Origin of the sequence: Plebeiibacterium marinum (assembly GCF_026013615.1) — a bacterium.
GTDB classification, from domain to species: domain Bacteria; phylum Bacteroidota; class Bacteroidia; order Bacteroidales; family Marinilabiliaceae; genus Saccharicrinis; species Saccharicrinis marinus_A.
This window is the reverse complement of sequence record NZ_JAPDPI010000048.1, coordinates 1-42,016: the sequence shown is the minus strand read 5'-3', so window position 1 is coordinate 42,016 and position 42,016 is coordinate 1. Positions and strand designations below refer to the sequence as shown.

General features: G+C 36.5%; 31 protein-coding genes and 3 tRNA genes. 16 read left to right on the top strand and 18 right to left on the bottom strand.

Going from position 1 to position 42,016, the window contains the following annotated elements; genetic code table 11:
* Positions 1-158: 158 nt before the first annotated feature.
* The 3 genes from OM074_RS17915 to OM074_RS17905 form a co-directional block, all read right to left on the bottom strand.
* Positions 159-788, bottom strand: coding sequence for a hypothetical protein (locus OM074_RS17915; RefSeq protein ID WP_301201929.1), 630 nt, complete (start codon positions 786-788; stop codon positions 159-161).
* Between the two features lie 100 nt (positions 789-888).
* On the bottom strand, positions 889-1,965 hold the full coding sequence (locus tag OM074_RS17910; RefSeq protein ID WP_301201928.1) for a methyl-accepting chemotaxis protein: 1,077 nt from the start codon (positions 1,963-1,965) through the stop codon (positions 889-891).
* A 436-nt stretch (positions 1,966-2,401) separates the two neighbouring features.
* On the bottom strand, positions 2,402-3,097 hold the full coding sequence (locus OM074_RS17905) for a pseudouridine synthase (protein ID WP_301201927.1): 696 nt from the start codon (positions 3,095-3,097) through the stop codon (positions 2,402-2,404).
* 259 nt (positions 3,098-3,356) lie between these two features.
* Here OM074_RS17905 and OM074_RS17900 point away from each other — a divergent pair, with 259 nt between their 5' ends.
* The 9 genes from OM074_RS17900 to OM074_RS17860 all read left to right on the top strand — a co-directional run bounded on the left by OM074_RS17900 (position 3,357) and on the right by OM074_RS17860 (position 20,677).
* Positions 3,357-4,853 carry an IMP dehydrogenase gene (locus OM074_RS17900; RefSeq protein WP_301201925.1) on the top strand — a complete coding sequence of 499 codons (1,497 nt, stop codon included), beginning with the start codon at positions 3,357-3,359 and terminating at the stop codon, positions 4,851-4,853.
* Between the two features lie 108 nt (positions 4,854-4,961).
* Positions 4,962-5,525, top strand: coding sequence for an RNA polymerase sigma-70 factor (locus OM074_RS17895; RefSeq protein WP_301201923.1), 564 nt, complete (start codon positions 4,962-4,964; stop codon positions 5,523-5,525).
* A gap of 77 nt (positions 5,526-5,602) precedes the next feature.
* A complete protein-coding gene (locus OM074_RS17890; protein WP_301201922.1) occupies positions 5,603-6,616 on the top strand; it encodes a FecR family protein in 1,014 nt (337 codons plus the stop codon).
* A gap of 140 nt (positions 6,617-6,756) precedes the next feature.
* On the top strand, positions 6,757-10,104 hold the full coding sequence (locus OM074_RS17885) for a TonB-dependent receptor (protein ID WP_301201921.1): 3,348 nt from the start codon (positions 6,757-6,759) through the stop codon (positions 10,102-10,104).
* An 18-nt stretch (positions 10,105-10,122) separates the two neighbouring features.
* On the top strand, positions 10,123-11,598 hold the full coding sequence (locus tag OM074_RS17880) for a RagB/SusD family nutrient uptake outer membrane protein (protein ID WP_301201920.1): 1,476 nt from the start codon (positions 10,123-10,125) through the stop codon (positions 11,596-11,598).
* Positions 11,599-11,649: 51 nt separating this feature from the next.
* Positions 11,650-13,149 carry a SusE domain-containing protein gene (locus OM074_RS17875; protein WP_301201919.1) on the top strand — a complete coding sequence of 500 codons (1,500 nt, stop codon included), beginning with the start codon at positions 11,650-11,652 and terminating at the stop codon, positions 13,147-13,149.
* 299 nt (positions 13,150-13,448) lie between these two features.
* Positions 13,449-15,230, top strand: a complete 1,782-nt coding sequence (locus tag OM074_RS17870) for an endo-dextranase (protein WP_301201918.1) — start codon at positions 13,449-13,451, stop codon at positions 15,228-15,230.
* 291 nt (positions 15,231-15,521) lie between these two features.
* Entirely contained in the window at positions 15,522-18,008 is a 2,487-nt protein-coding gene (locus OM074_RS17865; protein WP_301201917.1) for a glycoside hydrolase family 31 protein, read from the top strand.
* A gap of 11 nt (positions 18,009-18,019) precedes the next feature.
* Positions 18,020-20,677: an alpha-L-rhamnosidase-related protein gene (locus OM074_RS17860; protein WP_301201916.1), complete on the top strand. Its 2,658-nt coding sequence runs from the start codon at positions 18,020-18,022 to the stop codon at positions 20,675-20,677.
* A 51-nt stretch (positions 20,678-20,728) separates the two neighbouring features.
* Here OM074_RS17860 and OM074_RS17855 read toward each other — a convergent pair.
* From OM074_RS17855 to OM074_RS17845, 3 genes are all read right to left on the bottom strand, one after another.
* Positions 20,729-20,801: transfer RNA gene (locus OM074_RS17855), tRNA-Lys, on the bottom strand.
* Positions 20,802-20,848: 47 nt separating this feature from the next.
* Positions 20,849-20,921 (bottom strand) — tRNA-Lys (locus tag OM074_RS17850).
* Positions 20,922-20,967: 46 nt separating this feature from the next.
* Positions 20,968-21,040: transfer RNA gene (locus OM074_RS17845), tRNA-Lys, on the bottom strand.
* A 262-nt stretch (positions 21,041-21,302) separates the two neighbouring features.
* Between OM074_RS17845 and amrB the strand changes: the two genes are divergently transcribed.
* From amrB to OM074_RS17820, 5 genes are all read left to right on the top strand, one after another.
* Complete coding sequence (amrB, locus tag OM074_RS17840; RefSeq protein ID WP_301201915.1) at positions 21,303-22,706, top strand: AmmeMemoRadiSam system protein B; 1,404 nt, start codon at positions 21,303-21,305, stop codon at positions 22,704-22,706.
* A gap of 4 nt (positions 22,707-22,710) precedes the next feature.
* The gene (locus OM074_RS17835) at positions 22,711-23,625 is read left to right on the top strand and encodes a metallophosphoesterase (protein WP_301201913.1); all 915 of its coding nucleotides are present in this window, start codon (positions 22,711-22,713) and stop codon (positions 23,623-23,625) included.
* On the top strand, positions 23,597-24,616 hold the full coding sequence (gene amrS, locus OM074_RS17830; protein ID WP_301201911.1) for an AmmeMemoRadiSam system radical SAM enzyme: 1,020 nt from the start codon (positions 23,597-23,599) through the stop codon (positions 24,614-24,616). Before OM074_RS17835 ends, amrS begins: the two co-directional genes overlap by 29 nt.
* A gap of 33 nt (positions 24,617-24,649) precedes the next feature.
* A complete protein-coding gene (locus OM074_RS17825) occupies positions 24,650-25,822 on the top strand; it encodes an NAD(P)/FAD-dependent oxidoreductase (RefSeq protein WP_301201910.1) in 1,173 nt (390 codons plus the stop codon).
* Positions 25,823-25,926: 104 nt separating this feature from the next.
* Positions 25,927-27,189: an arginine deiminase gene (locus OM074_RS17820; RefSeq protein WP_301201909.1), complete on the top strand. Its 1,263-nt coding sequence runs from the start codon at positions 25,927-25,929 to the stop codon at positions 27,187-27,189.
* A 36-nt stretch (positions 27,190-27,225) separates the two neighbouring features.
* Here the strand turns inward: OM074_RS17820 and OM074_RS17815 are convergent, their stop codons facing one another.
* The 12 genes from OM074_RS17815 to OM074_RS17760 all read right to left on the bottom strand — a co-directional run bounded on the left by OM074_RS17815 (position 27,226) and on the right by OM074_RS17760 (position 39,040).
* Positions 27,226-28,185 (bottom strand): calcium/sodium antiporter, encoded by a 960-nt coding sequence (locus OM074_RS17815; protein WP_301201908.1) that lies wholly within the window; start codon positions 28,183-28,185, stop codon positions 27,226-27,228.
* A 186-nt stretch (positions 28,186-28,371) separates the two neighbouring features.
* Positions 28,372-29,412, bottom strand: coding sequence for a succinylglutamate desuccinylase/aspartoacylase family protein (locus OM074_RS17810; RefSeq protein ID WP_301201907.1), 1,041 nt, complete (start codon positions 29,410-29,412; stop codon positions 28,372-28,374).
* A 47-nt stretch (positions 29,413-29,459) separates the two neighbouring features.
* Complete coding sequence (ppk2, locus tag OM074_RS17805; protein WP_301201906.1) at positions 29,460-30,200, bottom strand: polyphosphate kinase 2; 741 nt, start codon at positions 30,198-30,200, stop codon at positions 29,460-29,462.
* 73 nt (positions 30,201-30,273) lie between these two features.
* Positions 30,274-30,864 carry a DUF502 domain-containing protein gene (locus OM074_RS17800; protein ID WP_301201905.1) on the bottom strand — a complete coding sequence of 197 codons (591 nt, stop codon included), beginning with the start codon at positions 30,862-30,864 and terminating at the stop codon, positions 30,274-30,276.
* 30 nt (positions 30,865-30,894) lie between these two features.
* Entirely contained in the window at positions 30,895-31,917 is a 1,023-nt protein-coding gene (locus tag OM074_RS17795) for a DUF21 domain-containing protein (protein ID WP_301201904.1), read from the bottom strand.
* 2 nt (positions 31,918-31,919) lie between these two features.
* Positions 31,920-32,981 carry a magnesium/cobalt transporter CorA gene (corA, locus tag OM074_RS17790; protein WP_301201903.1) on the bottom strand — a complete coding sequence of 354 codons (1,062 nt, stop codon included), beginning with the start codon at positions 32,979-32,981 and terminating at the stop codon, positions 31,920-31,922.
* A gap of 10 nt (positions 32,982-32,991) precedes the next feature.
* The gene (locus tag OM074_RS17785) at positions 32,992-33,924 is read right to left on the bottom strand and encodes a mechanosensitive ion channel family protein (protein WP_301201902.1); all 933 of its coding nucleotides are present in this window, start codon (positions 33,922-33,924) and stop codon (positions 32,992-32,994) included.
* A gap of 5 nt (positions 33,925-33,929) precedes the next feature.
* A complete protein-coding gene (locus tag OM074_RS17780) occupies positions 33,930-34,787 on the bottom strand; it encodes a mechanosensitive ion channel family protein (RefSeq protein WP_301201901.1) in 858 nt (285 codons plus the stop codon).
* Positions 34,784-36,349, bottom strand: coding sequence for a glycerol-3-phosphate dehydrogenase/oxidase (locus OM074_RS17775; protein WP_301201900.1), 1,566 nt, complete (start codon positions 36,347-36,349; stop codon positions 34,784-34,786). Before OM074_RS17775 ends, OM074_RS17780 begins: the two co-directional genes overlap by 4 nt.
* The gene (locus OM074_RS17770) at positions 36,350-37,363 is read right to left on the bottom strand and encodes a PGAP1-like alpha/beta domain-containing protein (RefSeq protein WP_301201899.1); all 1,014 of its coding nucleotides are present in this window, start codon (positions 37,361-37,363) and stop codon (positions 36,350-36,352) included.
* Positions 37,360-38,127 carry a glycerophosphodiester phosphodiesterase family protein gene (locus OM074_RS17765; RefSeq protein WP_301201898.1) on the bottom strand — a complete coding sequence of 256 codons (768 nt, stop codon included), beginning with the start codon at positions 38,125-38,127 and terminating at the stop codon, positions 37,360-37,362. The genes OM074_RS17770 and OM074_RS17765 overlap by 4 nt, the downstream gene beginning before the upstream one ends.
* A 313-nt stretch (positions 38,128-38,440) precedes the next feature.
* Complete coding sequence (locus OM074_RS17760) at positions 38,441-39,040, bottom strand: superoxide dismutase (protein WP_301201897.1); 600 nt, start codon at positions 39,038-39,040, stop codon at positions 38,441-38,443.
* A gap of 182 nt (positions 39,041-39,222) precedes the next feature.
* Here OM074_RS17760 and OM074_RS17755 point away from each other — a divergent pair, with 182 nt between their 5' ends.
* Together OM074_RS17755 and OM074_RS17750 are read left to right on the top strand one after the other, a co-directional pair.
* Complete coding sequence (locus tag OM074_RS17755) at positions 39,223-40,524, top strand: MATE family efflux transporter (protein ID WP_301201896.1); 1,302 nt, start codon at positions 39,223-39,225, stop codon at positions 40,522-40,524.
* Positions 40,525-40,942: 418 nt separating this feature from the next.
* On the top strand, positions 40,943-41,728 hold the full coding sequence (locus OM074_RS17750) for a hypothetical protein (protein ID WP_301201895.1): 786 nt from the start codon (positions 40,943-40,945) through the stop codon (positions 41,726-41,728).
* The last annotated feature ends 288 nt before the right edge of the window (positions 41,729-42,016 follow it).

Below are 42,016 nucleotides of genomic sequence, written 5' to 3'. Positions count from 1 at the left end.
CTTCCCCTTTAGAGCCTGTCCCGAACTTGTATTCGGGAGGACTGAGGGGTGTGGGTGGGCTAACAAAAATTTCAGCAGTTTTCTTGCCAACACTAGATAATAATTTACAGTGTTCAGCCTGCAGTAGGAAATGTTTTTCTGCTGCAGGCCGGGGCTGACTACTGATTTTTTAAGAGTTCAGTGAAATTTGTTCTGAAAAAGCCCTGATCCTCAATTTTGTATTCTTCAGAATTTTTCTTCCAGTCAACAATTACTGACTCGGCAGGAAGTTTTAATAAAGAGCTTAATTGGTCCTCATTAATTAATGCCGTGCCAGAAAATATGGTAACATTATATTTATCCCTGATATCTGTAGTTACATTTTCGGTAAGCGTTAGCGGAATTTCTTTACCGCCCCTAAGTGTGATTTTTAAAGTTTTTCCTTCTTTTAAATAGCCAAAATACCTGTTTCCATCGCCTAAATAGGTTTCCCATTGAAAAGTGATTTTTGCTTGTCCGTTCACAATTTGGCATTGCGATTTTCCCCTTATTTTATTTTTGGGACTGCCGAAAAAACGTTCCAGCCGTTTGCTGACGGCAAAATATATTTCCTGCATTTCCCCCCGGGCACTCAGGTCGGAGCTGGTAATTGTTTCAATTTCGGTAGTCGTTACTGCTTCTGTTACATACTCCCATGTCCCGTTTTCGTACAAAACTACTTTTTTGCCTTCGGATGTTGTTGCTTCAATCTGGGCAAATATAGAAGAGGATATGAAAGTCATGAAAAAGAGTAAGATAATTCTATTCATTTTATTAGAGATTAAACTGTTATTTGTTTTTTGAGTGGGGCGATTTGTTCTTTGTTGAGGTGAATATAGTAAGATTTTGTAATAATACTGTTAGTATAGGTTAATTGGTTTTAAAGTTTTTAGCCGACAGGTCTAGTTTTGAAATAGAGATATAAAAGGAGTCGAAAGAATCATTCATGTTAAGCACAATGTCTTTTAAGTTGTCTATTGATCCCAATAAATTTGAGTTTTCAGTAATGCTGGAATCAGAGAAGTTATCAACCTGTTTTACAATTTCGGTAAAACGGATATTATCTTCAATATTGTTTTTAAACTGTTCCATTAAGTCTTTGTTGATCAGGTTTGCCTGGTTAATATTTTCGTTAAGGGCATAAATGATTTTGGCTATCCGGATAGCTGATTGGCTAATGTTTGAGGATAGTTTTCGAACTTCACCGGCAACAACGGTAAAGCTTTTGCCAAATTCGCCGGCTTTGGAGGCTTCAATAGAGGCATTTAAGGCTAAAATATTTGTTTGTTCAGCAACATTACTAATGGTTTGGATAATGTTGTCAATCTCTTGCGTTCTTCCTACCAAAGAATTCATTTCGTTTGAAAACCGGTCTACGTTTTTATCGATAAGCTGTAAGTTTTTGCCTGATTTAAAAACGGCTGACTGTATATGGTTTATGTTGTTTTTAATGGCATTGGATAATGCGGAGATTTTGTCGGAGTTTGAATGGATTTGGGAAATAGAATGGGTAAGGGAGTGTAATTTGCTAGAGTTGTTTATCTCCTTATCTCCACCTATTTTATTGGCCTCGCTAACAATTTTTTTAATTTCAAAAACAAAAGAGTTCAAACATTTAATAATTTCATTAAATCCACTGGCAATTTCTCCAACTGCATCTTTGCTTTCTATTTCAAGCTGTACTGCAATGTTTTTGTTGGCCACCTCTTGTGCTACGGAAGATACTTTAAGAAGCTCCTTAATCAATATTTTTTTGACAAATAAAAAAGACACGATACCTACTGTAATGCCTGCCATGATGCAGCCAATCAAAAAGTATACAAAATGTCCTTCTTTCCATTCAACAAAGAAGTTTGCGTATACCGGAAATATGAAGCCCATGGTGATTCCAAACAGCATCATATAATTAAATAATCTTTTTAAAATGCTCTTTTTTCTTGTAGCCATAGTTCTTATGTGTGATTTTGGTTTATTTATATTTACTTAATTAAGTAGCGTAATGCACAAATATAGGATAAATACGATAAATTTGTACTTTTGTTATGTATAACAATGAATTATCAAATGAGTTTAAAATCAATTGAATGTCCCCGTTGTAAAAAGCAATATTCGAAAGAGGATTTAAAAAGAAACTGCAGTAATTGTTTTGCATGTACAGGTTGTGAAGTGTACATATGTAATTGTGGGGAAAGGATTGTTGTAAAGCCTCCAAGGGAGTATAGCCGTCAGGCTAAGAACGTATAATGCATATTGTAGAGACATAAGCTCAATACATGTTGCACCAAAGCGATATGAGAACTATCATCATCTTAGTGTGAAATCCTCAAGTGTTCAAAAAGAAATTTATCAGTTTTTACACAGTCTGTAAGGGGGGTAAATAGTATTATAATGTATTATGGCTGTTAAGGTTTAATGTGTTTTGCATCCTTTTAAATTCATCAAACAGGCCTGCTTTTAATAACATTGGGGTTTCTGTAACAGGATGGTTTAATTCCAGTTTGCTGGCATGTAACATCATGGTCATCATATTCCATTTTTCTTTAAATAGCTTGTTTTGCTTGTTGCATCCATGTGGCCTGTCTCCAATAATGGGGTGTCTAAGGTGGTTTAAGTGCTTTCTGATTTGGTGCATTCTTCCGGTTTTGGGGTAAGCTTCAATTAATGAATATCTTGAAGTGGGGAATTTTCCGAAAGGGATTTCCAGTTCGCATCTTTTGATGGTTTTAAATATGGTAAATGCATCCTGGGTTTTTCCTTTATCGTTGGTCAGGGGATGGTTAACTTCTATATTGTCAGGGAAGTGCCCCCGTACAATGGCCAGGTACGTTTTTTGTGTTTTAGGATTTTCAAGGATGGTTTGTAGCTTTGCTGCCATGCTGCTGCTTAATGCAAATACGAGTATGCCTGAGGTTTTTCTGTCGATACGGTGTATGGGATAAACACTTTGTTGTATCTGGTCGCGAAGCATTTGTAAGGCAAATTCCCGGGCATCTGAAGCAATAGGGCTGCGGTGTACTAATAATCCGTGAGGTTTATTAATAACAACCATGTGTTCGTCCTGATATATTATTTCCAGCATTCTTGTGTTTGTTTGTAAAAAAAAAAAGCCGGGCAAAGTTAATAAATTTAATCGCTGCACAGGTTAAAGTGTAGAACCCTTGTGGTGTTGACATCCTTATTCAAACGAATTAACTTGAATGTAAAATTGAATTCATAAAAAATGTGTAAGTTGTTTGCTAATATTATACTGTCAAAAATCATAAAATATTTAGTTTTTTATTTGTGATTTATCGTAGATATTTTTTGTACATTTGCGCAATTTTTTAAATAAAAGAATCATGGCGAAGATAATAAACGAAGTATCAAGGACTTTCAATGAATACCTTATTATTCCGGGGTTAACTACCAAAGAGCATACCCCTGACAAAGTTGATTTAAAAACACCGTTGGTTAGATATAAAAAGGGGGAAGAACCAAAGATTTCTTTGAATACACCTTTTGTTTCAGCGATTATGCAATCGGTATCTGATAGTGGTTTGGCAATAGCTTTGGCAAAAGAAGGTGGACTGTCGTTTATTTTTGGTTCTCAGTCTATTGAGGATCAAGCCAAAATGGTTCAGGCAGTAAAAAGGCACAAAGCAGGTTTTGTTGAGAGTAGGGCCAATATTACCCCTGAGCATACCCTGGCCGATGTTTTGGCATTAAAAGCTACAACTGGTTTTTCAACAGTGGGTGTAACTCATGATGGTACTGCATCGGGCAAGTTGTTGGGAATTGTAACAAGTCGTGATTACAGGCCAAGCAGGGATAGCCATGATAAAAAAGTGAAAGATTTTATGACCCCTGCAGAAAAGGTAATTACTGCAAAGGATGGTACTACATTAGGTGAGGCAAATGATATTATTTGGGAGCACAAATTAAATACATTGCCCATTGTGGATGAAAACCAGAACTTGAAATATTTTGTGTTCCGCAAGGATTATGATAGCCACAAAAAGAATCCTAATGAACTGTTGGATGACAAAAAGAGCCTTGTGGTAGGTGCCGGAATCAACACCCGTGATTATGAAGAAAGGGTGCCTGCTTTAGTTGAAGCTGGCGTAGATGCCTTGTGTATCGACTCATCAGATGGTTTTTCGGAATGGCAAATGGAAACGATTCGTTATGTAAGGGAAAAATATGGAAACGAAGTGTTGGTAGGAGCCGGAAATGTTGTGGACAAAGAAGGTTTCAGGTATTTGGCTGATGCGGGAGCTGATTTTATTAAAGTTGGAGTTGGTGGAGGATCCATATGTATTACCAGGGAACAGAAGGGTATTGGTAGAGGTCAGGCAACTGCTTTAATTGATGTGGCAGAGGCCAGAGATGAGTATTTTGAGGAAACAGGTATTTATGTGCCTATCTGTTCTGACGGGGGTATTGTACAGGATTACCATATGACGCTTGCACTTGCTATGGGGGCTGACTTTTTAATGATGGGTAGGTATTTTGCCCGATTTGATGAAAGTCCGACACGTAAGCTTATTGTAAACGGAAATTACGTAAAAGAATATTGGGGTGAAGGGTCCAATAGGGCAAGAAACTGGCAGCGTTATGATATGGGAGGTAACAGCAACCTTAAGTTTGAAGAAGGAGTGGATAGCTATGTGCCTTATGCCGGAAAATTAAAAGATAACTTAGATCAAACTATAGGTAAGATTAAAGCTACCATGTGTAGTTGTGGTGTTGCCTCGTTGGATGAGCTGCAAACAGAGGCTAAAATTACTTTAGTGTCTTCAACAAGTATTATTGAGGGCGGTGCCCATGATGTAATAGTGAAGGATACCAGTAATTAATACAGGGATATATTAAATTTTATATAAAGAGGGAATCCAAAAACGGATTCCCTCTTTTTTGTTAAATTTTACTATTTTCGATTTTAGTTTTGTTAACAAAAAATCTAAATGACAGAAAAAAATCTCGTATTAAGACTAAAAGAAGGAGATGAACAGGCCTTTGAGTTGCTTTATCGTAAGTATTTTAGGCGTTTGTGTGCTTTTGCAAACAAGTATTTGCACGACTATGAAGTCACGCAAGAAGTTGTTCAGGATGTTTTTTACACAATATGGGAAAAAAGGGAGCATTTGGATGCAGACAAGTCGATACTTTCTTTTTTATTTCAATCTGCTAAAAACAAAAGCATTCATATTCTTGAGCATTCCAAGGTAAAAAATAAATATAAGGAGGTGTTGAAGTATGCCTATTCACAAGGCGATTATTTTGATGTTCAGGATTCGATGCTGGCTAAAGAGCTTGAGGCTAAATTGGGTGAAATTATTGAATCCCTTCCGGAGAAATGCCGGAAAATATTTTTATTAAGCAGGCAAGAAGGAAAAAAATACAAAGAAATTGCCGAAGAACTGGATATCTCCGTTAAAACTGTTGAAACCCAGATGAGCAGGGCGTTAAAGGTGTTTCGAACAGAGCTGAAAGACTACCTTTCTGTGGTGTTGTTTGCCATTATTTAAAAAATATTTACATTTTTTTTGATTTCTTGTAGGGGTAAAAGTTTCTCATCCGGTATAACCTGACAGAAGGTATTATTATGGAAAGAGAAAAAAAATTTGAAGCCCTGCTGGTTCGTTACTTTGAAAAGGATGCAAGTGAGGAAGATTTGCTGCAATTGAAAGCGTATCTAAATGAATCAAAGGAAAATTGTAAGAGGTTTGACGAGCTTAATGAAATATACCAATTAACTGATATTACTGCAAAAGGTTGGTTGTATGATATTGATTCAAACTGGAACCAACTGAAAGCCCGTATTCAATCCAATAGTATAGCTCCTGTAGTAAAAATGGTTTCCAACAAAATTCATATGTTATGGAAAACTGCTGCAGTGATTGCTTTGTTATTGGCAACCACTTTTATGGGATTGTTTATCTCTGACAGATTAGCAGTTGATTCACGCATGGTGAAGTTTGTGGCTCCTAAAGGAGAAAAAAGCAAAGTGATTCTCGATGATGGAACACTGGTTTGGTTAAACTCCGGGAGTGAACTAAGTTATCATCTGGATAAAAGAAGCAAGACAAGAAAGGTTGATTTAACAGGAGAGGGTTATTTTGAAGTTTCTAAAAACAAGGAACTCCCATTTGTGGTTCATACCAAACGATTTGATATTAAAGTATTGGGTACGCAATTTAATGTCTCGGCTTATGATAGCGACATTGTAAACGAAGCCACTTTAAAAGAAGGGAGTATATCTGTGTTAAATAACCGTACAGGAAAATACTTAGATATTGAACCCGGTGAGCAGGTAAAAGTTAATCTGAAAACCAATAAAATGACAGTTGAAAATGTTAGGGTTGATGATTATATGGCGTGGATTGAAAATAAACTCAGGTTCGATAATAGCTCCTTTTTAGAAGTGGTTAAAAAACTGGAAAGATGGTACGATGTGAATATTATCCTGGACGATGAACTATTATATAAAGAGCGTTATACCATGACTGTAAAAACAGAAAGTCTCCGCGAGGTGTTGGAGTTGATACAAATAACCACTCCGATTCACTATAAAATTGAGGAGGAAAAAGTTTTTATTACATATGGTAATCTGGATTAAATAACCATTTTAAAGGCAAACGTATCTCAGAAAATGGAGTTTGTTTGCAGAGAATAAAAAAAGGAAAGTGCTGGAACACTTTCCTTACTTAATAACTCGTGCTGGAACACGAATCATACTAATTTAAGATGTACAAATTTATGAAAAAAAAGTTGATGTTTAACATCAATCAGGCCCGGGGTGCCTGGTTAAGATGCTGGAGAATTATGAAACTATCTACGTTTTTGTTACTGTTTACGTTTTTACAGGTATCTGCAACTGTTTATTCTCAGGATACAGTGTTGACGCTGAAGTTGAGCAATACAACACTTAAAGATGTGCTTTATGAGATTGAACAGCGGACAGAATACACGTTTATGTACAACGATACTAAAATTGATGTAAGTCAATATGTGAGTGTGGATTTTGAGGAAAAAAAAGTCAGTGAAATTCTTGATATACTTTTGGATGAAGAAAAAATTGAGTATAAAATGATTAAGAACCAAATTATACTTACTTCATTAGTTGATCAAGAGGTTGGTTCGTTGCAAATTGAAAGGGATATTTCGGGAACAGTGGTTGATCCGTCGGGAGTTCCAATGCCCGGGGTTTCTGTATTAATAAAAGGAACAAGCACAGGAACAATCACTAATATGGACGGAAAATTCTATTTGGCCGGAGTGGTTGCGCAGGATATATTGGTGTTTTCTTTTATAGGTATGACCAATAAGGAGATTGTTGTTGGAGAAAATAATGTATTAAATATAACCCTGACTGAAGATGTGATTGGCCTGGAGGAAGTGGTTGCTGTTGGTTATGGTATGTTAAGGAAAAGTGACTTGACGGGTGCTGTGGCAACTATTGAAACCGATGAATTAAACTCCCTTCCAGTTCCAAGTGTTGGAAATGCACTACAAGGAAAAGCAACAGGTGTTCAGGTTATCGATAATGGTACGCCAGGTAGTGATCCTACTTTTCGCATTCGTGGGTTAGGTACCATTAACAATAATAATCCTTTATTGGTTATTGATGGAATTCCAACAAATGACGGATTAAATCAGTTAAATGCAAATGATATTGAGTCTATTCAGATTTTAAAAGATGCTTCATCTACCGCTATTTATGGCTCGCGAGGAGCTAATGGCGTTGTAATTATTACAACCAAAAAAGGGAAAGGAGGAAAGGGTAGGGTTGAATTCAATGCATATTATGGAATTCAGCAGGCAACTAACCTGGTGGATGTACTAAATGCAACGCAGTTTGCAGCCTTGCATAACGAAATGATGGCTAATGCTGGAAGAACACAGAATCCTGCTTTTGCTGACCCTGCTTCTTTAGGTAAAGGAACTGATTGGGTAGATGAGTTATTTGAAACAGCTCCTATGCAAAATTATTCAATGTCGTATTCTGGAGGAAACGAAAAGACTACTTATTATGTTTCCGGAAATATTTTTAAGCAGGAAGGTATTATCTCCAATACGGGATTTGATAAGTACACGATGAAATTTAATGTGGAATCGCAGGTACTTAAAAATCTTAAGTTTGGTAATAACATTACAATGAATCATGATAAGAAATATAGCGGTGATTATAGTGTAAGAAATACTTTGCTGGCCTTACCAACTTTGCCTGTTTATAACAGTGATGGCTCTTATGCTGGTCCTCAGGAGCGACCGGAGTGGGATGGAGATATAATTAATCCTGTTGGAAAAAGCGAGTTGGTTGATAATACAACAAAGGGATATAATTTGTTGGGTTCTGTATATGCTGAGCTTGAAATTGTAAAAGGTTTAAAGTTGAAGTCTCTGGCAGGTTTAAAAGCTAATTTCTGGTTCAGCAGAACATGGTCTCCAAAATATGACTGGGATCCGACACCCCAGGAATTGTCATATCTTTCAGAAAGTTCTAATAGAAACATTAATTGGAACTGGGATAATACCTTGACTTATACCAAATCTTTTGACCAGCATGATTTAACGGTGATGGTGGGTACAAGTGCTCAGGAAAGCGAATGGCAAGGTATGAACGGGTCTATCCAGGAATTTGCCAGTGATTTAACACAGCAGCTCGACAATGGCACAAAACAAGCGGATATAGGTGGAAACTCGAATGGTTGGTCTATGATGTCGTATATGGGTCGTATCAATTATACGTTCAATGATAAGTATCTGGTCACAGCAACAGTTCGTCGGGATGGTTCTTCTCGTTTTGGTGAGGATTCGCGTTGGGGAACATTCCCTTCTGCTTCATTGGCATGGAGAGTTTCAGAAGAAGGGTTCTTTGAGAATGTGGACTTCGTAGATAACTTAAAACTTCGTGCGGGTTATGGTGCTACAGGGAATCAGGAAATCGGCTTGTATGAGTATGCTTCTGTTCTTAATACAAATGTTTATGTGTTTAATGATGCATTGGTAAGTACTGTAGTACCTCATAAAATGCCCAATCCTAATCTTCATTGGGAGTCGCAGAATATGGCCAATGTTGGTATAGATGCCACTTTGTTTAACCAACGCTTTGATGTAACCATTGATGGATATTATAAAGTTACCGAAGATATGTTAGTCCCTATGTCTGTACCTATTTCAACAGGTTATTCGGATATTGACGTACCTAGGGTTAATGCAGGAGAGATCATTAATAAGGGATTTGAGATCTCAGTAACTTCTCATAATACAACAGGTGAATTTAAATGGGATACGGATGTGAATTTCTCACTAAACAGAAATGAAGTGAAAGAGCTTAATGATTCCATTCCTATGACAGTGGGATCTATCGGTTTAAATCAAAATCTGGCTCGTCTGGCAACAGGTCATTCCATGAATGTATTTTATGGTTATGTAACTGATGGTATATTCCAAAATCAGGCAGAGGTTGACAATCATGCGGTTCAGGTACCAGGTAATGATCCATATAACCGTACTTCAGCAGGAGATATCCGTTTTAAGGATTTAAACAGCGACGGTATTATTAATGCAGACGACCGTACTTATATTGGTAACCCTAATCCTGATTTTATTTTCTCTATGAATAATCGTTTTGAGTATAAAGGTTTTGATTTGAATATCTTTTTACAAGGTGTATATGGCAACGATATTTACAATGCAAATCGAATCTATAACGAAGGAATGGCGGTGGCCTATAACCAGTCTTCAGAAACCTTAAAAAGGTGGACAGGAGAAGGAACCAGCAATACTATGCCAAGGGCCGTATTTAACGACCCTAACCAAAACTCACGACCTTCGGACAGGTATATTGAAGATGGTTCTTACCTAAGAATTAAGAATGTAACATTGGGGTATAATTTACCTAAACGTTGGTTCGAAAGATACCATATCAGTTCAGCAAGATTATATGTTTCGGGTACCAACCTGTACACTTTTAGCAATTACAAAGGATTTGATCCTGAGGTGAGTGTAAGTGAATATAATGGTTATCAATCGCAAGGTATCGATAATAGTGTGTATCCGGTAACCAGAACAATCAGTGTTGGAGCAAATATTACTTTCTAATTTGAAAATCAAGAAAAAATGAAGAATCTAAAATATATATCACTATTTATTATAGGACTTTTGATGGTTTCTTGCGGGGATGAATTTCTTGAAAAATCACCGGAGGATTCAATCAATACTGCTAACTATTGGCAAACAAAAGAAGATGCAATTAATGCAGTGAATGGGGCATATCAACCATTGCAATGGCCTAAACTGTATAATATGCGAATGTGGACTTCTGATATTATGGCTGGTAATAGTATTGTTGGTGCCGGCGGTGGTGATGATGGTCGTGAAACACAGGATATGTCCAATTTTGTTACTGCTACTGATAATCCCGGCGTATTGGATTTATGGAGAGGTCCGGCACCTGGTATTTTAAGAGCCAATTTGGTTTTACAGAATGTTCCGGGAATGTCAATAGATGAAGATTTAAAGGACAGGGTTTTGGGTGAAGCTCACTTTTTAAGAGGGTTGTATTATTTTATCCTGGTTAGATACTTTGGAGATGTGCCTTTAATTCTTGAACCCCAAGAGCCTGGTGATGATTTGCGACCTAAAAGGACTGATAAATCAATTGTATATGAACAGATTATATCAGATTTGGAAGATGCTAAAGACTTGTTGCCCAAGAAAAGTACATATGCATCAAATGATTTAGGAAGAGCAACAACAGGGGCAGCAACAGGTTTGTTGGCAAAAGTATATTTAACCTTGGGTAATTGGGATAAAGTAGTTGAGCTAACAGAAGAAGTTGAATCGTTAGGATATGGCTTAAACCCTCAATATAGTCAGAATTTTGATGTAAATAATAAGAATTCGATAGAGTCACTTTTTGAAGTGCAATATGCAAGCAATTCAGGAGAAGATTTCTGGTCCAATGAAAATCAAGCTTCCTGGTTAAGTACATTTACAGGTCCCCGAGGATCAGATATGGTAGCCGGTGGTTGGGGCTGGAATCAGCCAACTGCTGAATTTATGAGTTCATATGAAGATGGTGATGAGCGAAAAGCTGTTACTGTACTGTACGATGGCTGTCCTCAATTTGATGGAATGGATTATGATACCGGGTACTCTACTACAGGCTTTAACTTGCGTAAGTTTTTAGTAACCAAGGCTGTTGCTGAAACTTACGATAACAGTCCGATGAACTTCCCTGTGTTGCGATTTGCAGATGTTTTGTTAATGAAAGCTGAAGCATTAAACAACCTGAATAGGACCTCAGAAGCTTATGTACCTATTAACCGGGTTAGGAATAGGGCTGGTCTGGATGATGTTTCAGGATTAAGTAAAGAAGAGTTTAAAGAAGCGGTGCTTCAGGAAAGAAGGGTGGAATTGGCTTTTGAAGGGCAAAGATGGTTTGATTTGATTCGTGTAGATGGTGGCCAGTGGGGATTAGACTTTCTTCACTCAATCGGGAAAACAAATGCAACAGCAAAGCATTTATTATTCCCCATTCCTCAAAAAGAGATAGATAATAATCCAAATTTGAGTCAAAATACAGGTTATTAACAAATATGATGGAGATTCTTGTCTAATTATAAGAACTTAAAACATATAAAAATGACAACAATAATATATAGAATAAAAAGTATAGGTTTTATAAAGGGGCTCCCTTTAATGGCATTGATATGTATTCTTTCATTGTCAGGTTGCCAGGAAGATTATGAAGCAGAGGTAAGTACAGGGAAAATAATCGAATTATCTGCATCTGCAAGTGATATGGTATTAACACAGGCAGAATCTTTTAATACTGCCATTACATTTAACTGGACAACAGGAAGCAACCAAGGAACCGGAGCTTCTATCTCATATGTGTTAGAGATGGATAAAGCCGGAAATAACTTTGCTTCGGCAAAGGTTTATGATTTTGGCAAACAGGTTTATGAAAAAAGTATTTCGGTGGAAGATCTGAATGAGATGGCAAATGATTTATGGAGTGTTCAGTACGGGCAATCTATTGATCTGGAAGCCAGGGTAACAGCTAAAATTGCGGATGAGGCTGTTATGGATGATGTATCTTCTGTGGTACCTTTTACGGTTCAAACATTTCAACCGGTTACCGAAACACTTTACATTGTTGGTAGTGCAACTCCGGTAGGGTGGAATATAAGTGAAGCTATTGCTTTAGTTCCTGATAATGATGAGCCCTGGGTGTTTGTTTACGAAGGACAATTAACTCCAGGTAATTTTAAGTTTCCTGTTAACAGGGATGAAAGCTGGAGTCAGGATTTTTATACACAAGATCCAGCAGATGCAGAACTGATGGTTTTTAATGAAGGTGGAAGCGGTGATGATGTTCAATGGGAAATCATTGAAGGTTCTCCATATTTAGTTACTGTTGATTTACTTGAACTAACAATTAGCGTTGAAAAACAAATAGGGCCTCCATATACCAATATATTTATTATAGGTGATGCATCACCAAATGGATGGAACATAGGTTCTCCAATGGGCTTTACTCAGAATGCAGAAGACCCGTTTGTGTTTACTTATGAGGCTCAGCTGAATCCTGGAGAACTGAAATTCTCAACATATAAGGGAGACTGGTGCGATGGAGATTGGTTAAATGCAACTCAGGCAGATCAAGCCCTGGATGCAACTGACTATGTGGTTCGTCATGGTTGTGACGGGGATGATTTTAAATGGAGAGTTACTGATGAAACAGCAGGAAGATATTTAATTACCATAAACCTGTTTGATAAAACAGTGAAGTTTGAAAAAGTAATGCTGTATATAGTTGGGGATGGTGGACCTAATGGATGGAATATAGGAACGCCTGAGCCTATGATTTATGTTGAGGGTAAATATGTATTTAGCGGTGAATTAGGTGCAGACAATGCTGAAGGTGAATTCAAAATTTCTAAATTTAAAGGGGATTGGTGTAATGGAGACTGGATTAATGCAGCAACAGAAAACCAGTCGATATCCAATACAGATTATATTATTACGCATGGTTGCGATGGTCCGGATAATAAATGGAAATTAACTTCGGGTGATGCAGGAACCTATAATATTACTGTTGACCTGGATAATGATATAATGACTATCACAAAGCAGTAAAATGCAGAAGGTATAGTTGCAATAAAGATATAGTGAACACTAAGAATCACTAAGCTATAATGATATAATTGTGATTCTTAGTGTATTTATTACTAAAAAGAGTCTATTCATAAAGTCGGGTGTTTGAGATGTAAAGTCCAAATGCAAGGCTTGCGAGTCAATTAATTACAGGAGGCCGTAATTGTTTATGTAAGGTTTCTAAGAAAGAAACCAACAAAAAAGATTAACAGCATGACCTATTTATTGGTGAGTATAATGCAGTAGTTGACTTTATGGACAAACGCTAAATAAGAATAAAAATGAAGTTTCTAAACAAAGTGCTAATTATAACAATCTTTTGTGGGATACTAATGGCTTGTAACGATTCTAATAACGTGCCTGAACCGGATGAAATACCTGAAGTTCCTGCAAATATAGAAACTCCTGATTTTCAGAATGTGTATATATCCAGTGATAAAGCTTGTTATGCTCCGGGAGAACAAGTTTCTTTTTCACTTTCGGCAGGAACAATGCCCTCATCACTAAAGGTTAGATACAAATATCTGAATGAAGTTGTATCGGAGATGAATATCAATTCCAATTCATGGACATGGAATACACCTTCTGAAGATTTCAAAGGATATATGGCAGAGGTGTATATGGAGGAAAATGGGACGGAAACAATTTATGCTACTATAGGTATCGATGTTTCTTCTGAGTGGACAAAATTTCCGAGATACGGTTTTTTGTCAGATTATTCCCAATTGGAAGAGGGTGATATCGAAGAGGTTATGGAGGGTTTAAATCGTCATCATATCAATGGTATTCAGTTTTACGACTGGCACAATAAACATCATAAGCCTTTGCCTTTTAATGATGGTAATCCTGCGTCTTCATGGAAAGATATTATCAATAAAGAAGTGTATCTAAGTACTGTTAAAAGTTATATCAGTACAGCACATCGTTATAATATGAAAACCATGTATTACAATTTGATATATGGAGCCTGGGGTGATGCACAGGAAGATGGTGTGGATAAGCAATGGTATGTATACAAAGATAACACTCATAGCAACAAAGATTTCCATCCACTGAGTAGTCCTTTCTTGAGTAATCTGTATGTTTTGGATCCTTCAAATACTTTATGGCAAGATTATTACAGCCTGGAAAATAATCTTGTTTACCAGCATCTTGATTTTGATGGTTTTCATATGGATCAGTTGGGAGATAGAGGTATTGTGTATGATTATGATGGTATCCAACTAAATTTATCTCAATCCTTTGAACCATTTATTAATGCCATGAAATCAGGGGCACAGGAAAAATATAATGTGATGAATGCTGTGAATCAATATGGTCAGCAAGGAATAGCTAGTGCTGCAACCGACTTTTTATATACTGAGGTATGGAGTCCTAACGACAGTTATAACGATCTGTCAGGTATCATCAGGCAGAATGATGTTTATACCGGAGGAGAAAAGAATACAGTGCTTGCCGCTTATGTAAATTATGATTTAGCCAGTCAACAAGGATATTTTAACACGCCGTCAGTATTGATGACAGATGCAGTTATCTTTGCCTTTGGAGGCGCTCACCTTGAGTTGGGAGAACATATGTTGGGAAAAGAGTACTTTCCTAATAACAATCTATCCATGAAAGAGGATCTTAAGACGTCGTTAATTGCTTATTATGATTTTCAGGTGGCATATCAGAACCTTCTTAGGGATGGAGGAACATTTAATGCAGTGTCACTTCAATCCCTTGATGGGAAACTGATTTTTAGTAACTGGCCTGCTGATATTGGTGAAGTTGGTGTGATTGCAAAGCGATTAGAAAACAGGCAAATCATCTCGCTCATCAATTTTTTAGATGCTACTACTACCAACTGGAGGGATAATTCAGGAATACAAGCTTCGCCTGGCCAAATAGAAAATGCTCACATTGTACTAAAAAGCTCAGATCAGGTGAAAAACATCTGGATTGCATCTCCCGATATAGCCGGAGGGGCTTCTCGTATCATCAACTTTGCACAAGAAGGCGAAAATGTAAGTTTTTCGTTACCTGAGCTAAAGTACTGGACTATGATTGTAGTAGAGTATTAATCTTTATAATAGGCTGTCTTTAAAATATCTGATTTAACATTTAAACTTTCAATTTGAAAGCGTTGGCATTCTCCATGGCTAGAGTTCTTTGCTTCCTTTTGGGGGCAATGCCTATAAGGGAGAAGGGTTTGGTACAACGTTCCAGAATGAAGCAATTTACAAAGTGAATTGCTTAAGTTAAAGACATTAAAAGGAGTTTAATGGGGCAGGCGGAATTAAAAGGTGATCCGGGCTGAAGAATCCTCACGGTCTGGCGAAAACTAAATATGTTGTATTTATTCGATTAAAATTATGCACAATTATAAAATATTAAATGCAGTATTCATTTTCCTTTTCTGTGTTTTGGGACAATTGAAGACTCAGAATTTAACTCCAGGGAGATGTAACAAATATGAGATTAAGGGAAACAAGGTATTGTTTCTATGTGAAAATGGAATAGATGTTCAATTGGAACAGATTAGTAGCGACATTTTTAAAATAAGATATATTACTGATTCTATTAATATGTATCATTCGTTTGCTGTAATCGATCAATCCCAAAATACAAACGCCATTAATATTTCAGAGCAACCTAATAGCTATGAGATATATACTGGTTCTTTAATTATGCGAATTCAAAAAGATCCATTTAGTATTGTGATATTCGACAAATGGCAAAAGCTATTAATGTCAGATTATCAAACCAGAGGTTTTGTAAAGGATTCTATGAGGATATCATCGAGTAAGGTATTGAAGCTCAATGAAAGGGTATATGGTTTAGGAGAAAAGAATGGAGGCATAAACAGGAGGGGACAATCTTTTAAGATGTGGAATAGTGACAAACCATGTTATCAGGCAGATGAAGATCCTCTGTATAAAAGTATCCCATTTTTTATGAGTAGTGAAGGATATGGAATTTTCTTTGATAATACTTTTAAAACGAACTTTGATTTCGGTTCTAACAATCAGGATTATTATTCTTTTGATGCTCCGGGAGGTGAAATGGTTTACTATTTTATTTACGGACCAACTTTAAAGCAGATACTTACAAACTACACTTCGCTAACTGGTAAAGCTATAATGCCACCATCATGGGCATTAGGTTTTGCACAATGCAGGGGTTTGTTAACCAGCGAAAACCTAACACGTGAAATTGCAGAGGGTTTTCGAAGCAGGGATATTCCTTGCGATATTATTTATCAGGATATTGGCTGGACTCAGCATTTACAAGATTTTAACTGGAGGGCAGGTAATTATGAAAATCCGCGTAAGATGCTTTCTGATTTGGATGAAATGGGTTTTAAAGTTGTAGTTTCACAAGATCCGGTTATTTCTCAGGCCAATAAAGAACAATGGAAGGAGGCGGATTCGTTAGGGTATTTTGTGCTGGATAAAAGAACGGGTAAATCATACGATATGCCCTGGCCATGGGGAGGTAACTGTGGTGTGGTAGATTTTACCAAACCTGAAGTGGCCGATTGGTGGGGAGTATACCAACAAAAGGTGATTGAAGATGGTGTAAAAGGTTTTTGGACTGACATGGGAGAACCTGCCTGGAGTAACGAAGAAAGTACCGACAGATTAAATATGCAGCATCATCTGGGCAATCATGCCGAAATACATAATGTGTATGGTTTTACCTGGGATAAAGTGGTTACCGAACAGTTTGAAAAGCACAACCCCAACCAACGGATTTTTCAAATGACAAGAGCCGGATTTGCAGGTTTACAACGATATACCTTTGGCTGGTCGGGCGATGCCGGTAATGGAAACAATGTTTGTAATGGCTGGAACCAATTGGCTGGACAGGTGCCTTTGATGTTGTCGTCGGGCTTGGGGTTAATTCCATTTTGGAGTTGTGATATTTCAGGTTATTGTGGAGATGTAAGGGATTACGATGAGCTTAGTGAGCTATATGTGCGTTGGGTTCAGTTTGGAGCTTTTAATCCATTGAGTCGCATTCATCATGAGGGCAATAATGCTGTAGAGCCATGGTTGTTTGGTGAAGAAGCAGAAAAAATTTGCAAGCGCGCTATTGAAATGAAGTATCAGCTTTTTCCTTATATCTACTCTTATGCAAGAGAGGCTTATGACAAAGGCTGGCCTCTAGTTCGTCCCCTTGTCCTTGAATATCCGGATGATAAAGAAGTATATAATTTGGACAGTCAGTTTTTATTTGGTGAAAATATTTTAGTTGCCCCCGTGGTTGAAGAAGGGGCAGCGATTAAAAGAGTGTATTTTCCTAAAGGTCGGTGGATTGATTTTAATAACAAAGGAAATGTTTATGGGGGAGGGAAATGGGTTGAATATCCTGTGGATTTAGAAACCATTCCGATGTTTGTAAAGGAAGGAAGTATCTTGCCTCAAATGCCCGTAATGCAGTATATCAACGAAAAAGAAAATTACCCATTAATAGTTGATGTATTCCCTGCAGGTATCAATAAGAAAGCCAGGTTTGAGATATACGAAGATGATGGCGAATCAAACAACTACAAGCAGAATTTGTATGGAAAAAGAAAAATAGTTTCCAAAACAGTTAGGACTGGAATAGAGCTTTCATACAGTGAAGAAGTTTCAGATGAATTTAAACTTAAGAAAAGGGCTGTGTTTTATAAATTTCATAATGCCGAAAAACCTTCATCAGTTTTGTTGGATGGAGAAAAGGTTAAGGCAGGTAAATTACCTCAGGATATATTTGAATCACTAAAGAAGGGTTTTTATTTCTGGGATAAAGAAAACAAAACCCTAACGATAGGAATTCCTTCCGAAAAATATAAGTATAAATTGGTAGTTAAGTAAATTAAATGATGATGAATAGAATTATTTGGATTGTTGGGGTCTGTTTTTTTATGCTGAGTTGCACAAAGAACAGGTCGGTTTTATACCAATCAGAAAAATTTATAGTTTACAAAGATGGTGTAAAACAAGGCAAAAATGAAGCTACAGTAATTGCACGAGACAAAATTGTTTCTAATTATCAGAGCTTGACCCATGAAAATTATTCGCGCTTGATCACATTCAAATTTAGTATCAACGAAAAAGATAATGAAAGACCATCCGGTGCTGATCATTGGATTATCATTGATCAGGAGCATGAATCTAAAGTCATTCGTTTTGGAGAGGAAACACGAGCAATCCCTGCTGATCCTGGAACAAAGCTTCCTCCTAATTATGAATATACTTTTAAGTTGGATATGAATCCTGTGTTGGATCAATTTAAAACTAAAGGATATTATGAAGCCTTCGACGGTAGCCGTATTGCAAAAGATGATTTTAAAGGCGTTTATATAGCTGGAGGGTCTTATCCTTTGTCGTGGGATTTTTCCAATTTGGATGAGAATGGATTGGGATTAAAAGATGACGATGGAGATGGCATATATGAATTAAGCGTGGTGCTAAATCCATTTGACGAAAATAGCGCCAAAGAAAAGATTTGGGAAGCAAGTGTTGATGTTTCAGATAAGCCTGTTTATCAGTCGGAACAAAAAGTTGTGGATGCGCTTTTTAACCTGTCGCTCGAAGAGGCTAGGTTAAATATTGAAGCTGACAGTACATTAAGAACTGGAGCTAAATGGGGTGGTGTCTGGACTCGTGATGTAAGCTATAGTATCCTTTTGGCATTTGCCTATCACGAACCGGAAGTGGCAAAAATCAGCTTGATGAAAAAAGTAAAACGCAACCGTATTATTCAGGATACAGGCTCTGGTGGAGCATGGCCGGTGTCTTCCGATCGTACCACATGGGCATTGGGTGCATGGGAAGTATACAAAGTTACCGGAGACCAGAAGTGGTTGGAGACAGCTTATGAAATCATCAAAAACACATTGGATGATGATTATCTAACCATAAGAGATGCTGAAACAGGTATGTATTGTGGAGAGTCTTCGTTTTTGGATTGGAGAGAGCAGACTTATCCTAAATGGATGTCGAACATGGATATTTATGTTTCTCAAAACCTGGGAACCAATGCAGTGCATTATCAGGCGCATCAAATATTAGTGGAGATGGCTAAGCTATTGGGGAAACCATACAGCGTTTATGAACAACGTGCCAATGAAATCAAAAAAGGGATCAATGAGCTTTTATGGATGAAGGACAAGGGTTATTATGCTCAATATTTGTATGGGCGTTCTTCATTGTTGTTGTCCCCACGTTTTGAAGCATTGGGCGAGGCATTGGCTATTTTGTTTGATGTGGCTGATGGTGAGCAAGCCAGATCGATAGTTTCGAAATCTCCTTTAACCGAATTTGGAACTACTTGTATTTATCCTCAAATTCCGGATATTCCCCCGTATCACAATAATGCTATCTGGCCATTTGTACAATCGTATTGGAATATGGCAGCAGCAAAAGCCGGCAATGAGCAAGCATTAAATCATGGTTTGGCAGCCATATATCGTGCAGGAGCTTTGTTTCTGACCAATTATGAAAACTTTGTGGCTCAGAATGGTGATTATGTAGGTACAGAGATTAATTCGCATCGTATGTTGTGGAGTATGGCTGGTAACATAGCTATGGTTCACCGTGTGTTTATGGGAATGGAATTCAAAGTAGATGGCTTAGGTTTTAACCCTGTAATCCCTGAGGTATATGGAGGGAAAAGGAGTTTGTCTAATTATAAGTACAGGGATGCCATCCTAAATATTCAGGTAGAAGGATATGGTAATAAGATAAAAGAGTTTTGGATTGATGGAAAAATTCAGGATGAGGCATTTGTTTCCTCGGATTTGAAAGGGGAGCATTTTATCATGATAAAAATGAATAATAATTCATTTAGCGGCCAAGGTATTAATCACGTAGTTAACCGTTTTTCATCTTCGAATCCACATGCTGTTTATAATGGTTCTGCAATTGAATGGGAACCTGTAGACGGTGCAAAAGCTTATGGTGTTTATAAAGATGGGGAACTTTTGAAGTCGGGAAACTATACAAGTATAACGGTTGCAGATGATAAATTTGCTGAGTATGCTATTACTGCTATTAATGAGTATGGAGATGAGTCATTTAGTAGTGAACCGATTTTGTTGACTTCTGAAGAAATGGTTGTAGAACCTGAAGAAATTTTTAAAAAGTCATCATTGCCATATTCAAATTATACAGGTACTGGATTTATAAAAACTAGCACAACGGAAAACAAAACGCTTGATTTTATAGTTAAAGTAAAAGAAGCAGGGGAGTATCTGTTAGATGTTCGTTATGCTAATGGTACTGGTCCCTGGAATACGGATAATAATTGTTGTATTCGAAGCTTATATGTTAACAACGAATATAATGGAGTGTTGGTTATGCCTCAGAGGGGGGAAGAAGAATGGTCAGACTGGGGGCGCTCCAATGCCAAAAGAGTGAACCTTAATAAAGGTAGTAATAACTTTTCCATTGTCTTAGAAGAATGGAATACTAACATGGATGGATTGATTAATGAAGCTCTGATTGATCAGATTATAATAATATCCCGCATCACAAACTAAACCATATTAAAACAAAAAAAGGAGAACAAAATTTTGTTCTCCTTTTTTTTGTGATTCAGCTGGGGTTCGAACCCAGGACCCCATCCTTAAAAGGGATGTGCTCTACCAGCTGAGCTACTGAATCGCCTTAATTGATTTGGTTTTCCCAAATCGTACTTCTTCAAATTTTTGTGATTCAGCTGGGGTTCGAACCCAGGACCCCATCCTTAAAAGGGATGTGCTCTACCAGCTGAGCTACTGAATCGCCTTAATTGAATTGGTTTTCCCAAATCGTACTTCTTCAAATTTTGTGATTCAGCTGGGGTTCGAACCCAGGACCCCATCCTTAAAAGGGATGTGCTCTACCAGCTGAGCTACTGAATCGCCTTATAGCGTTGTTGTTATTTTGTCAACGCGGATGCAAAAGTAGAGCTTTTTTTTAAACCTGCAAACTTTATGGCCAAAAAAATGGTCTGTTAAAAATGGTCTAAAAAGGACTTGGTGTAAAAGTGCTTTAAATAGAGCGTGTTGCTAATATGAAAAAAATAAAAAAAATGGTAACTTTAAAGTAAACAGATGAAATTGTCAATTTTGATACTTGATACTTGTGTCTCGTATATTTATTTTAAACAGAAAACCCAGGAGTATGAAGTGTATAGATAGAGAACCCGTTGTTGCAGGTACGTTTTACGAGTCAGATCCTAAAGAATTAAGGAAACAGTTAAAGGAAATGTTTGCTGATAGCAATGTGTCAAAAGAAAATATATCGGCTATAATAGTGCCCCATGCAGGATATGCTTATTCTGGTGATATTGCAGCCAGGGCTTTTGGACAGCTTAATACAGAGTTGGAGTACGACCATATTTTTATTATTGGCTCTAGTCACCATGTGTCCCTTAAAGGGGCGTCAGTATACAATAAAGGGCATTATAAAACTCCTCTGGGATTGATTCCTGTAGATTTGGATCTGGCTAATCACTTGATTGAATCAAGTACGCATTTTACCTATAATGAAAGTGCCCATGCCGAAGAGCATACCATAGAAGTTCAGCTTCCTTTTTTGCAATACCATTTAAAAAATATAAATAAGATTGTACCTATTATTATTGGAACCCAGAATATTGAAGTGTTAGATCATATTTCTGATGAATTAAAGCCTTATTTTAACGAGAGAAACCTGTTTGTTATCAGCACCGACCTGTCCCATTACCCAAAGGATGAAGATGCAAGGGTAGTAGACGAAAATACAGTGAGTGCCATTTGTTCTAATAAAAAAGCAAATGTTCTTAGTGTTTTGGAGGAAAATAAGAAGCTTTTGATATCGAACCTTTATACCAGTTTGTGCGGGTGGACTTCCGTATATGTTTTGATGGGCCTGACTAATAAAAACAGAAACTACGAATATCGGAGAGTCCTCTATGGTACATCTGGCGATAAGCTTTATCAAAACCGGAGCCGGGTGGTAGGCTATCAGTCCATTGCTGTAGTAAACAAGACAGCTCCTAAAAAAGAATTGCCCCAACATGTTAAAGAAATGCTGTTGCAGGAAGCCAGGAGTGCTATTTGTAACAATTTGGGAATTGATTCTGAAACATCCCCGGATAGTAAAATGCCTCCCGGATTTGAAGGGTATAGGAGTGCCTTTGTTTCGGTTTATGTTTCAGGGGAATTGAGGGGCTGTATCGGCCAATTTGATGCACAGGTAGATTTAATTGAGTTGGTACGGAATAATGCTGTTTCTGCTGCGTTTACAGACAGCCGGTTTCCTCATGTGGAGGCAGAAGAATTACCGGAGCTTAAAATTGAAATTTCAGTACTGACGCCAAAGGAAAAAATCCATAGTATTTCTCAGATAGAGCTAGGGCGTCACGGGGTGTATCTGCAAAAAGGATGGAACAGGGGAACTTTTTTGCCTCAGGTGGCAACAAAAACTCTATGGAGCATGGAAGAATTTCTTGGGCATTTAGCCAGAGATAAGGCTCATATAGGTTATGAAGGTTGGAAAGATGCAGAATTGTTCATATTTGAGGCAATAATTTTTTCAGATTGAATATATGGATGTAAAAAATAAATTATCCCGCAGGCAGTTTATTAAAACAAGTTCAGCCTGTTTTGTTGGGGCTATTGTGCTGCCCTCCTTTGTGGGCTTAAAAAAAAGAGTTCGGTTTGGATGGGTAACCGATATTCATTTTGCTGAAGCAGAAGTAAAGTGGGGGCGGTATTTCAGCGAAAGCAAGGTTAAATTAGCAGAGGCCGTTGACTTGTTTAATGAGCAAGGTGTTGATTTTGTTATTGAAACCGGAGATTTTAAAGATCAAACCTCACCTCCTGTTGAGGAAAATACCCTGAAATACCTGGAGCAAATTGAAGATGTTCTCCGTCAGTTTCGGGGGCCTGTTTATCATGTGCTGGGTAATCATGATATGGATTCATTGTCGAAGCCTCAGTTTTTAAATGGGATAGAAAATACTGGCATACCCAAGGATAAATCATACTATTATTTTGACAGGGGAGGGATGCGGTTTGTTGTGCTGGATGCATGTTACACCAAAAAAGGGGAAGATTATGATCACCATAATTATCACTGGACTGATGCCAATATTCCAGAAGAGCAGCTGATATGGCTCCGGAAGGTATTAGCGCTTTCGCAAGGGCCTGTATTTATGTTTATCCATCAGTTATTGGATGGGAGGGGCGATTTATATGTAAATAACGCCAGGAAGGTACGTAAGGTAATTGAAGAGTCAGGTAAAGTGCAGGCTGTTTTTCAGGGACATAAGCATGAAGGAGGTTGTAATGTGATTAATGATGTTTTATATTTTACCCTAAAAGCTATGGTTGAAGGAAGTGGTGAAATAAACAATAGCTATAGCATTGTTACGGTTGAATCTAATGGTGAAATTAAAATAGAAGGATACCGAAAGGCAGATGATTATGAATATGCAAAATCAAGAACTGTACACAGCTGAATATTGGGAATTGTCAAAAGGAGGTGTCCGCTGTACCTTGTGTCCTCATACCTGCCTTCTTAAAGATGGTGAAACGGGTGTGTGCAGGACAAGGAAGTGTGTTGAGGATAAGTTGGTTTCTCTGGTTTACGGATATCCCTGTGCATTACATATTGATCCAGTTGAAAAGAAACCGCTTTACCATTTTAAACCTTCGTCGCAAACATTTTCATTATCAACCACCGGGTGCAACCTAAGGTGTTTAAACTGTCAGAATTTCAGCATCTCACAGAAGAATTTTTCAGTGGGCGAGTTTGATTATGTAGCTCCTCAGGATATAGTGCGAATGGCCATGGATAAACAGTGCCGATCTGTTTCCTATACCTATACCGAACCCATTATTTATTACGAATATATGAGAGATGTTGCTGTTGTGGCCCATGAAAAGGGACTTGCAAATATTATGGTATCTGCCGGTTATATCAATAAAAAGCCTTTGCGTGATTTGTGCAGGTATATTGATGCTGCTAATATCGACCTAAAGTGTTTTAATAACAAAACTTACCAAAAACTGAGTAAGGTGGATTTAACTCCGGTTTTAAATACACTTGAACTGCTAAAAGAAGAAGGGGTGTGTTTGGAAATCACAAACCTGATGGTTCCCGGGTATACAGATGATTTAAAGGAGATAGGTAAGATGTGCCAATGGTTGGTTGATAAGGGCTTTGATCAGGTACCACTTCATTTTAGCCGTTTTTATGGTACTCACAAACTGAGTCATCTGCAAACCACTTCGATAGAAAAGATGGAAAAGGCCTTTGACATAGCTAAACAAACGGGTATTAAATATGTTTATCTTGGTAATGTGAGGCATACTTCGGCAGAAAACACTTATTGTCCTGCTTGTCATCAGCTTTTAATTGAGCGAAATGGCTATGCTACGCGGGTGAGCGGAATGATAGGGAGTAAATGTACAAAATGCAGTAATGAAATTTATGGAGTTTTTGACTAAGATCAGGTAGGTTCATTGTATAAAAAACGTATTATGATATTAAAAGATTATATAATTATAGGTGGCGGAATCAGTGGTTTGTCCGCTATTAAAGCCATTAGGGAAGAAGATAAAGACTGTTCTGTTTTGTGGATTACAGATGAAGACAGGCTCCCGTATAAACGTACGCAAATTAACAAGAACATTGCAAGTGGTTTTGAAAAGGATGCTTTTGCATTGATTGATCATGATTGGCTGGTTAACAATCATATTGAGTTGTTGTACGATCATGTTCAGGGAATATTGACCGATTCAAGTGAAGTTTCTTTTGCGCATCGGGGACATTTAAAATATAAAAAACTGATAGTTGCCATCGGAAACAAACCTAAGGGGTTAGGCGATTGTATTGTACCCGAAGAAAATAAGTTTGATGTATATACAGCACGTCATGTTGAAAATATTGTGCGTTCAGGGAAAAAAGCTCAAAGATACCTGGTGGTGGGAGCCGGGGTTGAAGGGGTGGAAACCGCCAGCCAGTTGAAGAAAATGGGCAAAGACGTGGTATTGGTGGATCGAAACAAGCAAGTTTTAAAACGGTACCTCAATAAAAAATATTCTGATTTTGTTATTAAATCTACTAAAGAATCAGGAATTGAATTGTTGCTGGGTGTTAAGGAAATAAATTTTGAGGAGGTAGGTGAGGGGCGATATGCCCTGGTAACAGAAGTGGGGAAGATGGAATTTGATGTGGTGATTGCAGCTACAGGATATGAACCCAATATCTCAATTGCCAAAGAAGCTGGCATCGCTTGCAATAGGGGGATTTTGGTAAACGAATGCCTGCAAACTTCTTCCCCGGATATTTATGCTGCAGGAGATGTAGCAGAACACCCGGATGGAATAATAACCGGGTTGTGGCATGCTGCAGAAAAACAAGGTTATGTTGCAGGAAAAAATGCCATGGGCAGGAATGAAGTGTTGACTTTAAAGCCATTTCGAATGAAAACTGAGGTTTTTGGAGAGTTTTATTTTGCTGTAAAGCCGAAGGGTTGCGAGGATAGGGTGGTAACTGAGGTTAAGGGACCGATAGAAAGGGATATTTATATTAAAGATGGAAAGGTTTGTGCCTTGTTGATGAAGAATGATGGAGACAGAGCAAAAATATATCAACAGGCCCTGATGGAACAATGGGATCTGGATAAATTTCACCAGGAAATTCCACTGTAATTTATCATCTTTTGTTTAAGATGCTTTGCTTATTTTCGTGAGCAATCATTAAAATCTGAGCTCTTTAATTTTATATCGAACTCAGGATATTAAACAAAAGTATTATGAGCAATGTAATAGAAACTTGTGTACATTCTGAAATAGGTGAAATTGAAGGGGTGATTTTGCACACTCCTGGGAGTGAAGTTGAAAATATGACTCCGGGAAATGCAGAACGAGCCTTGTACAGTGATATCTTAAACCTTTCGGTAGCCGAACAGGAGTATAAACAATTGAGTGAAGTGCTGTCTAAAATCACCAATACCTTTCAGGTCAAAGATCTGTTGACTGAAATATTGGAAATTCCTGAAGTAAAGGAGGATCTGGTTACACGTATTTGCAAGGTGGAACAGGTTAAAACAATAAAATCCTCCCTGTTAAGTCTTGATCCTGAAAAACTGGCTACGCAAATTATAGAGGGAGTGCCTTTGAATAAGAATACTTTAACTGGATTTTTGTCTGATGAAAGAAATGCATTGCGTCCTTTGCATAACTTCTTTTTTACACGTGATGCATCAATGACCATGTATGATGAGGTGCTTATTGGAAAAATGGCTAATAAGGTTCGGGAAAGGGAATCAAAGGTGATGGAAGCTATCTTTAATCATTCTTCAAAGGTAATGGGCAAAACGGTTAACCCTATGTCGGATAAACATATGAGAGATGAAATTACCATTGAAGGTGGTGATTTTTTGGTGGCAAGAGAAGATATTCTTTTGATTGGTACTGGTGTTAGAACAACTACCCAGGGCATTGACTTTATCATAAAAAAAATAAAAAAAGCAAAAGGGAAGCACAATATTGTTGTCCAGCAACTTCCTTCAAAACCAGAGAGTTTTATCCATTTGGATATGGTCTTTACCCTTTTGGATAGGGATAAGTGTATGGTGTATGACCCTATTATTATGCAACCTAATAAGTACCAAACCATACTTATTTCAATAGATAACGGGAAGGTGCAAAAGATAGAAAAGCAAAATAACCTGGTAGAGTGCCTTCGTGATTTGGGAATGCCATTGGAGCCGGTTTATTGTGGAGGGCGAAAGGATATTTGGATACAGGAAAGAGAACAATGGCACAGTGGAGCCAACTTTTTTGCTGTAGGTCCCGGTAAAGTAATCGGTTATGCCAGAAATGTATATACACTGGAGGAAATGAATAATAATGGCTTTGAAATTATTTCAGCATCTGATGTGATTGCGGATAAGGTAAATCTTTCGGATTATGAAAAATATGTTATTGCCATTAGTGGTTCTGAGTTGGCCAGAGGTGGGGGAGGCGCCCGCTGTATGACCATGCCAATCAGAAGGAGAAAGGTAGAATGGTAGAATTTGCTTGTGCAAAATTACAGCAATAGTATTTTATTATATCTCTGCCAATACTAAATATGTAGTATAACACAAATAAAACACCAGCAAAATGCCGGCTTCCCAGCGGTCAAGTTTTTTTCTTGTTCCGGTTAACATTGAAGCAAATAAAAAAACGGTACCGCCCAAAAGAATATAAAGGTCGATATTAAACTTTGGATTGTAATTGATTGGTTTAATTAATCCGCTTATTGCAAGAATAAACAGTAAATTAAAAATATTTGAACCAATTACATTGCCTATTGCAATATCGGCCTTCCTTTTTATGGCTGCAATAATTGAGGTGACCAGTTCCGGCAGGGATGTTCCTGCTGCAACAATGGTAAGTCCAATTATTTTTTCACTAACCCCCAGGCTATTAGCGATTTTTACGCTATTGGTAACCACTAACTGACCTCCTGCAATTAATCCGGTTAATCCAATTATTATTAAAGCCCATATTTTTATATTTGATTTTTGAACTGTTTCTGTTTGGGCAGTAGTATCTTGTTTCATTTGCTTAAAGACATAAAATAAGAATGTCCCAAACAATAACAGAAGAATAATGCTGTCTACTCTACCTAAACTACTGTTTCCGGAAAAAACAAAATCATTGAATAAAAACAAAATGAATCCTGTTGCAAATAATGAAATGGGAATTTCTTTCCATGCGGTTGAGGATTGAACTGCTATTGGAAATAGCAAACCAGAAATACCGAGGATTATAAATAAGTTGAAATTATTGCTGCCAATAACATTACCTAAAACAATATCGGAATAACCGTTCAGTGAGCCAATAATATTAACAACCAATTCAGGGGCTGATGTACCAAAAGCTACAATTGTTAATCCAATTGCCAAATCTGAAATTTTATATTTTTTTGCTAAAGCGGATGCTCCGTCAACAAGCCAATTTGCACCAAAAATAAGAGCTGTAAATCCGGTAATAACCATTGACAAGGGTAGCAATAAATTCATAGTTGATAAATATTAAGAAAGTAACCATCTCAATAAAACAGTTACTTTTTTTTGTAAGAGACTGCTTTTATTTCTATCTGTTTTTTTACACAAGTTACGCAATGTTTAAATAGGTATAATACGATTATTCGAGAATAATGCCGTAAATGTTAAGTGTTTAATGACTATAGGTTTTGTTATTTGTTTTTACACAATTACTGGTTCTTCAACTAATTCGGGTGGATTTAATAATGAATCATTATTTAGCGCATCCATATGTTCTTCTAGTAGCTTTGTTTGATGAGATTTACCAATGTGAAATAAAGCTTCGCCTTCGTAGATGAGTGGAATGTTGGTTCTACCAATAATAATACCGCTAGATGTTGCTTCAACAATTGTATCAGTTTTACTGGCAGGATTAGAAATATAACCAATTAAATCACCTTTTTTAACCATGTCTCCTAAGGAAACAGTAGCGCGTAATATTCCACTGGTTGAAGCTCTCACCCAAGTGCTGGAGTGTAGAATTACTGATGACTTTTGTTTTCTTTGTGTAGACTTGGTTAACATTCCCAGGTTGTTCATCACGTTTAAAATCCCTCTTACACCAACCCTGATTGATAGTTCATCAAACCTAAGTGCTTCTCCGGATTCATATACCATCACAGGAACATTTATTTGATTAGCAGCTGCCCTTAAAGAACCCAATGGAGGAGCGGAGTGCAAAATAACCGGAGATTCAAATACTTTTGACATAATATTCAATTTATCGTCGTTTAAATCAGCACGAACCTGAGGTAGGTTATCGCGATGTATGGAGGCTGTATGGATATCAATACCTATATCAGAACGGGAAACAACTTCAGTTAGAAAAATATTAGCAAGTCTCCCTGCCATTGAACCAGATCCCACTCCAGGAAAAGATCGGTTCAAATCACGTCTGTCAGGTAGGTATCTTGAATGAGAGTTAAACCCATAAATATTAACAACGGGTACAGCCAACAAAGTTCCTCTCATACGCTTCATGGTATCCATTGATAATAGTCTCCTGATAATTTCCACACCGTTTATTTCATCTCCGTGAATAGCTGCACTGATAAACAAAACAGGACCTTCTTTTTTGCCATGTACTATGTGAACAGGCATTGTTATAGTTGAGTTAGAGTGAAGGGCTGGTAAAGAAAAATAAACCACTTTACTTTCACCTGCTTTTATAAGCTCGTTATTAATTTTAAATTCTTTACGCATATATTAATATTCTTTGTAATTAGGGGGAAACCATTAAAACCCAGACTTTATAGTCCAATAAGACTAACAATATCAGGATTGGTTTTAAGCCCAACACCTGTAAGTCCTTTTTGATTATAATCAATATGTTCCAATACATACCTCATGGCCTCTTTTCTTGCATTATCTTTATTGTTTCCTTTAACAACAATCCAGGGGGAGGTTTGCGTTCCTGTTTTGGCAAACATTAATTCCTTATATCGGGTAAAATCATCCCATTTTAATTGAGCTTGCATGTCCACAGTGCTTAATTTCCAGTTTATTAAAGGATTCAATTTTCGCTCTTCAAGTCTTCCAAACTGTTCTTCTTTGTCAATTGAAAACCACATTTTAAAGAGTATTATCCCATCTTCAATCAACATGTTTTCAAATTGTACCACTTGCTTCATAAACAAGTCGTATTGCTTTTGAGAACAAAAACCCATAACAGGCTCAACAACCGCTCTATTATACCAGCTACGGTCGAAAAAAACAATTTCTCCCGGGCTTGGAAAATGCTGAACATATCGCTGAAAATACCATTGCCCTTTTTCTTGTTCAGTTGGTTTATTCAGAGCTACTACACGGTAATGTCTTGGGTTGATGTATCTGATGAAACGCATAATAGCTCCGCCTTTCCCTGCGCTATCCCTTCCTTCATACAAAATAATAAGTCTGCGATTGGTTTCTATTAACCAACTTTGCATACGTACCATTTCTGTTTGTAGTTGAATATATTCAGGATCGTTCTCAAATGAATGTAAGTGCATAAAGGTGTATAAATTTAAAATATTAGTATAAAATTTATCATTCTATCTGAAGCAATATAAAAAGCATCCGTTTTTAAACATGTTCCTTGGTTTTTTCATACATTTTAGATACTCCTCCAGAAACAATAAACTTCATAGCTAAAGCAGGTTTAATATCAAGCGGTTTTACCTGTTCCTTGGGAACAATAAACATTTCACCTGAAAAATTGTATGAATGTGGAAAATACACGGCTACCTTTTCTTTTTCTTCTATATTGCTTAAATCTTCTTCTGTAAGAAAACCCATTTTTTCCAGATTTGAAACAGGGTTAACCAATACAAGAACAGGTTTATTAAACTTCTTTTCTTTCCCAACAAATGCTGAAAACAAATCATCCATTGTAGAAAAAATAAACCGTAGTAAGGGCACTTTTTCCAATAACTTTTTAAATAATTTCTTAAACGGACGAGCAATTATGCTTTGTCCAACAATGCCAACTACAATAAGAAAGACCACAATAACAATAACTCCAAGACCTGGAATGTCAATGCCTAACGACTTTTCAATATAATCATCCAATAAATTATCTGTAAAATTAAATATCAGATAAATCACATAAATTGTTATAGCTAATGGAGCAATATAAAGTATCCCTTGTAGCAAATAATTTAATAGTTTTTTCATTGAATATAATTTTGAGCTATTTGATTATGACTATGTTGATTGTTTCTTTACAATCCCTCTAAGCAATCGTCCTAAAATATCGGCTCCGGTAATCACATGTTTTACGTCAGACCAAAGTAATATTACATCATTGTCAATTACGTCATCCTCTTCGTTTTGAGGAGTATAATTTAATAGATGGATTATCTCACCTAGCTGCATGTTACTATCCTTGATAATAATAGGCTTGTGAATAAAATCTACCGGATTTGGTTGCTTATTGTCAAAAATTGCAGCACGAAGAAATCCATCTGCATCCATTATGTGGGTTGGATCCAGGTTGTTATCAACAAAAACAACCCATTTCTCTTTCGATTCATTAATCTGGCGCAAAAACAAATCGTGATGTTGCCTGGTGAATTTTGGAAAAACTGGCATCCCATTCTCGTGAGATATTGGAATAATGCTTTTAGGGTGCAATGGCTCACCTTCTTTACTTACCAAAATATCATCGAGTGAAAGAAAGTTAATTGCACCTATGCCTTCGGTTCTGTCAATCTCATTATCAGCTCCATCAATATGTTTTTTTAAAAAGTGCTTTATCTTTTTTTCTTTGAAATATTCAATAGATTCTTTTCCTAGCCAGGCATCTAATAACAATGCGCTTGGCTTGGCTACCGGAAAAAGAATAAACTGGTAAATCTTTAATACCGGAGCAAGCAAAGAGGCCATTTTTAACGAATTTCGCGAAAAATAAGCTTGCGGTGCAATTTCTCCGAATAGTGTAATAGCGAACGTTGAAAACATAAATCCAAAAACTCCCGCTAATACAGAATCAGAAAGTAAGGTAAGTAATACGTTAATTCCAACATTTCCCCATAAAATTGTGGTAAGTAAAAAGTTTGAATCCTTTCGCATATTCAGAACTTTTTGAGCTCCTTTTGAGCTAGAGCCTTCAGCTTCAATTTCGAGCCTTAATCGTGTAAAACTGAAAAATGCTAAATTTAAGCCAGAAAACATTGCAGATTGAGTAATGCAAAAAAATATTCCCAACCATATTAACGTTACATTCATATCTAAAACCATTTATTTTTTTTGAAATAATATAACATAGTACCTGCTACAAAAACCATTACACCCCACATAACAAAATAGGCATTTTTAAAATGTAGTTCCGGAACGTATTCGAAGTTAGTGCCATAAATACCTGCAATAAAAGTTAACGGAATAAATATAGAAGCAAAAATTGTTAGTACTTTCATTACTTCGTTAACCTTATTGCTGAGGTTTGTATTGTACAGGTTAATCAAGTCATTTGTCATCCCAAAATAACTGTCTGCTGCCTCAATAGCTTGCTCTTGTATATCGTATAGTTCCTGAAAGAAAACCAAATTTTCTTCGCTAATTATTTCAGATTTGGCTCTTGTTAAGCGTGTAAGAGCTTCTTTTAATGGTTTTATTGATTTTCTGAAATAAGAGATTTCTGTTTTGTATTGAAACAATTTTTTACTAATCTCTTTTGTAGGGTTGTCCAGCTTTTCCTCTAAAGCTTCAATACTTAAACCGATTTGTTCCAGGTTAATAAGGTAATTATCTACCAAACTATCGGTTAGGGCATATAGCAGATAATCTGTTTTCCTTTGTCTGATTTTACCAAAAGCATTGCGAATACGATTACGAACGGGCTCAAAATGGTCTCCTGTTCGTTCCTGAAAGCTAATCAAAACATTTTCAAGTAATATAAATGAAATTTGCTCAATAGATACCTTGTTTTCTTCCTGATTATAATAAACAGCTTTTGTAATAAAGGTTACAGAATTATGGTCTTCAAAAAATTTTGCTCGTTGCCCAGTATTTAAAATATTTTCTAAGGCCAATGGTGAAATATTAAAGTGTTCACCAATGTGCTTTATCAACTCCGTATTGTGCAGGCCATCAATATTCAGCCAATTGTTATGCGTATTGCTTATGCTTTTTAGGGCTTTATCAATAGTGCCATATTCTGTTTCAGTATTCGTTTCTTTAGAATATTGCATTAATCTAATTCTGGTTCCATCCATTTTTTGTTTACCCATAAATATGAGACTGCCAGGTGCTGCTCCTTTAGCCTTTATTCTGCTTTTTAAAAAACGTGCCATATTTCTAATTTTATTGGTTACTTGGTAGTTTTTGTTCTTTGATGTTTAATTGTAATGGTGAAATTTTATCACCCCAATAAACAGTTGTATGTGGAAATGGGATTTCTATATTTTCTTTGTCAAAAGCTTCTTTCAAACGCTTATTAAATTCTCTGGTAACAACCCATTGCATCGATGGTTTTGTTTTTAGTCGGGCCTTAATAATTAGGGCACTATCTCCAAACTGATCGAGCCCCATTATTTCAATTGGTTCAATGATTTTATCGTTGAACTCTGGATCGTTTTTTAGTTGGTTCCCGGTTGAAGTCATAATATCCATTACTTGTTTAATATTTTCTTTGTATGCAACACCGATGTCAAAAACTGCAGCTGACCAACCTTTGGTTCTGTTTGCAAGGGTATCTATTTTGCCATTTTGAAAAATATGTACTACTCCTGAAAAATCGCGCAAGGTAATTGTTCGCAATTGGATGCTCTCAACCAAACCACTTATGCCATTTATTATTGCAACGTCACCGGTTCTTATCTGGTTTTCTAATAATATAAAAAAACCAGAAATAACGTCTCGTACCAATTCCTGGGCTCCAAAACCAACAGCGAGTCCAACTATTCCTGCACTTGCAATGATAGGTGCAATATTAAATCCTAATTTTTGAAGTACTATCATGCCATATGTGGCAATTAATATAATTTTCACTAATCCTTTTATTATCCCAATTAGCGTATTTATTCTCTTTTTAGCTTCATTGTTATCAATGTCTTTGCTGCTTTCTGCATTGTTTATTAAGGTTTTTTCAAGTTTATTGATTGAAATTTTAAATAAACGAAGTGTGATAATAAGAAGGACAGATAATCCCATTATTATAAGAAGATCTGTCATTGCCCAATCCTTAATTTTATTAATATAATTTATATAGGAGTTGTCAGAAAAGAATCCTTTCATATTTGTTATTTTTCAAATTCTGTTTTAAAAATATTTTCCTTATAATTCTTCACCTCAATAATATCAGCAGGCAAATAAACATTATTGGCATTAAACTCGTTAAGTAATTTTTCTATCACTTTTGTTTTAACTTGCAAGTGAAAGGCTCTTGATTTTGATTTAAAGGTATCAATCCAATATAGCACCTTTACATTAATAGTACTTACCGCCAATTCATCAATTACAACCACAGGTTTTTTATCGCCTTGCAATACTTCTGGAATATTCAGCAGGGCATTGATTATTAAATCCTTTATTTTTTTTATGTCGGATGAATAATCTAAACCTATTGCGATTTCATATCTCAAAAAGCCGTCAATAGTATAATTAAATAAGGGGGCTTTTATCAATTGTGAGTTGGGTATATAAACGTCAATTCCATCAAGGGTTTTAATAACGCTATCACGAGTATTTAATTCATTTACATATCCAACAGTCCCATTAGTCTCTATTAAGTCGCCAATTTTAAAAGGGCTTTTAAATGCCATCAATATCCCGGAAAGAAAGTTTTCTCCTATATCTTTGAAGGCAAACCCAATAATAAAGGTTGTAATTCCGGCACCAGCCATTATGTGTTTGGCTATTCCTCCCAAACCAATAACGTTTAAAAAAAACACGAATCCTGTAATTGTAATGGTAAATGCTACTAACTTTCCAAGAAAAACAGCCAGTAAAGGGTTTTTAGTTTTTGGTTTTATGCGCTTTATAATAATGCTTTTAATTAACCATGATACCAGAACAAAAAGTGATAAAACAATAATTCCTAAGCCTATTTTAGGAAGGAAGGCTATAGTTTTCTCGAAAATGTTATTTAGCTCAATCATAAGTTTTTTATTTTATAATTGTTAGCCAAGGTTTTGAAATTATCTACTTGTAGTTTTTCCCACTCTTTATTGTTTCCTAATTCATTAGCCATTAAGTTGGCTACTTTAGGTGCTATTGCCAGGGATGCTTCAACATCTAAAAACAATAGCCTTGTTCTTCGTGCCAGAAAATCTTCAATACCTCGTGCCATTTCGTTTCTCACAGCCCAAATAACTTCTCCTTCAACATGAGAATATGCAGGATGAAGCCTGTTTTTGAAGCTAGGCTTTTTATTTAGTAATTGTTCAAGTTCTGGAGCTGCCGAACCGTATTGTTTTATATCTCCAAAAATATCAGAATGCTCGTGGTATCCGTATATCTGCAATCTTTCAGTAACACACTGTTTAAATTCTAAATTCCCTACTAACATTGCTTGCTCCATAACATCTTCTGCCATCTTTCTGTAGGTTGTCCATTTTCCTCCTGCAATTGATAACAAACCGCTTCGGGAAATGTTAATGGTGTGTTCCCGTGATATTGCAGCTGTATTTTTGCTGTCTTTCTCCATAACTAAGGGGCGTAATCCTACAAAAATGCTTTTAATATCAGCGTAAGTAGGGTCATTAATTAAATATCGCGAAGCGTGCGTAATCAGGAATTCAATTTCTTCATTAAGAGCAATTGGTTCTAATGTAAAATCTGTTACCGGAGTGTCGGTTGTTCCAACTATAATTTTATTGTACCACGGCACAGCAAACAAAACCCTACCATCATCGGTTTGAGGAACCATTATAGCACTATCGCCGGGTAAAAACTTTTTATCCAGCACAATATGAACTCCCTGACTGCTTGTCATTATTGGGGGAGCGTTTACATCGTCCAATTTTCTTATGACATCGGTAAATACGCCCGTAGCATTAACAACCACTTTAGATTTTACGGTGTATTGTTTACCTGTTTCCTGATCTTCAAGTATTACTCCTTCAACTAAATCATCCTTTTTGAGGATAGATATTACTTTTATGTAATTTGTAATGGAAGCACCTTGTTCGTATGCAGTTTGCGCAAGGTTTATGAGTAATCTGGCATCATCGAATTGACCATCATGATAAATAATTCCACCTCGAAGCCCTTCTGTTTCAATGGTTGGTATTTTATTGACAGTTTCTTCTTTTGATAAAAACTTAGAGTCTCCAAGCCCCAATTTCCCGGCAAGCATATCATAGAGTTTTAAACCTATTCCGTAAAAAGGTCCTTCCCACCAGTCATAGGTAGGTACTACAAACTCTAAGTCACTTACCAAATGAGGAGCATTCTGCTTCATAATGCCTCGCTCTTTCAAAGCCTCAAGTACCAAGGAAATATTTCCCTGCTGTAAATACCTGACGCCTCCATGAGCCAACTTAGTGCTTCTGCTTGATGTGCCTTTTCCGAAATCGGCTTGTTCAACCAATAAAGTTTTATAACCACGTGATGCAGCATCTACTGCTGTTCCTATACCGGTTGCACCACCTCCAATGATAACTATATCCCAAATAATTGAATTGTCTGCAATTTCAGACAGTATTTTATTTCTATCCATTTAATTGATATTTAATCGGTCTTTAACAAACTCGGCTTGTACCTTAATGTCTTCAACAAATTGCTCTAATTTGTCTGCAACTTTATATGCAAATTTTTTCTCTTTCGTATTGATAAACTCATTAAGTATTTTTGACATTTCAGGAGTTCGTAAGTAACCAAATGATTTATGAGGGTTTTTGTGTTTTTTTATTTCATAATCGTTGACCACTAAAAAATCAAAAGGAGAAACTCCTTTTTCATTTGGGCTAAAATCATCATTCAATTTGTAATTTAAGGCAACCTTGTCGTTAATATCAGCGAGGTTAAACCAATTAGTGCTTACTCCTGGTGGAGTTGCCATATATTTATGTCCATCAGGATGTTTTTTGTGTTCGGCAGCAATTTTACTTACCACTACTGGCAATCCTAAAGGAGATCCGATGGTTACAAGCGTATGGATATTTGTTTCTGGCATCAAAAAAGTTAAAACATCAAATGCCACAATTGACCCCATCGAATGAGCAATTATTAATATTTCATACCCCTCATATTTATTTAAGATTTCAATTATTCTTTTCCTTATTAAGTGTTTTGCCTTACAGGTTTGGTCATATTCATCTTTACATTCTTCAATGTAATAGGTGTTTAAATCCTTAAAAAAATTCTCAAGGATAAAGTCGGTAATAAAGCCATAGTTTAATGTTTTATCTTCATTCAAGAATATTTTATTAAGCTGAGCTGAGATAAAATCAATTAAATCTTGTTTGAAAGAACTGTCTTCTGATTCAAAGTTTTTAGGTGATTTTTTGTATGGTTCATCAAGGAAATAAGGGCTATCCTTATCCTTCATCCATTTATCAAGAGGTTTTTCATAAAGAATATCAGCCCAGTATACTAATTCAAAATCAACCAATTCATTTTTAAATCCACTTTTATTAAAACCTTCTTTAATTGCATCTTTCCACCATTTTTTAAGAAGGTATTTAGGTGGTTTATTTCCAAGGCCATGAATGCCTATAATTACTTTCTTCATTGTTTTGTTCCTACAAGTTGTTTCGTTAACCATTCAGCTCGGTCTGTTGTTATGGCATCAACTCCATAATTAATTACATTTTGTGCTTTATACAGGTCATTAACAGTCCAGACATAAACAAGTAAGCCTTCCTTTTTGAAGGCTTTTACGAATGAATGTTTTATTACTTTACCAGCCCAAACATTAACACCATCAAGATTGCTTTTTTTTACCTTGTTGATAATCTTATTTAGATTTATTCGAATCAACCAATGCGGTAGATAATAATCTAAGTCCAGTAACCATAAAGCTTTATAATGAGGAGCTTGTTTTTTTATTTCAGTAATAACCCCAAAATTAAAGGCGATAATTTCAATTTGAGAGTTTCTAAGGGTTGATGTTTTTAATATCTGAATTAATGGATTTATAATTTCTTTGCCACATTTTATTTCAATAATAATTTGGGCTTCAGAAGGAACGGTTTTTAAAATCTCTATTAAAGTAGGTATTCTTTCATCAATAAATTTAATAGATTTTTTTCTTCCAATATCAACACACTTTAGTTCTGTCAAGTTTGACTTTTTTACATATAGTTTTTTATCTCCAACCCGTCCGGTGTGTTTATCATGAATAACTAAAACTTCGTTGTCTGCAGTAAGGTGTACATCTATTTCAACAGCATTTGCACCTCTTTTCCAAGCCTGTTCAATGGATGAAAGTGAGTTTTCAGGAGCATCAAAAGACTCTCCTCTATGGGCAATAATGGTTTGTGAAAGTATGTTCATTATTATTGGCTTTTAAAAATACAATAATAATATAGATTTATTAATATTATAGAAGAATTAGCAATTTATTATGAATTTGTATTTGATGCAGATGGCATTATCAGAGGTTCTTTCGTAGATATTGGTTCATATAAGACTGCAGACTTTATTTTGGCTTAAGATTGTATATGGAAATAGACAATTTATAAACTTCAATAATCCAAATGTACTGATCATTGAAAAAATGAAGAAGGGCGACCATCAAACATTATGATGGTCGCCCTCACATTACCCAGACAAAATAAACAAACTAACCTATTAAAACTATAAAAAACTATTTCAAAAGTTTACCAACCTCATCCCAGTTCACTACATTCCAAAATGCACTGATATAATCCGGGCGGAGGTTTTGGTATTTTAAATAATATGCATGTTCCCATACATCAAGGGCTAACACAGGAGTTCCTTTTACTTCAGAAATATCCATAAGTGGGTTGTCCTGATTAGCTGTTGAAGTTATAACAAGACTGCCGTCAGATTGTTTAACCAACCAGGCCCATCCAGATCCAAATCTGGTGGCAGCAGCCTTCGAAAATTGGTCTTTGAAAGCATCAAAAGACCCAAAGTTCTTTTCTACGGCTTGAAGAACTTCTCCTGCAGGTATACCGCCGCCATTAGGCGACATCACTTTCCAAAATAAATTGTGGTTGAAAAAACCACCACCGTTATTTCTTACAGCAACCGGGTGTTTAGAAACATCTGCAAGAATATCTTCAATTGACTTTCCTGCCAGATCGGTTCCGTCAATGGCTGCATTTAAATTATTGGTATACCCTGCGTGATGCTTACTGTGGTGTATTTCCATAGTTCTTGCATCTATATGAGGTTCTAAAGCGTTATATGCGTAATCTAATTTTGGTAATTCAAAAGCCATAATTATTAAATATTATAATAGTTCAACAAATTGTTAATGGATGATTTTAATTTGTTGTAATAAAAGATAAACACATCTGTATATCATCAAATATTAAAATCACAAGTAAAACATCAGTGTTTGCAAAATGTTTACGAGAAGTGTATTTTTTTTAACTTCGCAGCAAAATAATTTCTGATACTGTGCATAGAGACATACTTAAACTATCCATTCCCAATATTTTAACAAATCTTACTGTTCCGCTTTTAAGTATGGTGGATTTACACCTGATGGGCTATTTAAATTCCGAAATGTTTATGGGGGCAGTTGCTTTAGGGGGCGTAATCTTCAATTTTGTGTACTGGGGGTTTGCTTTCTTGCGCATGAGCATAAGTGGTATGGCAGCCCAGTCGTTTGGAAGGAAGAATGATAAAGAGTCGGCCATGGTTTTTTATAGAGGGTTATTCATCGCCCTGAGTGGCAGTTTGTTATTGCTGGTTTTTCAGGTAGGGCTTGAAAAACTGAGTTTTTTGATTTTAGAAGGATCGCCGGGAGTAAAGGATTTGGCAAGGAGTTACTTTTATGTGCGCATTTGGGCAGCCCCTGCAGCAATTTCGCTTATGGTGATAAATGGTTGGTTTTTGGGGATGCAGAATGCCCTTTACCCAATGATTATTTCAGTTTTGATAAACATAGTAAATATTGGTTGTAGCTTTCTGTTTGTAAAAGAGTTTGGATTGGAAGAGAGGGGTGTGGCACTGGGTTCTGTAATTGCACAATATGTTGGTTTTATTCTTGCTGTAATTTTGTTTTTAAAGAAATATAACTGGGTTTTTCACCATTTTAAGGTTAAAGCCATAATTGTTATAACTGAGTTTAAAAAGTTTTTAAATGTAAGTGGCGATATATTTATCCGAACCTGGTGTGTTATTGCGGTATTCACTTTTTTCACCTCCCAATCAGCAGGTTATGGAGATGTGGCACTTGCAGCCAATAGTGCCTTGATTCAGTTTTTGTTCTTGTTCTCCTATTTTTTAGATGGATTTGCGTATGCAGCTGAAGCTATCGTAGGTAAATATTTTGGTGCCAAAAACAAAATAAAACTGGTTGAGGCTTCTAAAAAACTATTCTATTGGGGATTTCTCTTTGGAGCTTCTTTTACTGTAGCTTATATGTTGTGGGGCGATCATTTTTTACGTTTGTTTACCGATAAGGCGAATGTATTGCAAGAGGCTTCACAATATATAATGTGGCTTGTTTTTATTCCTATTGCCAGTTTTGGTTCATTTATCTGGGATGGTATTTATATTGGGGCAACTGCATCTAAGGCCATGAGAAATACCATGCTGATTTCTTCTGTTGTATTCTTTTTTGGCACTTACTATTTCTTTAAGGAAATAATGGGTATCCATGCATTATGGATGGGGATGTTGTTATTTATGCTTTCCAGGAGTGTTTCTCAAAGTATACTGGCAAAAAAAGCTGTGTATGTAAAGCTTGGCTGAGTTTGTTTAAGGATAGTGGTTCCGGTATATAGTACTTACAAGAAAACTCGTTTTTTCCCAACCAGCAGTGCACGAGAGGCTTCCCCTTCAGAGCCTGTCCCGAACTTGTATTCGGGAGGACGAGGGGTGAGCGATGGGGTTAACTATAAAACAGGAGTTTTCTTTCAGAGACTATATAACGGAAAAAGGAAGTTTGTATGGCAGTTTAAAGTTAAGCACTCTTGTAACTCATATAAAAGGCACACTAAAGTCAGACCAAACTCACTGTTTAGTGAGTTTGGTCTGACTTTAGTGTGAGAAGTGTGTATGTATCAAGTGAGTTTCATTCTGAAGTTTTATTTAAACTTTTTATGTAAATATTTATCCGTGTTTATAGTTTTTAACTTGTCTTACCTATAAATAGGATAAACTTTTTATAATGACTAATCTTAAACTTATATTGATCCTTGTGGGAATGGTATTCTCTTCTGTTTCCTTTTCTCAGGTAGAGGATATTAAAAGTAGTATCGAAAACGATAAACATTCAAAGCCAATAAGGTACGAAGGTACAAGCTCTGTTCGTTCGTGCTGTTCTCATTCTTCATACTCCGATGATATGGATTTAGGCGAGAGTCTGCTTGCTGAAATTGTATTTGGGGTTGTAAAGGGCGTGGGTTTTATTACTATTGAAGCCCAGCGAACAGCACTTGAAAACAGGGATGTTATCCCAAATCTAATTTCAATGGAAACTACGCTGGATTATGGTACTACATTTCAGGATATTACTTTTAATCCTTCTTTAAGGTTGAACTGGGGCATATTTGCTACGGATTTTAGATATGCACTTTTACATGATAACACCGGTTCTTTGGAATCGTTGGACTGGCAGATGTTGGTGGCAAGGATACCTGTTAAAAACCTGAAGTTAAATTATGGAGTTGGGTTTACTTCCATTATGTCGCCTAAAACTTCTTATTTTGAGAGTTCTGCCGGGTTTGACCTGAATCTTTTTGAAAGCACATTGAACTTTAATGCAAATTACCGGTGGACAGAAAGGAAGTCGGAGAAAAGGTACCGCCAGGAACTGAAGTTTACCGGAGATGTAGAAGTGTTAAATAATGGCCGGTTGCATTTGTCGCCTATGGTTGGAGTAACCTATCAGGAATATTTTAATCGCGATAGATATTTGTTGTTTAATGTAGGGGTGAAGATGAGGATATTTTAATTAGTGTTGGCAAGAAAACTGCTGAAATTTTTGTTAGCCTACCCAGACCCCTCAGTCCCCTAAAGGGGAAGTTGCTTCCGCACAGTGCGTTGGAGTTTTCCCCTTTAGAGCTTGTCCCGATCAAACGGGAGGAATCAAAGAGGTGAGCGTAGTAATCGTGAGTTTTCTTGCAGGAACTAATTAACCAGTCAGATATTTAGTCAATCCTTAAAAATGGAATAGATTGTTGATAACCAGTTAATAAGCTTTTATTCTTAAGTTTATAATTCTGCAAGCAAATGAGTATTT

Bases quoted from the DNA above. Each gene is read 5' to 3' on its own strand.
- OM074_RS17915 (WP_301201929.1), bottom strand. From the start codon at position 788: ATGAATAGAATTATCTTACTCTTTTTCATGACTTTCATATCCTCTTCT.
- OM074_RS17910 (WP_301201928.1), bottom strand. From the start codon at position 1,965: ATGGCTACAAGAAAAAAGAGCATTTTAAAAAGATTATTTAATTATATG.
- OM074_RS17905 (WP_301201927.1), bottom strand. From the start codon at position 3,097: ATGCTGGAAATAATATATCAGGACGAACACATGGTTGTTATTAATAAA.
- OM074_RS17900 (WP_301201925.1), top strand. From the start codon at position 3,357: ATGGCGAAGATAATAAACGAAGTATCAAGGACTTTCAATGAATACCTT.
- OM074_RS17895 (WP_301201923.1), top strand. From the start codon at position 4,962: ATGACAGAAAAAAATCTCGTATTAAGACTAAAAGAAGGAGATGAACAG.
- OM074_RS17890 (WP_301201922.1), top strand. From the start codon at position 5,603: ATGGAAAGAGAAAAAAAATTTGAAGCCCTGCTGGTTCGTTACTTTGAA.
- OM074_RS17885 (WP_301201921.1), top strand. From the start codon at position 6,757: ATGAAAAAAAAGTTGATGTTTAACATCAATCAGGCCCGGGGTGCCTGG.
- OM074_RS17880 (WP_301201920.1), top strand. From the start codon at position 10,123: ATGAAGAATCTAAAATATATATCACTATTTATTATAGGACTTTTGATG.
- OM074_RS17875 (WP_301201919.1), top strand. From the start codon at position 11,650: ATGACAACAATAATATATAGAATAAAAAGTATAGGTTTTATAAAGGGG.
- OM074_RS17870 (WP_301201918.1), top strand. From the start codon at position 13,449: ATGAAGTTTCTAAACAAAGTGCTAATTATAACAATCTTTTGTGGGATA.
- OM074_RS17865 (WP_301201917.1), top strand. From the start codon at position 15,522: ATGCACAATTATAAAATATTAAATGCAGTATTCATTTTCCTTTTCTGT.
- OM074_RS17860 (WP_301201916.1), top strand. From the start codon at position 18,020: ATGAATAGAATTATTTGGATTGTTGGGGTCTGTTTTTTTATGCTGAGT.
- amrB (WP_301201915.1), top strand. From the start codon at position 21,303: ATGAAGTGTATAGATAGAGAACCCGTTGTTGCAGGTACGTTTTACGAG.
- OM074_RS17835 (WP_301201913.1), top strand. From the start codon at position 22,711: ATGGATGTAAAAAATAAATTATCCCGCAGGCAGTTTATTAAAACAAGT.
- amrS (WP_301201911.1), top strand. From the start codon at position 23,597: ATGCAAAATCAAGAACTGTACACAGCTGAATATTGGGAATTGTCAAAA.
- OM074_RS17825 (WP_301201910.1), top strand. From the start codon at position 24,650: ATGATATTAAAAGATTATATAATTATAGGTGGCGGAATCAGTGGTTTG.
- OM074_RS17820 (WP_301201909.1), top strand. From the start codon at position 25,927: ATGAGCAATGTAATAGAAACTTGTGTACATTCTGAAATAGGTGAAATT.
- OM074_RS17815 (WP_301201908.1), bottom strand. From the start codon at position 28,185: ATGAATTTATTGCTACCCTTGTCAATGGTTATTACCGGATTTACAGCT.
- OM074_RS17810 (WP_301201907.1), bottom strand. From the start codon at position 29,412: ATGCGTAAAGAATTTAAAATTAATAACGAGCTTATAAAAGCAGGTGAA.
- ppk2 (WP_301201906.1), bottom strand. From the start codon at position 30,200: ATGCACTTACATTCATTTGAGAACGATCCTGAATATATTCAACTACAA.
- OM074_RS17800 (WP_301201905.1), bottom strand. From the start codon at position 30,864: ATGAAAAAACTATTAAATTATTTGCTACAAGGGATACTTTATATTGCT.
- OM074_RS17795 (WP_301201904.1), bottom strand. From the start codon at position 31,917: ATGAATGTAACGTTAATATGGTTGGGAATATTTTTTTGCATTACTCAA.
- corA (WP_301201903.1), bottom strand. From the start codon at position 32,981: ATGGCACGTTTTTTAAAAAGCAGAATAAAGGCTAAAGGAGCAGCACCT.
- OM074_RS17785 (WP_301201902.1), bottom strand. From the start codon at position 33,924: ATGAAAGGATTCTTTTCTGACAACTCCTATATAAATTATATTAATAAA.
- OM074_RS17780 (WP_301201901.1), bottom strand. From the start codon at position 34,787: ATGATTGAGCTAAATAACATTTTCGAGAAAACTATAGCCTTCCTTCCT.
- OM074_RS17775 (WP_301201900.1), bottom strand. From the start codon at position 36,349: ATGGATAGAAATAAAATACTGTCTGAAATTGCAGACAATTCAATTATT.
- OM074_RS17770 (WP_301201899.1), bottom strand. From the start codon at position 37,363: ATGAAGAAAGTAATTATAGGCATTCATGGCCTTGGAAATAAACCACCT.
- OM074_RS17765 (WP_301201898.1), bottom strand. From the start codon at position 38,127: ATGAACATACTTTCACAAACCATTATTGCCCATAGAGGAGAGTCTTTT.
- OM074_RS17760 (WP_301201897.1), bottom strand. From the start codon at position 39,040: ATGGCTTTTGAATTACCAAAATTAGATTACGCATATAACGCTTTAGAA.
- OM074_RS17750 (WP_301201895.1), top strand. From the start codon at position 40,943: ATGACTAATCTTAAACTTATATTGATCCTTGTGGGAATGGTATTCTCT.